Source organism: Streptomyces toyocaensis, assembly GCF_000725125.1.
Classification (GTDB): domain Bacteria; phylum Actinomycetota; class Actinomycetes; order Streptomycetales; family Streptomycetaceae; genus Streptomyces; species Streptomyces toyocaensis.
In genome coordinates this window covers 1-51,209 of the sequence record NZ_JFCB01000042.1, presented here as the reverse complement: position 1 = coordinate 51,209, position 51,209 = coordinate 1, and the positions used below count along the sequence as shown (strand labels likewise).

Genomic DNA, 51,209 nt, shown 5'->3' with positions numbered 1-51,209 from the left:
TGCCGGGGCCCGCCCCGGTCACCGTGTCCGGCCCGGCGGGGGCCGCGCCGGCGGCGTCCGCGACGGCCGAGGCGGTGGGGCCGGTGGTGTCGGGGGTGTGCGGGTCGGCGGGCCGACCGGCCGGGTGCGGGCCGGCGGCGGCCAGCAGGCGGGCCGCGAGGGTGTGCAGGCCCTCGGTGTCCAGGGTGGCGCGGTGGGCCACCAGCACGAGATCGGCGGCGCCGTCGGCGTACCGCAGGAGCACCGCCCGCGCCGGGGTGTCCTGGTGGGCGGGCAGCGGGCGGGCGAGTTCGCGCGCGCGCCACCGCTCGGCGGCGGGCTCGTCGGCCCCGCACGGCACCCGCTCGGTCCACAGCCGTACGGCTCCGGACGAGGCCGTCGCAGCGTCGAGGGCGGCGGGCGGCCCCCCGGCGAGGCGCACGCGCAGTGCGTGGCACGACGGGCCGGCTGCGGCACGGTCGCTGTCCGGGGCCCGCTCGCCGGTACGGGCGGCGGCGGAGTGCGGCTCCGGCGCGGGCGGTGCGACGGCGTCCTGGTGTGAGATCGACACGACTGGGTCCCCTAGGCGTGGTTGTGATGGCTCAGCGGGTGGTGAAGCCGCCGTCGACGGTCAGCACGGAGCCGGTCACCTGCCGGGACTCGTCGGAGGCCAGCCAGAGCGCGGCACCCGCCACGTCCTCCGGCTCGATCAGCGCGTTCATCGGCTGCGACTGGACGAAGGCCTGCTCGTGCTCGCCGACCGGCAGTTGCAGCGACCGGGCGATCTCGGTGAGCATCCGGCCCTCGGCCCGGCTGTCGTCCCGGATCGATCCGGGGCACAGGGCGTTGACGCGCACCTTCAGCGGCGCGTAGTCCAGCGCGGCCGCCCGGGTCAGCCCGATCAGGCCGTGCTTGGAGGCGGTGTACCCGGCGAAGTGGCGGTAGCCCACCAGACCGGCGGTGGAGGCGACGTTGACGATGCTGCCCGAGCGCCGCGCGACCATGTGCGGGGCGACCAGCGAGATCATGCGCCAGGCGCCGGACAGGTTGACGTCGATCATCACCTGCCACTCGTCCTCGGTGGTCTCGTGGGTGGTCCGGCCCGACGGCGCGACGATGCCCGCGTTGTTGACGAGGACGTCGATCGCGCCGAACCGGTCGAGCGTCTCGCCGACGGCCGCGCGCAGGGCGGCGCCGTCGCGGATGTCGGCGGCCGCCGTGAGCACGGCGGAGCCCTGCTCACGGCAGAGCCGCGCGGTGTGGTCCAGCTGGCTGACCGTGCCGAGCGGGTAGGGCACGCCGTCCACGTCGCCGCAGACGTCGAGCAGGGCGAGGTCGGCGCCCTCCCGGCTGAACGCCAGCGCGCAGGCACGGCCGACGCCGCGCGCGGCTCCCGTCACGACGACGGTCTTTCCTTGCAGGCGCACCGGAACTCCTCAGATACGGTCGGGGTGGACGTCGGCGAGCACGTCGATCAGGCCCTCGGGGTTGTCGATCAGGTACATGTGGCCGCCCTCGACCTCCACGAAGTGGAACTCGCCGCTGGTGGCCTTGGACCACTCCATGGCCTGCTCGGTGGTCACCAGGGTGTCGGTGGTGCCGCGCACCGAGACGATCGGCACGGACAGCGGTGCGTCGGAGGAGGGGACGTAGCTCTCGTGCATCTCCACGTCGGCGCGGAGCGTGGGCAGCAGCAGTTCGCGCATCTCCGGGTCCTCCAGCGCGTCGTGCCGGTAGCCGGCGAACTCCTTGACCCGGTCGAGGAACTGGTCGTCGTCGAGTCCGCTCGCCCCGTTCTCGCGCTTCGTCCACGGTCCCGGGGAGCCGCTGACGACGAGCGCCGCCAGGTCGACGCCGTCGGTCGCGGCCAGCCCGTGGGCGATCTCGTACGACAGCACCGCGCCGAGGCTGTGGCCGAACAGGACGACCGGGCCGGCACCCCGGACCCGCTCCAGCACCTCGGGCAGCAGCCCGTCGGCGGCCTCGACGGCGTTGCGGTACGGCTCCTCGGCGAACCGCTGTTCGCGGCCCGGGAGTTGCACGGCGGCCAGCTCGAACCGGTCCTGGGCGAGCGGCACCCAGGGGCGGAAGACCGAGGCACCGGCCCCGGCGAACGGCACGCAGAGCACGACCGTCTTCGACATGGTGATTCCTTTTCTGGGCTGAGGGTCAGGCGTGGTCCGCACGAACGGAGGGGGCCAGCTTCTTCGCCAGCACCGCCCCCATCTCGGCGAGCGGCTCGGGCCGCATCAGGTCGTTGTGGGAGGCGGCGACGGAGTGGACCTCCAGGTCCCCGCCGACGTGGTCGCGCCAGTGGCCGGGGTCACCGACCGGGTCGACGGTCGCGGCGAACATCACCGCGCCGGCCCGGCAGCGCCCGGTGGGCGCGGCACCGTCGATGCGGAAGCTGTTGGCCATCACGTGCTGCAGCCGCCGCAGCTGGTCGGCCGTCAGGCCGGCCAGGTCCTTCCCCGCGGAGCGCACCGCCGCCATGACCGAGTCGACGTCGACCGGTCCGTCGACGTCGGCCGCGTCGAGGCCGGCCGCGGTGAGGACGCCGTCGAGGAACTCCCGTTCCGAGAAGCGCGCCTCGGGGTCGGCCTCGGCGTTCGGGTAGGCGTCCAGCAGGGCGAGCAGCTCCACCTCCTGCCCGTCGGCCTCCAGGCGGGCCGCCATGGCGTGGGCGATCCGGCCGCCCAGCGACCAGCCGAGGAGCCGGTAGGGGCCCTCCGGCTGGACCGCGCGGACGCGGGCCACGTAGTCGTCCGCCATCTCCCCGAGGGTGCCGGGAAGCGGTCCTTCACCGTCGAGTCCGACCGCCTGGAGGCCGTACAGGGCGACCTCCGCGGGCAGGTGCTCGGCGAGGGAGGCGTACGGCCAGCTCAGTCCGCCGAGCGGGTGGACGCAGAACAGCGGGGTGCCCGTGCCGGGGCGCAGGGTCAGCAGCGGAGCGGTCGGCCCGGCCGTGGCGTCCTGGCCGAGGCGGCCTGCGAGGGCCGCCACCGTCGGCGCCTCGAAGACCGACACCACCGACAGCTCCGCGCCGAGCCGGTCGCGGACCCGGCTGATGAGCTTGGTCGCGAGCAGCGAATGGCCCCCGAGGTCGAAGAAGTTGTCGTCGATGTGGACCGTGTCGCGGCCGAGGAGCCCGGCGAAGATCTCGCACAGGGCCGCCTCGGTCGCGTCGCGCGGGGCCCGGCCGGGCCGGCGGTCGAGCAGGCGCGGGGCCGGGAGGGCCTTCTTGTCGACCTTGCCGTTCGGGGTGACCGGCACGGCGTCGATGACGGCGTAGTGCACGGGCACCATGTGGGCGGGCAGCAGGCCGGCGAGGTGGTCGCGCAGCTCCTCCGGGTCGACGGGCGCGGCGGGCTCGGCCGCGGTGACGTACGCCGCGAGGCGCGTGTCGCCCGAGGGGTCCCGGAGCGCGGTCACCACGGCGCTGCCGACCCGGGCGTGCCGGGTGAGCGCGTGCTCGATCTCGCCGAGCTCGATGCGCTGCCCGCGGATCTTCACCTGGTCGTCGGTGCGGCCGAGGTACTCGATCACTCCGTCCCGGGTGACGCGGGCCAGGTCGCCGGTGCGGTAGAGCCGGGAGCCGGGCGGGCCGTACGGGTCGGCCACGAACCGCTCCGCCGTCAGGTCCGGACGGTTCAGGTAGCCGTGCGCGAGCTGCACGCCGCCGAGGTACAGTTCGCCGCTGCTGCCGGCCGGGACCGGGCCGAGCGCGGCGTCCAGCACATACGTCCGGGTGTTCCAGACGGGCCTGCCGATCGGGACGTTCGCGCTGTCCGGCCGGGCGGCGCAGTCCCAGGCTGTGACGTCGACGGACGCCTCGGTCGGCCCGTAGAGGTTGTGCAGTTCCACCCCGCCGAGCAGGGCCCGGAACCGGTCGCGCAGACCGGCGGGCAGGGCCTCGCCGCTGCACAGCACGCGGCGCAGGCCGGTGCAGCGGGCGGCCTCGGGCTCGGCGAGGAACACCTCCAGCATCGACGGCACGAAGTGGACCGTGGTGACGGCCGCCTCCTGGATGAGACGGGCGAGGTAGGCGGCGTCCCGGTGGCCCCCGGGCCGTGCGGCGACCTGGACCGAGCCGGTCACCAGCGGCCAGAAGAACTCCCAGACGGAGACGTCGAATCCGGACGGCGTCTTCTGCAGCACGCGGTCGTCCGCGCCGATGCGGTAGGTGTCCTGCATCCACAGCAGGCGGTTGACGATGCCCCGGTGGGGGACGACGACGCCCTTGGGGCGGCCGGTCGAGCCGGACGTGTAGATGACGTAGGCGGGCGAGTCCGGCAGCGGTCCCGGCAGCGCCCGGGTCTCCTCGGCGGACACGGCGGCCAGTTCCCAGTCGGTGCCGAGGTCGTCGAGCACGACCAGGGAGCGGACGGTGCCCTTGACGGCCCCGGGCAGGTCGCGCAGCGCCCGGGAGGTGGTGAGCAGGACGGCGGGGCGGGCGTCGCCGAGGACGTAGGCGATCCGCTCGGCCGGGTAGTCGGTCTCCACCGGCAGATAGGCGGCACCCGCCTTGAGCGCGGCGAGCAGGGCGACCGTCAGGCCCGCCGAGCGCGGCACGGCGACCGCGACCACGTCGCCGCGGCGCACGCCGCGGGCGGCGAGCAGCGCGGCCAGCCGGGAGGAGCGGTCGTCGAGCTCGGCGTAGCTGAGCTCGCCGTCCTCACCGGTCACCGCCGGCCGGTCCGGGGTGCTCGCCGCCTGGGCGGCGAAGAGCCCGGCGAGGGTCTCCGGCGCGAAGCCGGACTCCGTCACCGCGGGCAGTTCGAGGCGGCGGGCGGTGTCGTTGAGGCCGGTGACCAGCCGCTCGCGCTCGGCCGGGTCGAGGATGTCGATCCGGGTGAGCGGTGTCGCCGGTTCGGCCACGGCGGTGGTGAGCAGCCGGACGAGCCGTTCGCCGACGAGTCTCACGGTGCCGGCGTCGAACAGGTCGGCGCTGTACTCGAGGGAGACGTCGATGCCGGCCGGGGCGCCGTCGAGGTCGGTGCGTTCGACGAAGTTGAAGCCGAGGTCGAACTTGGCGGCGGAGGTCTCCCCGTCGATCGGGCGGGCGGTGAGGCCCGGCAGGTCCAGGGTGGCGACGGCGTTGTTCTGCAGGACGATCATCACCTGGAACAGCGGGTGCCTGGACAGCGACCTGGCGGGCTGCACCGCGTGCACCAACTGCTCGAACGGCAGGTCCTGATGGGCGTACGCCGCAAGGTCCGTCACCCGGACCCGCTCCACCAGCTCCCGGAACCCCGGGTCACCGGAGACGTCGGTGCGCAGCACCAGCGTGTTCACGAAGAACCCGACCAGGTCGTCCAGCGCCGCGTCCGTGCGGCCCGCGATGGCCGTGCCCAGCGGCACGTCCGTTCCCGCGCCCAGCCGGGACAGCAGCCCCGCCACACCCGCCTGCAACACCATGAACAGCGACGACCGGGTGGAGCTCGCCAGGTCGGTCAGGTCGCGGTGGAGTCCGGCGCCGAGTTCGACCGACACCGTGCCGCCGCGGTACGACGCCACGGCCGGGCGGGAACGGTCCACCGGGAGGCTCAGCTCGTCCGGCAGCCCCTTCAGCGCCTCGCGCCAGTACGCCAGCTGCGCCGCGATCGGCGAGTCCGCGTCGTCCTCACCGCCGAGTACGTCCCGCTGCCACAGCGCGTAGTCCGCGTACTGCACCGGCAGCGGCTCCCAGTCCGGCGCCGAGCCCGCGAGCCGCGCCCGGTAGGCGAGGGCCAGGTCGCGTCCGAGCGGGGCCTGGGACCAGCCGTCGCCGGCGATGTGGTGCGTCACGACGCACAGCACGTGCTCGGTCTCCGAGACCCGGAGCAGTGACGCCCGCACCGGCAGGTCCACCGCCAGGTCGAACCCGGCCGACGCGGACGCCTCCAGTGCCGCCCGCAGACCCTCCTCGGTCACGTCGGCGACCTCGACGGGCACGGTGGCCTCCGCGGCCGGCAGGACCCGCTGCCACGGTTCGCCGTCGGTCTCGGGGAACACGGTGCGCAGCGCCTCGTGCCGGGCGACCACGTCGTGGAACGCGGCGGTGAGCGCCGCCACGTCCAGCGCCCCGGAGAGCCGTACCGCCACCGGCACGTTGTAGGTGCCGCTCGGTCCCTCCATGCGGTTCAGGAACCACAGCCGCCGCTGCGCGAAGGCCAGGGGCACCCGTTCCGGACGGTCCGGCACCGGGCGCACGGGCGGACGGCCGCCCGTCGACGAGGCGACGACCCGCTCGGCGAGCGCCGCCACCGTCTGCGCGTCGAAGATGTCGCGGAACGGCAGCTCGATGCCGAAGGTGGAGCGGACCCGGCTGACCAGCCGGGTGGCGAGCAGCGAGTGGCCGCCCAGGTCGAAGAAGCTGTCGTCGATGCCGGTGACCGGCTTGCCGAGGAGCTCGGCGAAGAGCCCGCACAGGGTCTGCTCGATGTCGTTGCGCGGGGCGCGTGACGTGCTCCGGTGGGGCTCGGGCAGGGCCGCGCGGTCGATCCGGCCGTCATCGGTGCGCGGGAAGGCCTCCAGCGCCAGATAGTGGGCGGGGACCGCGTACTCGGGGAGGGCCGCGGCGGCGTGGGCGCGCAGTGTCCCGGCGTCCGCCGGGGCCGCCGCGTCGGCGGGGACGTGGTGGGCGACCAGCACGGTCGCTCCGCCGGGGCCCGGGCGGGCGGTCACCAGTGCGGCGCCGACGGCCGGGTGGGCGGTCAGGACCCGCTCGACCTCGCCCGGGTCGACCGGGCGGCCGCCGACGGTGACGCGGCCGTCGGTGCGGCCGAGGAGTTCCACCGTGCCGTCCCGGGTGATGCGGGCCAGGTCGCCGGTGCGGTGGAGCCGGGAGCCGGGCGGGCCGAACGGGTCGGCCACGAACCGCTCCGCCGTCAGGTCCGGACGGTTCAGGTAGCCGTGCGCCAGCTGCACGCCGCCGACGTACAGTTCGCCGCTGCTGCCGGCCGGCAGCGGGGCGAGGTGGTCGTCGAGGACGTACACCCGGGTGTTGCGGACCGGCCGGCCGGCCGGCGGGTGGGCGGTGGCGGTGCCGGTGGCTCCGTCCCAGGCCAGGACGTCGAACGACGCCTCCGTGGGGCCGTGCAGCACCGTCAGTTCCGCTCCGGGCGACAGCGCCCGGAACCGGTCGGGCAGGCCGGCCGGCAGCGGTTCGCCGCCGCACAGCACGCGGCGCAGCCCAGTGCGGTGGGCGGCCTCGGGCCCGGCGAGGAACACCTCCAGTTCCGAGGGCGCGAAGTGGGCCGTGGTCACGCCGGCGCGGCTGATGAGCCGGGCCAGGCGGACCGGGTCGCGGTGGCTGCCGGGCGCGGCGACCACCTGGGTGGCACCGGCGGCCAGCGGGGCGAACTGCTCCCACACGGAGACGTCGAGGTCCTCGGGTGCCTTGTGCAGCACCCGGTCGCCGGAGCCGAGGCGGTGGGCGTCGCGCATCCACAGCAGCCGGTTCACGATGCCCCGGTGCGGCAGGAGGACGCTCTCCCCGCCGGGCGTGCGGAGGAGGTAGGCGGGCGAGTCGGGCAGCGGGCCGGGCAGTTCCCGGTCCGGTTCGGCGGACACGGCCAGGGCGTCGTCGACCAGGACGGGTGCGGTGACGGTCCCGGGCAGTGCGGACACGGTGTCCCGCGTGGTGAGGACGGCGGCGGGCGCGGCCTCGCCGAGGAGGCGGGCGATCCGCCCGGGCGGGTCCTCCGGCCGGACCGGCAGGCAGACCGCGCCGGCCCGCAGCACCGCGAGGTGCGCGACGGTCAGGGCCGCCGAGCGCGGCACGGCGACCGCGACCACGTCGCCGCGGCGCACACCGCGGTCCGCCAGCAGCGCGGCGAGCCGTGCGGAGCGTTCGCCGAGTTCGGCGTAGCTCAGCTCGCCGTCCTCGGCGACGACGGCCGGATGGTCCGGGGCGGCCGCCGTGCGGGCCGCGAAGAGCCCGGGGAGGGTGTCGGAGGGCTCGGGGCCGTCGGCCTGCCCGATGCCGGGCCTGCCGGTCAGCAACTGCTGCCACTCGCGCGGTTCGAGCAGGTCGAGACCGCTCAGCGGCATGGCGGGGTCGGCGACGGCCAGCGTGAGCATGCGCACCAGGCGCCTGCCCAGGACGGCGACCGTGTCGGCGTCGAAGAGGTCGGCGCTGTACTCCACCGTCACCTCGACACCGGCGGGTCCGCCCATGTCGTCCTTGCGCTCCACGAAGTTGAAGCCGAGGTCGAACTTCGCGGCGCCGATGTCCCCGTCGATCGGGCGGGCGGTGAGGCCCGGCAGGTCGAGGGTGGCGACGGCGTTGTTCTGCAGGACGATCATCACCTGGAACAGCGGGTGCCTGGACAGCGACCTGGCGGGCTGCACCGCGTGCACCAACTGCTCGAACGGCAGGTCCTGATGGGCGTACGCCGCCAGGTCCGTCACCCGGACCCGCTCCACCAGCTCCCGGAACCCCGGGTCACCGGAGACGTCGGTGCGCAGCACCAGCGTGTTCACGAAGAACCCGACGAGATCGTCCAGCGCCGCGTCCGTACGGCCCGCGATGGCCGTGCCCAGCGGCACGTCCGTTCCCGCGCCCAGCCGGGACAGCAGCCCCGCCACACCCGCCTGCAACACCATGAACAGCGACGACCGCGTCGCTCGCGCGAGCCCCACCAGGTCCCGGTGCAGCCGCGCGCCCAGTTCGACCGACACCGTGCCGCCGCGGTACGACGCCACGGCCGGGCGGGAACGGTCCACCGGAAGGCTCAGCTCGTCCGGCAGCCCCTTCAGCGCCTCGCGCCAGTACGCCAGCTGCGCCGCGATCGGCGAGTCCGCGTCGTCCTCACCGCCGAGTACGTCCCGCTGCCACAGCGCGTAGTCCGCGTACTGCACCGGCAGCGGCTCCCAGTCCGGCGCCGAGCCCGCGAGCCGCGCCCGGTAGGCCAGCCCCAGATCACGCGCCAACGGCGCCTGCGACCAACCGTCGCCGGCGATGTGGTGCACCACGACGCACAGCACGTGCTCGGTCTCCGAGACCCGGAACAGCGTCGCCCGCACCGGCAGGTCCACCGCCAGGTCGAACCCGGCCGAGGCCGCCGACCCGAGCGCCGCGCGCAGCCCCTCCTCGGTCACCTCCACGACCCCGAGCGGCAGATCCGCCTCGGCGAGCGGCACGACCCGCTGCCAGGGCTGCCCGTCCACGTCCGGGAACACCGTGCGCAGCGACTCGTGCCGCCCCACGACGTCCCGCAGCGCGGACCGCAGCGCGGGCACGTCCAGCGTGCCCGTCAGCCGCACCGCCAGCGGGATGTTGTAGGTGCCGCTCGGTCCCTCCATGCGGCCCAGGAACCACAGCCGTCGCTGCGCGAACGACAGCGGCACCCGTTCCGGGCGCTCCCCCGCCGCGCGCACGGGCGGACGGCCGCCCGTCGACGAGCGGGTCACACGCTCGGCGAGCGCCGCCACGGTCTGCGCGTCGAACAGGGCGCGGACGGGGAGTTCGATGTCGAAGACGCTGCGGACCCGGCTGACCAGCCGGGTGGCGAGCAGCGAGTGGCCGCCCAGGTCGAAGAAGTTGTCGTCGATGGAGACCGAGGGCACGCCGAGGGCCTCGGCGAACAGTCCGCAGAGCACTTCCTCGTGCGGGGTCCGCGGGGCCCGTCCCCCGCCGGAGACGACGGTCAGGTCCGACACCGACGTGCCGCCCGTGTCGCCGCCGGCGCTCCGCGCGCCGGCCGGCCGCACCTCGGGCACGGTGACCGACGCCAGCACCTCGGTCACCGGCCGGGTGTCGTCGTCGGCGACGGCCGTCAGCAGCCGCTCCAGCTCGGTCAGCAGCGCGCCGGCGGTCTCGGCGGTGAACAGGCCGCCCTGGTGACCGAGCCGGAGCTGCACACGCTCGCCGGGTACGACGATCAGCGTCAGCGGGTAGTGGGTGGCGTCGTCGCCGGAGACACCGGTCACGGTGAGGTCGCCGATGGACGACTGGAGCGAGTCCGCGTCCACCGGGTAGCTCTCGAAGGCGACGAGGCTGTCGAAGAGGCGGCCGTGTCCCGCCGCGCGCTGCACCTCGGTCAGGCCGATGTAGTGGTGGTCCAGCAGGGCGGACTGCTCGTCCTGGACCCGCAGCAGCAGCGCGCGCAGGGTCTCGCCGGGCGCGAGCCGGACGCGCACCGGCACGGTGTTGATGAACAGGCCCACCATGGTCTCGACGCCGTCGAGCTCCGGCGGGCGCCCGGAGACCGTCGCGCCGAAGACGACGTCGTCGCTGCCGGTGAGCCGGGCCAGCAGCAGGCCCCAGGCCGTCTGCACCGCGGTGTTGACGGTGATGCCGAGCCGTCGGGCGAGCGCGGTCAGGCGCGCGCTCGGCCCGGCCGGCAGGTCGGTGACGACGCGGCCCGGCAGCGCGTCGAGGGTGTCGTCGGCGTCGGGGGCGACCAGGGTGGCGCCCGGCAGGCCGTCGAGCGCGGACCGCCAGGCCTTCAGTCCCTGTTCCTTGTCCTGCCGGCGCAGCCAGGCCAGGTACAGCTTGAAGGGCGCGGCGGGCGGCAGGGCGGAGGCGTCGCCGCGCGCGCCGTACAGCGCGAACAGCTCGCCGAGCACGATCGGCATGGACCAGCCGTCGAGCAGGATGTGGTGGCAGGCGAACATCAGCCGCCAGCCGTCCTCCGCCAGCCGCACCACGGTGAAGCGCAGCAGCGGCGGCCTGGTGAGGTCGAAGCGCACGGCCCGCTCGGCGGCGTCCAGTTCGGCCAGGCGTGCCGCCCGCTCCGGCTCGCCGAGCGCGGACAGGTCGTGCACGACGACGGGGGTGTCGAAGGAGCGCGGCACGACGCTGACCGGCCGGCTGAGGTTCTCCGAGAGGAACCCGGCCCGCAGGTTGCCGCGCCGGACCAGCAGCGCGCGCACCGCGTCGCGGAAGACGTCCAGGTCGAAGGGGCCCTCGAAGTCGATGGCCAGCCGCACGGTGTAGACGTCGAGGGCGGCCTCGTCGTAGGTGGCGTGGAAGAGCATCCCTTCCTGCAGTGGTGCCAGGGGAAGGATGTCCTCGAAGAGGTCGTTGCTGGTCACTGGGTCTTCCTCCACTCTGCTTCCAGCACCCCGAGGTCGTCGAGTTCGAGGTCGATCAGTGACAGGTCCGAGGGGGTGAGGCCGGCGGGCCGCTCCTCGGCGGCGTGCTCGGCGAGCGCGGTCAGCGCGCGGAACCAGCCGTCGGCCAGGGCGCGCACTTCGTCGGGCTCCAGCAGGCGGCGCGGCCAGGTCCAGTTGGCGACCAGCCGTGGCCCGGCGGGGCCGTCCTCGACGACGACGTTGAGGGAGACCGCGTGCGGGGCCGGCATGTCCGGGTCGCCGCCGCCCAGTTCGCGCAGCACCTCGCCGTCGGCCGACATGCTCCAGTCGTCGCCGCCGGACGCGTCGGCGACCACCGTGCGGCCCAGGTAGTTGAAGCCGAACTGGGGCTGCCCGCAGGCGGCCAGCTCGTCGCGGGTGCGCGGGTTGAGGTGGCGCAGCAGGCCGTACCCGACGCCCTCGTCGGGCAGCTCGCGCAGGGTCTCCTTGACCCGGGAGAGGGCCTTGTGCAGGGCGCCGGGGCTGGTGAACACCTGGCCCCAGGAGACCGGGCCGAGGTCGAGGCGCACCGGGGCGAGGCTGGTGAACCAGCCGACGGTCCGGGAGACGTCGAGGTCGTGGCCGGGCGGTATCTGCCGGCCGTGCCGTTCGACGTCGACCAGGACGGCGGTGCCGGCACCGAGTCCGCGCCGTCTGCGCCAGTCGGCGACCGCCAGGGCGAACGCCGTCAGGAACACGTCCTCCACGCCGCAGCGCGCCGCGGCCGGCACGGCGGTCAGCAGCCGCTCGGTGACGTCCTCGGGCAGGGTGACGGCGAGTGCGCTCTGGGTGCCCATGGTGTCGCGGGCCGGGTCGCGCCGCTCGGCGGTCACCGGGACGTCCTCGTCGCTCAGCTGGTCCGCCCACCAGGCGACCTGTGCGGCGCGGGCGGGCTGGGCGGCGAGCTCGCCGAGCCACTGGGCCCACCGCCGCCACGCGGTGCCGACCGGTTCGAGCGCGGCCTCGGTGCCGGAAGCGGCGGCCTGCCAGGCGGCGGCCAGGTCGGGCACCAGGATCCGCCAGGACACCCCGTCGACGACCAGGTGGTGGGCGACCAGCAGCAGCCGGCCCGGGGCGTCCGCACCGGCGTCGAACCACACCGCGCGCACCATGTCGCCCCGCGTGGGCGCCAGGTCGCCGACGGCCCGCTCTGCGTGACGCGCGATCGCGGCGCGCAGCTCCTCGGGCCCGCATCCGGCGACGTCGACCCGGGTGACGCAGCCCGCGGCGTCCACCGCGCCGCGCGGCCGGACCTCGTACGACCACTCCCCCGCCGTGTCCGACAGTGTCAGCCGCAGCGCGTCGTGGTGGTCGAGGACGGTGCGCAGGGCCGTGGTCAGCGGCCGCAGGCCGAGACCGGCGGGCACCCGCAGCAGCACGGACTGGTGGAACCGTTCGGTACGGCCGCCGAGTTCGCGCAGCCAGTGGGTCATGGGGGTGAGCGGCACCTCGCCGATGCCGGCGTCCGGGTCCTGCTCGGGCAGGTCGTCCACGCTGCGGGCGACCGCCGCGAGACCGGCGACCGTCTTGTGCTCGAACACGTCCCGGGGCGTGATGACCAGTCCGCCCTTGCGGACCTCGCCGACCAGCTTGATGGAGACGATGCTGTCGCCGCCGAGTTCGAAGAAGCCGGCGTCGGCGCCCACCTCGGCCAGCCCCAGCACCTCGCGGAACGCCTCGGCGACGATCTTCTCCGCGTCGGTGGCCACCGCCCGGCCGCCGTCGCCGCCGCCGAACTCCGGGGCGGGCAGCGCCGCGTGGTCGAGCTTGCCGTTCACCGTCAGCGGCAGCGCGTCCACGACGACGACCGCCTGCGGCACCATGTACTCCGGCAGCCGCTCGGCCGTACGGGCGCGCACGCCCTCCGGGGCGCACTCCGCTTCGCCGTCGGGCACGACGTACGCCACCAGCTGCCGGACGCCGGGACGGTCCTCGCGGACCACGACGGCCGCCGCGTCCACTCCGGGGCAGCCCGACACCGCCGCCTCGATCTCGCCGAGCTCGATGCGGAAGCCGCGCAGCTTGACCTGGTCGTCCCGGCGGCCGACGAACTCGAGACCGCCGTCGGCCCGCCACCGCACCACGTCACCGGTGCGGTACAGCCGTTCGCCGGGCCCGCCGAAGGGGTCGGCGACGAACCGCTCCGCCGTCATCCCGGGCCGGCGCAGATAGCCGCGCGCCAGCCCGGTGCCCGCCACGTACAGCTCGCCCGCGACGCCGACGGGGCACAGGTTGAGCGCGCCGTCCAGGACGTACACGCGGGTGTTGGCGATGGGGCCGCCGATGGGCGGGGTGGCGGAGCCGTCGACCGGTGCGGACGCGGTGGCGCACACGGTGGTCTCGGTGGGGCCGTAGGCGTTGATCACCCGGCGGCCGGGCGCCCAGCGGGCCACCAGGTCGCGCGGGACGGCCTCCCCGGCGAGCACCAGGGTCAGGCCGGCGGGCGCGGCCTGAGGGTCGGCGCCGGACAGGGCGGTCGGGGTGAGGGTGGCGTGGGTGACCCCCCGCTCGCGCAGGAAGCCGGTGAGGGCGTCGCCGAGGAGCGGCCCTTCGGCGGGGGCGAGGACCAGGGTGGCGCCGTTGAGCAGGGCCATCACCGTCTCCCAGGCGGCGGCGTCGAAGCTGGGCGCGGCGAACTGCCCGACCCGGCTGTCCGCGGTCACGCCCAGGTGGTCGGCCTGCCAGGCCGCCAGACTGCCCAGTCCGCGGTGTCCGACGACGACGCCCTTGGGACGTCCGGTGGAGCCGGAGGTGTAGATGACGTAGGCGGGGTGGCCGGCGAGCAGCGGGGCCCGCCGGTCGGCGTCGGTGACCTCGGCGCCGGAGTGCCGGGCGAGTGCCTCGACGACGTCGGGACTGTCCAGGAACACCGGTTCGGCGATCTCGTCCGGGAGCCGGTCCGCCAGCCCGGTCAGGGTGACCACGAGCACCGGGTCGCCGTCGGTGAGCATGTACTCGATGCGGTCGGCGGGGTGGTTCGGGTCGACCGGCACGTAGGCGGCGCCGGCGGTCGTCACCGCGAGCAGGGCGGTGGTGAGTTCCACGGAGCGCGGCAGGACCAGCGCGACCCGGTCCTCCGGGCCGGCTCCGTGCTCGATCAGCAGCCGGGCCAGGCGGTTGACCCGGTCGGACAGCGTGGCGTAGTCGAGCTCGCCCGCCTCGCCGACGACGGCCGGGCGGGTGGCGTGGGCGGCGGCCCGGGCGGCGAACAGCTCCGGGACGGTGCCGGCGGGCACCGGCCGGCGGGTGTCGTTCCAGCCGGTCAGCAGTTGGGCGCGCTGCGCGGGCGGCAGGATCTCCAGGGTGCGCACCGGGCGGGCGGGGTCGGCGACGGCGGCCCGCAGCAGCGCCACCAGGTGGGCGGCGAAACGCTCCGCGCTGCTCCGGTCGAACAGGTCGGTGGCGTAGTTCAGCAGTCCGGAGATGCCGCCGCCCGCGGTGTCCTCGACCAGGGTGAGTTCCAGGTCGACCTTGGCGACCGGCAGCGGCATCTCGTGCGGGGTGACCGTGAGGCCGGGCAGCTCGACCTCGCGCAGGTCGTTGTTCTGGTAGGCGAGGATCACCTGGAACAGCGGGTTGTGCGACAGCGAGCGGTCGGCGCCGACCAGGTCGACCAGCCGCTCGAACGGCAGGTCCTGGTGGGCGTAGGCCTCCAGCGCCACCGTGCGGGCCCGCCGCAGCAGTTCGGCGAAGCCCGGGTCGCCGGAGACGTCGGTGCGCAGCACCAGGGTGTTGACGAAGAAGCCGATCAGGTCGTCGGCCGCGGCGTCGGTGCGGCCGGCGACCGGGGTGCCGATCGGGATGTCGTCGCCGGCGCCGAGCCGGGACAGCAGCGCGGCCAGCGCGGCCTGGAACACCATGAACGGGGTGGTGTCGGTCTTCGCCGCCAACGCGCGCAGCCCGGCGGTGAGTGCGGGGTCGACGTGCACCGGTACGGCACCGCCGCCGTGGCCGGCGACCGCCGGGCGGGGCCGGTCCGTCGGCAGTTCGAGCTCCTGCGGCGCGCCCTTGAGCCGCTCGCTCCAGTAGGCGAGCTGGGTGGCGGCCGTGCTGTCGTCGGCCCGCTCGTCGCCGAGCAGTTCGCGCTGCCAGAGGGCGTAGTCGGCGTACTGCACCGGCAGCGGGCGCCAGTCGGGCGCGGAGCCCTCCAGGCGGGCGCGGTAGGCCGCCGACAGGTCACGGACCAGCGGCGCCTGGGACCAGCCGTCGCCGGCGATGTGGTGCACGACCGCGCAGAGCACGTGCTCGTCCGGGGCGAGGCGGAACAGCCAGGCGCGCACCGGCAGGTCGACGGCGAGGTCGAAACCCGCCGTGCCGGCCGCGTGCAGGGCCGCGGGCAGCCCGGCCTCGGCGACGTCGGAGACCTCGATGTCCACGACGGCGTGCCCGGCGGGCAGGACGTGCTGCCACGGCTCGCCGTCGGTGTCCGGGAACACGGTGCGCAGGGCCTCGTGCCGGGCGACGACATCGTTGAACGCGGCGGTCAGCGCGGCCGTGTCCAGGTCGCCGGTCAGGCGTACGGCGAAGGGGATGTTGTAGGTGGCGCTCGGCCCCTCCATGCGGTTGAGGAACCACAGCCTGCGCTGGGCGAAGGACAGCGGCACCCGCTGCGGCCGGTCCGCCGGGCGCAGCGCGGGCCGGGCGGCCGCCGGGGTGTCGGTGAGCCGGGCGGCGAGCGCGGCCACGGTCGGTTCCTCGAAGACGCGGCGGATGGGCAGTTCGACGCCGAGGACCGAGCGGACCCGGCTGACCAGCCGGGTGGCCAGCAGCGAGTGCCCGCCCCGCTCGAAGAAGTTGTCGTGCACGGAGACCGTGTCGAGGCCCAGCACCTCGGCGAACAGCCCGCACAGCAGTTCCTCGTGCGGGGTGCGCGGGCCGCGGGCGTCCTCCTCGGTGTGCTCGGGGGCGGGCAGCGCCCGCACGTCCAGCTTGCCGTTGGTGGTCAGCGGCAGCGCCTCCAGCTCGACCAGGGGCCGCGGCACCATGTACTCGGGCAGCCGCTCGGCCGCCCAGCGGCGCAGTTCCTCGGTGTCCAGGCGCGCGCCGGCGGCCGGGACGGCGTAGCCGACCAGGTGCCGCACCCCGGGCCGGTCCTCGCGGACCACGACGGCGGCCTGGCCGACGGCGTCGTGCCCGGCCAGTACGGCCTCGATCTCGCCGGGTTCGATGCGGAAGCCGCGCAGCTTCACCTGGTTGTCGCTGCGGCCCACGAACTCCAGCAGGCCGTCCTCGCGCCAGCGCACCACGTCGCCGGTGCAGTACAGCCGGGTGCCGGGGCCGCCGTAGGGGTCGGCGACGAACCGCTCGGCGGTCAGGTCGGCGCGGCCGACGTAGCCGCGGGCCAGTCCCACGCCGGCGACGTACAGTTCGCCCGCGACGCCGGGCGGGCACAGCCGCAGGGCGCTGTCGAGCACGAGGACGCGCTTGCCGTCCATGGGGCGGCCGATGGGCACGGATTCCGGTACGGATTCGCCGGGCGGCAGTGCGTGCGCGGCGGCCATGACGGTGACCTCGGTCGGCCCGTAGGCGTTGACCACGGTGAGGTCCGGGCAGGCGTCGAGGACCTGGCGCACGGACGCGGCGGGCAGCGCCTCGCCGCCGGTCCACACCTCGCGCAGCGGCCGGAGCACCTCGGGCGCCTCGGCGGCGATCAGCCGGAACAGTCCGGTGGTGAACAGCGTGGCGGTGATCCGGTCGCCGGCGAGCACCCGGCCGATGGTGGCGATGTCCAGGTCGCCGGGCGGGCCGACGACGAGGGTGGTGCCGTTCAGCAGCGGGATCCACATCTGGTACGTGGAGGCGTCGAAGGCGTGGGCCGACTGGAGCAGGACCCGCTCCTGCGAGCCGTTCGCGAACCGGCTGTCGGCGGCGAGGTCGCCGATACCGCGATGGGTGACGGCGACGCCCTTGGGCCGGCCGGTCGAGCCGGAGGTGTACATGATGTACGCGGTCCGGTCGGGGCCCGGCGGCATCGGGACGCCGCCCTCGGGCAGCGGGTGGTGGTCCGGCAGGTCGCCCTGCTCCAGGATGAGCGAGACGCCGCTGTCGGAGAGGATGTGCGCGCGCCGGGCGGGCGGCCAGCGGTGGTCGAGCGGTACGTACACGGCACCGGCGCGGACCACGCCGAGCACGGCGAGGACGTACTCGGCGGAGCGGTCCATGGCGATGCCGACGGGTTCCTCCGGGCGCACCCCGCGCTCGCGCAGCCAGGCGGCGATCCGCTCCACCCGGTCGGTGAGTTCCGCGTAGGTCAGCGAGAGGTCACCGCAGACCAGCGCCTGACGGTCGGGGGTCTCGGCGGCGCGCAGCGCCAGCAGTTCGGGCAGGGTGCGCGCCTCGGCGGGAGCGGGCGGCGGGCTCCACTCGTCCAGCAGCCGGGCGCGGGCGCCGGCGTCCAGCAGGTCGACGGCGCCCGCGGGGAGGGACGGGTCGGCGGTGAAGGCCTCGAGGACGGTGGTCAGCGCACGGCTGAAGCCTTCGACGCGGGCCTCGTCGAAGGCGTCGGCGCGGTAGGTGAAGCGCAGTTCGAGCGAGGTGCCGGGGATGACCATGAGGGCGAGCGGGTAGTGCGCGCCGTCGGTGGAGAAGGTCCCGGCGACCGTCAGCCCGCCGGGGAGGGTGAGAGCGGCGGGGTCGACGGGGAAGTTCTCCGTCACGGTGAGGGTGTCGAACAGGTCGCCGTGGCCGGCCGTGCGCTGGATCTCCGCGAGGCCGAGGAACTGGTGGGCCATCAGGGCGCGCTGCTCGTCCTGGAGCCGGCGGCACAGCGCGGCCAGCGGTTCGTCGCGGCGCAGGCGCACCCGTACCGGCACGGTGTTGAGGAACAGGCCGACCATGGTGTGCACGCCGGGGATCTCCGGCGGCCGGCCGGCGAGGGTCATGCCGAAGGTGACGTCGGTGCGGTCGGTCAGCCGGCCGAGCAGCAGGCCCCAGGCGGCGTGCACGACGGTGTTGAGGGTGAGGCCGAGTTCGCGCACGCGGCGGTTGAGCCGCTCGGTGGTCTCCGGCGACAGCCGGGCGGCGACCCTGCTGGGCAGCACCGAGGCGGAGCGGTCGTCGGACAGGGCGGCCAGCCGGGTCGGCCCGTCGAGTCCGGCGAGCGCCTCCTGCCAGGCCCGGCCCGCGGCGTCGCGGTCCTGCCGGGCGAGCCACGCCAGGTGGTAGCGGAACGGCGTCACCGCCGGCAGTGCGGACGCGTCACCGCCGGCCGCGTACAGCTCGAACAGTTCGCGCACCAGGACCGGCGCCGACCAGCCGTCCAGCAGGATGTGGTGGTTGGTGACCAGCAGCCGGTGCCGCCGCGGCGCGGTGCGCACCACGGTGAACCGCAGCAGGGGCGGGCGGTGCAGGTCGAAGCGGGCGGCCCGGTCCCGCTCGGTGACCTCGCGCAGCGCCGCGTCCCGCTCGTCCTCGGGCACGTCGGTCAGGTCGGCCTCCCGCCAGGGCAGGTCGACCTCCTTGGGGACGAACTGCAGGGGGCGCGCCCCGCCGTCCCGGAAGCCCGCGCGCAGGTTGCCGTGCCGCTGGAGCAGGGCGTGGGCGGCGGAGCGCAGGACGGGGACGTCGAGCGGGCCGTCGATGTCCATGCCGAGCTGCATGACGTAGACGTCCGGGCCGTCCTGCTCGTCGTACTGCGCGTGGAAGAGCAGTCCTTCCTGCAGCGGGGTCAGCGGCAGGACGGCTTCCAGCGACGAGGGCTCGGTGGTCATTGACTAAACGCTCCAATTCGATGCGAACTCGTCCAGCTCGTCCTGGGAGACCAGGGGGATGTCCCACTCGCTGCCGCCCTCGGGACCGTCCGGGCCTGTGGTGTCAGGTGCGGGCGTGGCCGCCGCGGCGATGGCCCGGACGGTGCGGTGGGCGAAGACGTCCTGCGCGGTCAGGGAGAGTCCCGCCGCCCGTGCCTTGCTGACCACCTGGATGGAGACGATGCTGTCGCCGCCCTGGCGGAAGAAGTCGTCGTCCGCGCCGACCCGGGGCAGCCCCAGCACCTCGGCGAAGATCCGGGCGATGGTCTCCTCCTCGGGGGTGGCGGGGGCGAGCTGCGAGGCGGAGGCGGCGTCCGGCGCGGGCAGCGCCCTCTGGTCGAGCTTGCCGTTCGGGGTGACCGGCAGCGCGTCCAGGACGACCAGCGCGGCGGGCACCATGTAGTCGGGCAGCCGCTCGGCGAGCGCGGCGTGCAGTGCGGTGACCAGGGCGCCGTCCTTGCGGCCGGCGAGCGGGTCGTTGGCGTACCGCTCCGGTGCCGGGCCGGGCAGGTACAGGTCCCGGTAGGCGGGCGGCGCGGCCGTGCCGTCCTCCGGTACGAACACGGCGTCCAGCCGTCCGTCGGCGGCCCCGGCCGTCCAGGTGACCAGCGCCCGGTAGCCGTTGCGGGCCCCGAGGTCGGTCAGCGCGGTGACGACGACGCCGTCCCGCACGGGGACGCCGTCGATCTCGGCGACCGCCACCAGGTCGGCCGCCAGCCGGGCGTTGGGGATGCCGGTGGCCCGCAGGGGGGTGGGGTACGCCTCGCGCAGGCGCTCGGACAGTCCCGTGAAGCCGCCCGCGTCGTCCCAGGAGACGGCCGGCGCCGCGGCGAGGGAGACCGCGCCCGCCGGGCGCTTGTGCAGCACCACGTCGTAGCGGTAGCGGCTCAGCTCGTTGTCGTACGCGCCCTGCTTGATCCGGACGTCGACGCCGCCGAAGCCGTCGAGGACGTCCGCGAGGGTGTCGAACAGTCCGGGGTCGACGAGCAGTTCGGTCTCCCGCTCGACCGCCCGGTCCACGGCCGAACGCGCCACGTCGGCGCTGTCGCCGGGGCTCTGGACCCGGTGGACGCCCGCACGCATGCAGCGCAGCAGCCTGAGGTCGCGGATGTCGCCGAGGAAGACGCGACCGGTGTCGCCGAGCAGGCCGAACGCCGTGCGGATGACGTCGGTCAGGTAGTCGACGCTCGGGAAGTACTGCGCCACGGAGTTGATGACGACGGTGTCGAACGTCCCGGCCGGCACCCCGTCCAGGCGGTGGGCGGGGGCGGCCGTGAACCGGGTCCGGCCGGCGAGCACCGGGTCGTCCGCGGTCTGGCGGCGCAGCGTCTCGATGACCGTGGCGGACAGGTCGGTGCCCCAGTACAGCTCCACGTGGGGCGCGACCGGAGCCATGATCAGGCCGGCGCCGACGCCGATCTCCAGCACGCGGCGCGGCTGCAGTTCCAGGATCCGCTCGACGGTGGCCGCCCGCCAGGCGCGCATCTCCTCCTCGGGCAGCACGGAGCCGTCGTAACTGCTCAGCCAGCCCGCGAAGTTCTCGCCGAGCGGCGGGCCGTCATCGACGGCCGCCCCGTACACCTCCTCGTTGATGACCTCCCACTGCTCGACCTGGTCGGTCTCCAGACCGGTGTCGCGGTCCTCGGCGGCCTCCTGGGCGGGCACCACGTAGCCGACCAGCCTGCGCTCACCGGGCCGGTCCTCGCGGATCACGACGGCCGCCGACGCCACCTGCGGCTGGTCGGTCAGCACGCCCGCGATCTCGTCCGGTTCCACCCGGAAGCCGCGCAGCTTGACCTGCTCGTCGGCGCGGCCGACGAACTCCAGCTGCCCGTCGGCGCGCCACCGCACGACGTCGCCGGTGCGGTACATCCGCTCCCCCGGCTCGCCGAACGGGGCGGGGACGAACCGTTCCGCGGTCAGGCCGGGCCGGCCCAGGTAGCCGCGGGCGAGTCCGCGCCCGGCCACGTACAGCTCGCCGTCGACGCCGGGCGGGACCGGGCCGAGCCGGGAGTCGAGCACGTACACCCGGGTGTTGGCGATCGGGGTGCCGATGGGCGGGACGGCGGCCTCGGTGAGCGGCTCGCTCATGGTCGCGCAGACCGTGGTCTCCGTGGGGCCGTAGGCGTTGATCATGCGGCGGCCGTGGGACCAGGTCCCGGCGAGTTCCGCCGGGCAGGCCTCTCCGGCGACCGTGAGGACCAGGTCCGCCGGCACGGCGGCCGGGTCCAGGCCGGTCAGCGCGACGGGCGGGATGGTGGCGTGGGTGACGCGGTACTCGGTCAGGAACCGGGCCAGGGCGTCGCCGAGCAGCAGGCCGGTGTCGACGGGCAGGACCAGCGTGGCGCCGCGGAGCAGGGCGATGCAGGTCTCGGAGACGGCCGCGTCGAAGCTCGGCGTGGCGTACTGCACGACCCTGCTGTCCCGCCGGACCGCGAACCGCTCGATCTGGGCGGCGGCGAGGTTGCCGATGCCGCGGTGGGTGACGACGACGCCCTTGGGCCGGCCGGTCGAGCCGGAGGTGTAGATGACGTAGGCGGCGTGGTCGGCCGAGACGGGCCTGATCCGTTCGCTGTCGGTGAGCCGGGTGTCGGGCCGGGCGGCGATCTCGGCCGCGGTGGCGGGGTCGTCGACCACCAGCCGGGGCCGGTCCCCGATCACCTCGGCGGCCGTCCCGTCGACCTCGGCGCAGGTCAGTGTCAGCGCGGGCGCGCAGTCGCCGGCCATGAAGGCGACCCGGTCGCGCGGGTAGGCGGGGTCGACGGGGACGAACGCGGCGCCCGCGGTGACCACGGCGAGCTGGGCCACGACCAGGTCGGCCGACTTCGGCATGACCAGCAGGACGCGGTCCTCCGCGCCGATGCCCCGCGCGACGAGCTGCCGGGCGAGCCGGTTGACCCGCGCCTCCAGGGCGGCGTACGACAGCTCCTCGGCGCCCGCGACCAGGGCGGTGGCCTCGGGCGTGCGGGCGACCTGGGCGGCGAACAGGGCGGGCAGGGTGTCGAGGTCGACGGCGCGCGCGGTGTCGTTGAAGTCGACGAGGACCCGCCGGCGCTCGTCGTCCCGGAGCACGTCCAGCTCGCTCAGCCGGGCCGCCGGCCGGGTGGTCGCCGCGTCCAGGAGCCGCACCAGCCGCTCGATGAGCGACTCGACGGTGGAGCGGTCGTACAGGTCGGTCGCGTACTCGACGGCGCAGACCATGTGGTCGGGCGTGTCGCCCTCGCCGCGCACCTCGCGGAAGTCGAAGAGCAGGTCGAGCTTGGCGGTGTGGGTGACGGCCGGCTCGATCCACGCCTCCAGTCCGGGCAGGTCCAGGGTCGGCGTCGCGTTGTTCTGGAAGCCGAGGCCGATCTGGATGAGCGGGTGGCGGCCCGCCGACCGCTCGGGGTTGACGGCCTCCACGAGCCGCTCGAACGGCAGGTCCTGGTTGGCGAAGGCCGCGAGGCCGTCCGCCCGCGCCGTGCCCAGCAGGTCCTCGAAGCGGGGGTCGCCGGTGAGGTCGGTGCGCATCACGAGGGTGTTGACGAGGAAGCCGACCAGGTCGTCCAGCGCCTCGTCGGTGCGGCCCGCGATGGAGATGCCGAGGGGGATGTCGTCCCCGGCGCCCAGCTTGCTCAGCAGCGCGGCCAGCGCCGTCTGCACGACCATGAACGGGCTGACGTCGAACTCGCGGGAGCAGCGCGTGAGGTGCTGGTACTGCTCGGGTGTGAGAGCGAAGCGCAGGGTCTCGCCGCGGTAGGAGGCGACGGCCGGCCGGGGCCGGTCGGTGGGCAGGGTGACCTCCTCCGGCAGCCCGGCCAGGTACCGCTTCCAGTGGGCGAGCTGACCGGAGATGGCGGAGCCCGGGTCGTCCTCGTCGCCGAGGATCGCGCGCTGCCACAGCGTGTAGTCCGCGTACTGCACCGGAAGCGGCCGCCAGTCGGGGGCCTTGCCCTGGCTGCGGGCGGTGTAGGCCGTCTCGAGGTCGCGGGTGAGGGGCACCAGGGACCAGCCGTCGCCGGCGATGTGGTGCACCGGCATGAGCAGCGCGTGCTCCTCGGGCGAGACGCGGAAGAGGTGGGCGCGCACGGGCGCCTCGGTGGCCAGGTCGAAGCCGATGCCGGCCCGCTCGGCCATGGCGTCGGCCAGGTCCTCGGCGGCGATCTCGGTGACGCCCATGACCGGGGTCGCCTCCGCCGCGGACAGGATGTGCTGGCGCGGGGTGCCGCCGGTGTCGGGGAAGACGGTGCGCAGGCTCTCGTGGCGGGCGACGACGTCGCCGATGGCGGCCTGCAGCGCCTCCTCGTCGAGCGAGCCGAGCAGCCGCACCACCAGCGGGATGTTGTACGTGCCGGCCCCGCCGTCGATCTTGTCGACGAACCACAGCCGCAGCTGGGCGAAGGACAGCGGGATCTCCTCCGGCTTGTCCATCACGGTGAGCGGGCGCCGGGCCTCGGGCACGTTGCCCGTGCCGGCCAGCCAGGCGATCAGCGCGGCCGGGGTGGGCTGCTCGAACACGGTGCGGATCGCCAGCTCCACGCCGAACGCGGCGCGGATGCGGCTGACGAGCCGGGTGGCGAGCAGCGAGTGGCCGCCCAGGTCGAAGAAGTTGTCGTCCAGGGAGACCGACGGCAGGCCGAGGATCTCCGCGAACAGGCCGCAGAAGATCTCCTCTTCGGGCGTGCGCGGGGCACGGCCGGAGCTGGTGGCGGCGACGTCGGGGGCGGGCAGCGCCCGCGTGTCGAGCTTGCCGTTGGTGGTCAGCGGGAGGGCGTCGAGCTGCACGAACCAGGACGGCACCATGTGGTCGGGCAGTTCGGCGGCGGCGTGCTTGCGCAGGGCGGCCGGCTCCAGTGCGCCGCCCTCGCCCCGGCCGCCGACGACGTAGGCCACCAGCCGCTTGTCGCCGGGGGTGTCCTCGCGGACGACGACCGCGGCCTGGCGCACGTCCGGGTGGCGCAGCACGGCGGACTCGATCTCGCCGGGCTCGATGCGGAACCCGCGGATCTTGACCTGGTGGTCGGAGCGGCCCAGGTACTCGAGGTTCGCGGAGCCGTCCTCGGCCCAGCGCACCACGTCACCGGAGCGGTACATGCGCTGTCCGGCCGGGCCGAAGGGATCGGCGACGAACCGGGCGGAGGTCAGGTCGGGGCGGCCGAGGTAGCCGTCGGCGACGCCGGGCCCGCTGACGTAGAGCTCGCCGGGGACTCCGGGCGGGGCCGGGCGCATCGCGCCGTCGAGGACGTACAGGCGCAGGTCGCGGATGCCGAGGCCGATCATGCTGCCGGTGCCGGCGGTCGCGTCGGAGGCGTTCAGCATGAGCTCGGTGGTGTGCACCGTGGTCTCGGTGATGCCGTACATGTTGACCAGTCGCGGCGCGTCCTCCTCGTGCCGCTCGTACCACTGCGCGAGCCGGCCGAACTCCAGGGCCTCGCCGCCGAAGACGACGAAGCGCAGGGCGAGTCCGGCGCCCGTCTCCGGTTCGTCGGCGTCGGCCTGGATGAGCTGGTAGAAGGCGGACGGGGTCTGGTTGAGCACGGTGACCCGTTCGCGGGCCAGCAGCCGCAGGAACTCGTGGGGCGAGCGGGTCACGTGGTGCGGCGGCACCAGCAGTCCGGCGCCGTGCAGCAGGGCGCCCCAGATCTCCCACACGGAGAAGTCGAAGGCGTAGGAGTGGAACAGCGCCCACACGTCGTCCGGGCCGAAGCCGCTCCAGTGGGCGGTCTGGTCGAGCAGCCGGATCACGTTCTGGTGGGCGACCACGACGCCCTTGGGGCGGCCGGTGGAGCCGGAGGTGTAGATGACGTAGGCCGCCTGGTGGGGCAGGAGCGGGCCGCCCCGTTCGCCGTCCTCGACGGGCGCGCCGGACAGCGCGGCCAGGGCGATGCGGGTGAACGCCTCGTCCAGCACGATCGTGGGGACGTCGCCCTCGGGGCGGGCCGCCAGGGTGTCCTGGTGGGCGGTGACCAGGGCGGTCGGGCGGGCGTCGCCGAGGATGTAGGCGGCCCGGTCGGCCGGGGAGTCGGGGTCGATCGGCAGGTAGGCAGCGCCGGCCTTGACCGTGGCGAGCAGCGCCACGGGCAGGTCCACCGAGCGGGGCATGGCGAGCGCGACGAGGTCGCCGCGCCGCACACCGCGCGAGATCAGCAGGCGGGCCAGCCGGTTGGAGCGCTCGTCGAGCTCCCGGTAGGTCAGGGTGCGGCGGTCGTCGCCGTCGAAGGCGATGACGGCCGTGTTGCCGGGGTGGGCGGCGGCCGCACCGGCGAAGCGTTCGGTCAGGGTCGACAGCACGGGCTCCGGCGTGGAGTCGACGCCGCCCCACTCGTTCACCAGGAGGGTCCGCAGCTCGTCGTCCACCGTGTCCAGCGCGCCGACCGGGCGGTGCGGGCGGGCGGCGAGTTCGCCGAGCAGCCGCATGAGGAGGCGGTGGTGGCGCTCGGCGGCGCCGGAGCGGTAGACGTCCGGGTTGGCCGTCATGTCGAACCGGAAGCCGCCGTCCGGCTCGGCCATCACGATCAGGGAGAAGTCGTCGTCCTGGCCGGCCGTCAGCGGGTGCAGGGTGGCGGGGATCCCGGCGAACTCCACGGAGGAGGACGCGACGTGCAGGTTGAGGCGCGGACCGAGCAGCCGGCCGTCGGAGCCGAGGAGCTTGAGGTCGCGGCGCAGGTCCTCGTAGCGGTACCGCTTGTGGCGGGACGCCGCGCGCATCCGCTGGTGGGCGTGGCGGACGAGTTCGGCCGCGGTCATCTCCGGCCGCACGTCCAGGCGTACGCCGATGACGTTGGAGACCATGCCGGGCACGGCGCGGCCCGCGGCGGTGGTGCGGGCGGCGACGGAGAGCGCGACGACCACGTCCGGGCTGCCGGTGATGCGGCTGGTGTACGCGGCGAGGGCGGCCAGTACGGCGGCCGGCCAGCCGACGCCTACCGAGCGGGCCACGTCACGGACGGCGTCCGCGGTGCCCGCCGGTACGCGCGCGCTGCCCCGCACCTGGTGGTCCGGCATCGCCGTCGGACGGTCACCGAGGCTCGCCACGGCCGGGGTGTCGGCGAACTGGGCGGTCCAGAAGTCCCGGTCGGCCTGGAAGGCGGCGGACCGCCGGTAGGCGGCCTCGTCGTCGATCAGGGTGCGCAGCGGTGGGAACGCGCCGTCGGAGGTGTCCTGCCCGGCGACGAGCCGGGTGTAGATCTCGGCGACGCGGGCGGCGACGAGGCTCGCGCCGGCGGCGTCCATCACCACGTGGTGGTAGCGGTAGTAGAACAGGGCGCGGTCGTCGGCGACCTTGAGGAGGGCGAACCGGTACAGGTGCTCCCCGCCCGGGTCCAGCGGCGTTTCGGCGTCGGCCCACATCCACGCCGAGGCCTCGTCCCGGGGCTGCTCGGCGGACGTGAAGTCGACGACCTCCACGGGCTGTTCGGCCCAGTCGCCGACGGGCTCGAGGACCTGCACCGGGCCGGTGCCGTCGTCGGTGACGCGGACCCGCAGCGCCTCCGTCTCCGTGACGGCCTGACGCATCGCGGACACGAACAGCCGCTCGTCCACGGCCCCTTCGATGTCCAGGTACAGGGCCGCGTTGAACGTGGCGTTCGGGCCGCTGAGGCTCTGCGCGTACCAGATTCCGGCCTGGCCGGCGGTCAGTGGCAGAACCGTGGCTGACGAGTCAGACATCTGTCCTCTGTTCTCTTCGGGCCGGGCCGATCCGGTGTTCGGCGGTCAGGGCGGTAAAGGCCGGCGCTCAGGCCTGTTGACTCAACGGATACACGATCGGGAAATCGCTGTCGCGGGCCGATGCAATTTCCGGAAACGCCCTCGCCGCCGGGGAATTCGTCTTCTTCTCATCGGCATGTCTGCAGCTAGCGGCAAACGGGCCCGGGAAGCGCGCCGCGCTCCTTAGGATCGGCCCGCAAGAAATGACCTCAGCTCAGATTTAGGGGTAACGTCATGACCGACGCCGAGACGAAGATGGCGACGTGCCCCGTCGCCCCGCACGGCTGGCCCAACCCGCTGCTGCCGGAGTACGACCAACTGCCGGAAGGCCGCCCGCTGACGCAGGTCACCATGCCGTCGGGCAGCAAGGCGTGGCTGGTCGCGCGGCACGACCAGATCCAGCGCCTGCTGGCCGACAACCGCTTCAGCGTCGAGCCGCACCCGACGTTCCCGATCCGGTTCCCCGCGCCGCAGGAACTGCTCGACATGATCGCCCGCGACGCGAAGAACCTGCTGGTGACCATGGACCCGCCGCGCCACACGCGGGTCCGTCAGATGGCGCTGCCGGACTTCACCATCAAGGCCGCGGAGAAGCTCCGGCCGAGGATGCAGGACCTGATCGACTACTACCTGGACCGGATGGAGGCCGAGGGCGCCCCCGCCGACCTGGTCCAGGCGCTGGCCCTGCCCTTCCCCGCGCAGGTGATCTGCGAGCTGGCCGGCATCCCCGAGGGCGACCGGGAGATCTTCACCCGCAACGCGGCGATCATGGTGGGCACCCGGCACTCGTACACCATGGAGCAGAAGCTCGCGGCCAACGAGGAGCTGATGAAGTACTTCGCGGCCCTCGTGACCGAGAAGCAGAGCAACCCGACCGACGACATGCTCGGCAACTTCATCGCCCGGGCGGGCAAGACCGACGAGTTCGACCACCACGGTCTGACCCTGATGACCAAGATGCTGCTGCTCGCCGGCTACGAGTTCATCGTGAACCGGATCGCGCTCGGCATCCAGGCGCTGGTCGAGCACCCCGAGCAGCTCGCCGAGCTGCGCGCCGACATACCGGGCCTGATGCCCAGGACCGTGGACGAGGTACTGCGTTACTACAGCCTGGTCGACGAGATCATCGCCCGTGTCGCGCTGGAGGACGTCGAGATCGACGGCGTCACCATCAAGGCGGGCGAGGGCATCCTGGTCCTCAAGGGCCTCGCCGACCGCGACCCGGCCAAGTACGCCGACCCGGACGTCTTCGACATCCACCGCGACGCCCGCGACCACCTGGCCTTCGGCTACGGCGTCCACCAGTGCCTCGGCCAGCACGTCGCGCGTCTGATGCTGGAGATGTGCCTCACCAGCCTGGTCGAGCGCTTCCCGGGGCTGCACCTGGTGGAGAGCGACGAGCCGATCGAGCTCATCGACGGGCTGCCGCCGGTCCACAAGCTGACGATCGGCTGGTAGGCGCGATGAAGGTACACGCCGAGCGCGACCGCTGCATCGGGGCCGGTCTGTGCACGCTGCACGCCCCGTCCGTCTTCGACCAGGAGGACGACGGGATGGTGGTCGTCATTGACGACTCGCCCACCGGTGCCGCCGCCGACGACGCCCGCAAGGTCGCGGAGTACCTCTGCCCGGGCAAGGCCGTCCACATCACCGGCGGCTGAGCCCCTTTCCCGTCCCCGGGCCGCGGGTCCGGCCCCCCTCGGCACCGACGCCGGAGGGGGCCGGACCCGCGGCCGTTTCCCCGCCCCCGTACTGGAGTGGACAGACCCATGACACAGCTCAGCGGATGGAAGGTGCTCGGCCCCGGCCGGGCCGGCGGCGACCTGGTGCTCGCCGTCGACTTCGCCACCACCGGCCGGTCCGACTCGGCCTTCTCCGACCTCGCCCCGCGGCTCGACCCGGCGCTCGCCATGTGGGAGACCCGGCAGCCGGCCGGTGCCGCTCCCCTGCCGGCCGAGGACTACCTCGCGCTGTGGGACGGCGGGGCGGCGGCCGACGGCCGCCGGGTGCGGGCCGTGCTCGGCTACTGCGCCGGCAGCGTGTTCGCCGGCGAGCTGGCCGCCCGGATCGCGGCCCGCCAGGGCGAGGCGCCCCACCTGGTGCTCTTCGATCCGGAGGTGCCGGACGCGGCCGGCCTGTACCGGGACTTCGCCGCGATGATGAACCAGTTCGCCTCGGTGCTGACCGCCGACGAGGTGAGCGCCGCCCAGCGGGAGGCCGACGCCGCCCGCACGGACGACGTGGACTTCGGCGCCTACGGCGACGTCCTCGTGCGGATCTTCATGGAGCGGGCCGGCGCGGCGTTCGCCCGCGAGGAGCTGGACACCGAGCTGCTCGACGAGTTCGTCGCGGTGTTCCGCTCGTACGTCTCCTACCTGGACGCCGCGCGGCGGATCGACCCGGCCGCCGCCTGGCGCACCGGGACGGCGGTGCACTCCCGGACGCCCTCGGAGGGCGCGCCGCCGGCCGGGCGGACCGTGGACGTCGACGTCGCCCACGCGGACCTGCTGCGCGACGCGCGGGTGGCCGAGGTGGTCGGACAGCTCATCGGCGCGTACGCGACGCCCTGAAACGGCGAACCGGCCCCCGTCGGGGGCCGGTACACGCTCCTGACCCGGCACGCCCGCCTGCATGACCCCGGCCACCCCGGCCACCTCGGCCTCACGCCGGCCGGGCCACCGGCCTTGAGCAGGCCAGGGCGTCCTGAGCCGGGGGACGCCACCCCGAAGACGGTGAACCACCAGCCCTGCGACGGGGGAAGCCGACTCGGTGCCAAAAGAACCCCGGTCGGGGACGCGCCGGTCGTAGGCCGCGGGCCGCGGCGCGCCTGGGCGCCCCCGAGCCGGTGCCGGAGGCGCCACCGGTGCTCAGGCGGGCGCGGTCATCGCGCGGTCGACCCGCTCGCGCGGGCGGCTGGAGCCGACCAGGGCGCCGACCGTCATCACGCACCGGTCCCCGTCCCAGGTCCGCCCGGAGACGAAGACGTTGTTCGCCATCAGCCGGTCGATCCGCGACTCGTGACGCAGCACGGCGCCGGGACGCACCTCGCCGAAGAAGCGGCAGTCGCGGAAGGCGGCGGCCACGGGGACGCCCTCGGCGGTGCCGGTGGACAGCCACAGCAGCACCGAGGCCTGTCCGAAGGACTCCAGCATCAGGGACCTGGGGTACATGTACCGCGACAGGGGCAGCCCGTCGGCCATCCGCCCGTAGCAGGGCTCGGAGCCGGAGACCGCCTTGGCCACGGTGATCCGCCGCCCGGGGTCGAGGGACTCGACCCGGTCCACCATGAGCATGGGGTGCCGCACGGGGAGCAGGCCGAGGACGCCGGTGTAGTCGGGTCCGGGCGTCCCGCCCGGCGCGGGAGGCGCCAGGCCCTCCGGCGGCGTCGCGGCGAGCACGGCGTCACGGTCGCCGAGCGTCGCCTTCACCGCCGCGACGGGTGTGCCGTCCTGTCGGACGCCGTCCGCGGTCACCCGCAGGCGTCCCGGCCCGTCGGGCGTCACCGTGACGTCCAGGCGGATCTCGTCGCCGCTCTGCATGGGCGCCAGCCAGCGCCCGGACCGCACCTCCAGGAGGTTGAGCGGCTCGTCCGCGCCGCCCAGGTCGGTCACCGCCTGGCGCAGCGCCTCCAGGACGAACACCGCCGGCAGCAGCGTCAGCCCCGGGAAGTGCCCCTCCATGTACGGGTCTTCCGGGTTGACGGTCTTGTACAGCACGAGCCTCGTCCCGGGCCCCTCGGACAGCACCTCCGTCCGGTCCACCGCACGGAGCGGAGCCGCGTAGGCACGTCGCTCGGGGGCGGACCCGGTCACACGAACCACACCTGGTCGTACTCGGGCCAGCGCCGGGCGAGTTCGGTGGAGTCCAGCAGGACGGTCCCGGCGACGAGCCGCTCCGGGGCGAAGCCCAGGGCCGTCACCGCCTCCCGGTCCACGAAGACGGTGAAGCCCTCGGCGACGAGGTCCCGCACGGAGCCGCGGTAGTCCGGCAGCGTGTCGAGCTCCATCGTGCCCAGCCGCACCGACGGCCGGTACTCGTCCTCCTCGACGGCGAGCGTCACCGCCGGGCCGCGCAGGGCCACATCCACCCGCTCGAACTGGCCGTGCAGGTCCAGCAGTCCGTACAGGGCGTGGAAGAACTGCGCCTCGACCGCGCCCCGGTGGGCCCGGTCCAGGACGCACAGCACGGGCGGGCCAAGACCGGTGCGCTTCGTCGCGGTGCTGCCGCTCATCAGGCCCCTCCGAGGTAGAGCGTCCGCCGGGCGCCGGCGATGGTCGCCGCCAGCCGCAGCGGGGAACGGTGCCGCACCTGCGGGACGTGGTGCACGGCGCCGCGCTCCTCGGAGCAGGCGGTGCACGCGATCCAGCCGAAACGGCCGCCGCCGTCGGCGATCATCCGCTGCACGACGGCCGACGGGGACGGGTAATGACCCTCCGGGTCACGTGTGTTGGGAAGCTTGGTGTCGCCGAAGGTGTCCTGGGTCATCATGTTGGCGTAGCCGCACGCCCAGACGCGTACCGAACCCCCTCGGTCGAGCATCGCCTGCGACAGGCGCAGCGCCGAGGTCACCACGTCGCTGGAGTGCGGGGCCGCGGTGAGGATGAGCAGCAGGTCCCACATACGGCGTTCCATGGCCATCAGTGCCACACCCCCCGGCAGTCGTCCTCGCTCAGCGCCGCGGCGACGGCGTCCATGCCGGCGATGCGGACATGCGGGGAGAGCGTGGTGGCCGACAGGGCGCGCTGGGCCGCGGAGAAGTCGTCGACCAGGATCTCGGCCCCGGCCGCGGCCAGCCGCTCGATCTCGGGGACGTCCGTGCCGACGGCGGTCAGCACGCCGTCCTCGACGAGGAAGACCCGTACCCGGTGCCCGGCCTCGGCGAGCGCCGCGGCGTCCCTGAGGAAGGTGCCCGCGTTGGGGCCGGCCCAGTTCCCCTTGCTCTCGATCATGAGGTAGCCGGGGGTGGCCGTCCGCTCGTCCATCAACCGCCCAGCTTCCGGTTCAGCAGGCCGAGGATGTCGGGGAACCTGCGGACGGTGCCGAGTTCCTCCTCGGGAATCCTGATGCCGTAGCGCTGTTCCAGCGTGACCGCGAGTTCCAGGGCCACGACGGAATCGACGCCCAGTTCCTCGATGAGAAGGATGTCGTCGGTCAGCGCCGACTGTTCGACATCCAGCGTGTCCGCCACCAGCTCGCGAAGTTCCGACACGTCCAGCGTGGTTTCGGCACTCACCGGAATTCCCTTTCCTCGGGTCATTCGCACGTTTTTCTGTCATGCGTTTCGCCGATGGATGCTAGGTCAGCGCACGAGGGGTGACGAGGCGACCGGTCGGCCCCTGCAGGTACTTGCAGGAACGCCGGTGCCGGAATGCGCGTGAATGCATCCTGAATGGCACGGACAAACGGCCAGGCGGACAGCGAGGCGGGTGCACGGGTGACAGTGGTGGTCACGGGACTGGGCGCGGTGAGCTGTTTCGGCAGCGGCACCGGCGCGCTGTGGGAGGGGCTGCTGCGCGCGGACCGGCGGCCGGAGCCCGCGCCGGACCTGTGCGGCCTGCCGGCCCGCCCACACCTGTACGCGGCACCGGACACCGGCGCTCCCGGCACCGGACGGACCGGCGCGCTGCTGGCGAGCGCCGTCGCCGAGGCCGTCGCGGAGGCCGGACTGACGCGGCGGGACCTGGCCGACGCCGGGCTGGCCGTGGGCACCTCGCTGGGCGACATCGATCTCGCCGAACGCTCCGGGGAGCCCGGCCGGTCCCTTGCCACGCACCGGGTCACCGCCTCGCTCGCCGCCCGGTTCGGCGTCGGCGGCCCCGGCCAGACGCTCTCCACCGCCTGCTCCGCGGGTGCCTACGCCGTCGCCTGGGGTGCCGAGCTGATCGGGACGGGACAGGCGGACGTCGTCGTCGCCTGCGGCGGTGACGCCTTCTCCCGCGTCGCCGTCGGCACCCTGCAGCGCTTCGGGCTGCTGGACGGCGAGTGCTGCCGCCCCTTCGACACCCACCGGGCCGGCATGGTCACCGGTGAGGGCGCCGCCGCCCTGGTGCTGGAGTCCGAGGAGTCCGCGCGGCGGCGCGGCAGGACGGCGCACGCCGTGCTGGCCGGGCACGGCTGGAGCTGCGACGCCCACCACCCGATGGCACCTGAGCCGTCCGGCGAGCAGCTGCGCCGCTCGGCCGCCCGGGCCCTCGCCGGGCTCGACGAGGTCCCGGGCGCGGCCGTGCTGCACCGCGCCGGGGTGGCGGTCAACGACACCGTGGAGGCCGCCGCGATCGGCGAGGCGGTCACCGCCGCCGGCGGGTCGGGCGGCGACGTGCTCGGCTACGCGCCCAAGGCCGTCATGGGACACACGGCGGGCGCGGCCGGAGTGTTCGGCTGCGTCATCGCGGCCCTCGTCCTGCGCCACGGCCTGGTCCCGCCCAACGCGCACGTCACCGATCCGGACCCTCAGTGCCCGCTGGCGGTCCCCCTCGACGGGCCGGTCCCGCTCCCGCGCCCCTCGGTCCTGGTGAGCGGCACCGGCTTCGGCGGCAACAACGCCGTCCTGACCTGGCGGGCCGCCGCATGACCGTACTGATCACCGGCGTCGGCACCGTCGCCGAGGAGCCGCTGCCGGGCACGGGCGACGTCCCGTGGTTCGACCCCGCCGCCCATCTCGGCCGACGGGGCTGGAAGTACCTCACCCCGGCCACCCGCTACCTCCTCGCGGCGGGCAACGAAGCTCTCGGGCGGCGCCACGACGACCCCCCGCTCACCGGTGCCGGCTCCGAGCGGTTCGGCGTGGTGACCGGCACCCAGTACGCGATCGACCGTGTCCACCGCCGGATGAACGCGACGCTGACCACCGAGGGCGTCCACGGGATCAGCCCCGCGGAGGTGCCGGGTTTCTCGATGAACACGCCCGGCAGCCAGCTCGCCATCACCGCCGGCGCCCGCGCCTTCTCGGTCACGCTCACCAATCCGGTGACGGCGGGCCTTGAGGCCGTGCAGTTCGCGCTCACGGCCCTGCGGACGGGGCGGGCGGACACGGTGGTGGCCGCGGCGGCCGACCAGGCCCCCGAGGACCACGGCGGGAGCGGCGAGTACGACGCCGCGGCGGCCGTCGTGCTGTCGGCGAGGGGGCGGGCCACCGGCACGGCAGGCGCCGGCCGCCCCCTCGCGGCGGTCACCGGCGCGCTGTCCCGGTTCCTGGCACCGGGACCCGCCGGTGCTCCGGATCCCGCGGCGCTCGCCGCGAGCGCGGCCCGGATCGCCGCCCTGCCCGGCGCCACCGAACGCCCGGGGGCCGCCGACGCCGTACGCCTGGTGGTGGTCGCACCGGCGGCCGCCACCCACCTCGCGCTGGCGGTCCGCGACGCCGTGACCGAGGCCCTGGCCGACGGCGGGAGCACGGTGCGGGACGCCGACGCGACGGTGCGTCCGGCGCGCCACTGCGCGGTGTCGGGCCTGCTGGAACTGGTCGCCCTGGCCCGGTCGGACGGCGGCGGCCCCGCTCTGCTGATTTCCGTTTCCGAATCCGGGCATCTCACCGCAATCCGAATCGACGACGTCGTTGGTCCCGAATTCACCTGAGTGGCGAAATCTCGTGGATGCGCCGGGACCTTTTGACCTGCCCACCGACCCCGGATAACGTGCCGATATGACAGTGAGGGCAGAACAGCCGACCGATCGATTGACCAGGTTTCGCCGAATCGGCGGCCTGGGGGCAGCCATAGCGGTGACACCGTATCTGCTCATCAAAATCGTGTGGACTTTCGGTTTCTTCATTCCGACCGAGGAAATGGGCGGCGCGGACTGGCGTGCGATCAACGCGGCGACCGCGTTCCTCGCCGCCGTCGGCATCGTGCTGGCGATGGCGTTCTCCCGGCCCTGGGGCGAGCGCCTGCCCGCGTGGCTGGTGGCGCTGCCCGTGTGGGTCGGAACCGGTCTGCTCGTGCCCATGCTGCTGCTGGCGCCCGTGCTCGGCCCCGCCGCCATGAACCGCGACCAGGACGCCGGTTCACCGGACTTCTGGATCTACGAGCAGATCCTGGTGATGATCTCGCTGGTCGGGGTCGGGGTGGGCCTTCCGGTCGCCCTCGCCGGCTACGCCAGGGCGCGCTGGCCGGAGGCCCTGAGGGGCCCGCTCCGGTGTGCCGAACCGGTCGGCGGCACACGGCAGTTGCAGGTGACGCTGGCCAGGCTGGTCGCCGTCGGCTGTGTCCTGCTCGCCTGTGTCAAGGTCTTCTGGGCCGCGGGCGGCACCCTCGGGCTCGACGCGGACGAGCTGGACCGCCGCGACCTGTGGTGGCACATGCTGTCGCTGAGCACGGCCGCCTGGGCGCTCGCCGGGGCCTGGGGCATCCTGGTGCTGACCGCCCACCGCGGTTCCCGCCGCTTCCTGCCGCCGATGGCCGCCGCCTGGGTGTCCTCGGGCATGCTGTTCGCCTACAGCGTCTACAACCTGCTGACCCTCACCGACATGCAGCAGCCCTCCCCCGAACTGCCGATCGCCGGAGCGCTGGCCCGGGACGTCAGCGCGGTCCTCGGCGTGATGATGGGCCTGACCCTGCTGCTCGTGCTGCACGACCGCAAGCGCGCGCTGCGCGCCGGCGACTGAGGCACGCGGCTTCGAGGCACGCGGCCCACGACTCGGCCCCGCGGCGCGGTGATCGCGCCGCGGGGCCGAGTCGTGGGCCGAGTCGTCCGGTCAGCGGGTGGGGGCGGCCGCACCGGGCACGGGCAGGGTGCACCACTGAGGCAGCCTGGACCACACCTCCGGCGTGTAGAAGTGCCCGCCGGGCAGTTCCACGGCCTGGTAGGGCCCCCGCGTCAGGCCCCGCCAGTGACGCTCCACGTCCGCGAACGGCGCGAGGTCCTCGGTCCCGTACAGCACCCGCAGCGGCACCGACACCCGGGAACCCTCGACGAATTCGTAGGATTCCGTCACCGCGAGGTCCGCGCGGAGCAGGTCCACCGCGATGTTGAGCAGCTCGGGTTCGGCCGCGATCGCGGGGGACACCTGGCCGAGGTCACGCATCCAGCGCACGAGGGCGTCGGCGCTGTCGTCCGACCGCGGCACGTCGTCGCGGGGCGTCTCCCGGCGCTTGTGCGGGGCCACCCCGCCCGACACCACGAGCGCCTCGGGCGGTGCGACGCCGAGGCGTTCGAGTTCTGCCGCCGTCTCGAAGGCCACCCAGGACCCCATGCTGTGGCCGAACAGGATGTAGGGACGCCCGGTCAGGCCGCGCACCGACCGCACCACGTCGTCACGCAGCTCCGTCCAGACCCGGGCGAACGGGGTACCGAAGCGCGCCTCCCGTCCCGGGTAGCAGATCAGCGCCAGCTCCACGTCGTCCGGCAGGGCCTCGGCCCACTGCCGGAACGGCGCGGTGCCGCCGCCGCAGTAGCTCAGGCACACCAGGACCCGCTCGGCGTGCGGCCGCGGCCGGGGCCGCTGCACCGCGGCGCCGCCCGCCGTATTCACGATCGTCGCCGTCCTCACCGGACTACTCGGCGCCTTCCATCTGGCGCACCAGGCTGAGCGGACGCATGTCGGTCCAGTTCTCGTTGACGTAGTCGAGGCAGGCCTGCCGGCTGTCCTCGGGGTGCGCCACCGTCCAGCCCGCCGGCACCTCGGCGAACGCCGGCCAGAGCGAGTGCTGGCCCTCGTCGTTGACCAGCACGCGGTACTGGGCGTCGTTGTCCTCGAAGGGATTGGTGCTCATCGTCCACTCTCCAAGCAGTTCGCTACTCGTTCCCTGTACGGCGATGTCACGCGCTGCGTTCCTGGTCCAGGACCGCACCCGCCCGCGCGCCGTGCGCGTCACGCATGCTGTCGATGAGCAGGAGCACCGCACGCACCGACGGCAGGATCATCCGCCCGTCCCCCGCCAGCCGCGCTCCCGTGGGGACAAGAACCGCCGCACCGGAAACGCTACCGACCGCGAACGGGCCCTCGCTCGCCCTTACATGAACCTGCACCGGGACCCGGCCTCCCCCGACCCTCGGCCCCCACATCTTTTGAACGTGTTCAATTAACCGCTCCGACGTGTCATGATGGCGGCGCAGGGGTCCGTCACCCGCACGTCGACGAGCCGACCACCTCGAACCAGGAGCCACCATGGCCACCGGATCCGCGGACAGCCCCGCGACCCTCTACGGGCCCGTCTCCCTCGTCCTCGGTACGGCGGCTTCGGTCACCGTCGTGTTCGCCGGCGTCCTCGGCATGGCGTTCTCCCTGCTCTTCGGCAGCCTGGCCGTCACCTTCGCGCTGCTCGGCCTGGGCCGGGGGCTCAACAGGGTCCAGTGCGGCATCGGCCTCGCCACGGGATCCCTGGGTGTGCTCTACCCGGTCCTCCTGGTCGCTGCCTGAGCACGACGTGGCGGAGCCCGGGAGTCGTATCCAGCTCCCGGGCCCCTGGGGATGCCACCCATGTGCGCACGCCGGCGCTTTTAAGAGGACGGATCAGTCATCATGCCGTCGTGTTCTTCCTTTGAACTACCGCGCCAGGCAAGAGGCGCAGGCGAGAGTCGAACTCGCATCCGACGGCGGTCGTCCGTCCCCGGTCGGTCCGGCGATCGGCGGCGATGCTGAGACTGGAGCGAGAGTCTGAGATTGACCGCGGCCGCCGTCCCGGCGAACCGCGCTTTCAGGCTGAACTTCAGTATCAGCTTGCGCTCCTGGCACGAACCGGTCCTCAATCCGGCCCGCACCCCGTAGCGCACCCCCGCGCTCGCACGCGGGGGCGATCATGACGGCTATCTTCGGTCGGCGTCAGCCGAACAGATAGCCGAACACCGCGTCGCCGACCCGCTGGTCGGTGACCTCGGCGCCGTTGGCCTCCTCACGGGCGAACTTCACGGCCTGCTGGAGCTTCTCGACCCGCTCGGCGAGCTCGTTGACCCGCCGCGCGGGGAGCGCCCCGGAGAACTTCACGGTCGTCCAGTACCCGATGGGCACGTCCTCGTAGTACACCTCGACCTGCGCCGGGTGCTTGTCGGTCGCCTCCGCCTTGACGTGGTTGCGCGGGACCTTCTTCGTCCGGATCGTCCGCACCGGATCGGTCTTCCACCAGTCCGTGGACGGGTCGTGCGACCAGGACTCGGCGGCGTCGAGGGTGGGCAGCTTCTTGACGAAGGTGTGCAGATCGGTGAGCTGCTTCTCGAGGAAGAGCAGATAGCTGACCGGCACGTCGGCGACGACGGTCCGCCCGTCGACCGTGACGTCCGCCCGGGCCGCGCAGTTCGCCCAGTCCTTGGTCGCGGTCACGTCGAACAGCCGCGTCAGCGAGGCCGCCATCTCCCGCAGCACGTCCTCCCCCTGCACCTGCACCCGCGTCGACTCGGGCGGCAGCTGCTCGCCCTCCTCGTCCTTCGGCTGGTACGTCCGCGAGATCCCGGCCAGCAGCGCGGGCTTCTGCACCTTGGCGTGCGCGGCGTTGATGTCCTGGAGCGACTTGCTCTTGACACCCTTCTCGACAGCGATGATCTGATTCAGCTTCGCCATGTCGTCCCCCTCTTTCGAACAGGCAGGAACTTAACCCGCCAGGTCGAACGGGCGCAGCTCCTTTATGTGCCGCGGCACGTCAACCGCTGCCGCCCGCCGCCGGGGAGTCACTGGTCGTCGGGCCACAGGCGGAACGCTGAGTGCCCGGTCAGGGGCCGGACCATGCGGAAGTGACGGCGGTCCAGGGTGAGGATCGCGTCCGTGTGGTACTCGGCCGCCATCACCACGTTCATCGTGTCCGTGAGGCCGACCTGCGGATACCTGCGCATGGTGACCAGCGCCGTCGACAGATGCGGTTCGATCTCCGGGACCGCGTACCGGCGCACGGCGACGCGGTCCCGGACGTGGCCCAGCGCCGCGTGCGCGGCCTCGGGCCCGATCCGCGAGCTCAGCAGGTAGTCGAGCTCGGCGAGGACCAGCGGGCTCACCACCAGGTAGGAGGCAGCCGCGACCGCCTTGCGGCAGGCCGCGTGCTCGGGAGCGTCCGCGTCGAACAGCGAGAACAGGCCCGAGGTGTCGGCAATGAGGACGGTCACGCGCCGAAGCCCTCCAGGTACGAGCCGCGGCCCTCGGACCAGTCGATCCTGGAACCACTGTGGAACACGGGGATGTCGTCGTCACCCATCGGGTCCGTGGGGTGATCGGGTACGGGCTGCTCCGTGACCGGCGACAGTATGGCGACCGCTCGTCCGTTCTTGGTCACCGTGATCCGCTCGCCGCGCTCGGCCGCGGCGAGGATCCTCGAGGCGTTCTGATTGAAGTCACGCGCGGTCGTCTCCATGTAGTACACGGTACTACGGCGGCGCGGACCGGCATCGAGGAAGCAGGCACTCCGTCCCACCCCCAGCACTGCCGGCGGCTCGCGTTTCCGCGGAGTGGGACCCGACGCTCGTTCGGGTTCCCGGCCTTCAGGGACCGAGGTCGATGACGCGTACGGTACGGCCTGCCCGTTCCACACTTCTGGTGCGGTGGTGGCGACCACCGCACCGTTCGGACGCTCGGCCGCCGGTTCGGCGGCATAACGGGTGTGAGCCGGGGCCCAGGAAGTTGTCGCGTGACGCGTGGGCGAGCTTCGTCGGGCCGGTCACCTCGGAGCGGAGCGTCTGACACGCGTACGGTCACGGGAGCCCTGCCGGTCCCATCGGACGGCAGGGCTCCCGTGTGCACCGGCCAACGCCTCTTCTCAGCGACGCCCCGCGAGGGGCGGTTTTCGGCCGATGCGCGCTCCCCGGCCGCTCGGCCCCCGGGGAGCTCTGTTGCACCTGATAGTTGATCAATAACCTTGTGCGGTACATGAAATGACGACTTCTGGGAGCCTCATGTCCACCGCCCAGCAGGTGCCCGACATCCTCTCGCCCGAGTTCGCGGCGAACCCCTACCCCGCCTACCGGGTGATGCGGGAGGCCGCGCCCCTCATCTGGCACGAGGCCACGCAGAGCTACATCGTGTCGCGGTACGAGGACGTCGAGCGCGTCTTCAAGGACAAGGCCGGCGAGTTCACCACCGACAACTACGCCTGGCAGATCGAGCCCGTGCACGGCAAGACGATCCTCCAGCTCAGCGGGCGGGAGCACGCCGTGCGCCGGGCGCTGGTCGCCCCCGCGTTCCGAGGCAGCGACCTGGAGCAGAAGTTCCTGCCCGTCATCGAGCGCAACTCCCGCGAGCTCATCGACGCCTTCCGCCACACCGGCTCCGCCGACCTGGTCGCCGACTACGCCACACGCTTCCCGGTCAACGTCATCGCCGACATGCTGGGCCTCGACAAGGCCGACCACGCGCGCTTCCACCGCTGGTACACGGCCGTCATCGCCTTCCTCGGGAACCTGTCGGGCGACCCCGAGGTGACGGCGGCGGGCGAGCGCACCCGGGTGGAGTTCGCCGAGTACATGCTGCCGATCATCCGGGAGCGCCGCGAGAACCTGGGCGACGACCTGCTGTCCGCGCTGTGCGCCGCCGAGGTGGACGGGGTGCGGATGAGCGACGAGGACGTCAAGGCGTTCTGCAGCCTGCTGCTCGCCGCCGGCGGCGAGACCACCGACAAGGCCATCGCCGGGATCTTCGCGAACCTGCTGCTCCACCCCGACCAGCTCGCCGCCGTCCGCGCGGACCGCTCGCTGATCCCCCGTGCCTTCGCCGAGACCCTGCGGTTCACCCCGCCCGTGCACATGATCATGCGGCAGTCCGCGACGGAGGTGGAGCTCAGCGGCGGCACGATACCCGCGGGCGCCACCGTCACCTGTCTGATAGGCGCCGCCAACCGCGACGAGAGCCGCTACGCCGAGCCCGACCGCTTCGACATCTTCCGCGACGACCTCACCACCACGACCGCCTTCTCGGCCGCCGCCGACCACCTCGCCTTCGCGCTCGGCCGGCACTTCTGCGTCGGCGCGCTGCTGGCCAAGGCGGAGGTGGAGACCGGCGTCGGCCAGCTCCTCGACGCCATGCCCGACATGCGTCTCGCCGACGGCTTCGAACCGTCCGAGCAGGGCGTGTTCACCCGCGGACCACAGCGCCTCCCGGTGCGCTTCACCCCCGTGACCGGCTGACCCGGCCGGCGGTCCGCACCGGCACGTCCGGCCCGTACGGCGATCCGTACGGGCCACTCCGTACCGGCCGAAGGCCGAAGCCCGCCGCTACTGCATCACCGGCGTGAACCGCACCGGGAGCGCGGACAGGCCCCGCATCCAGATCGACGGACGCCAGCTCAGCTCCGCCGGGTCCGCCGCGAGGACCAGGTCGGGCAGCCGCTCCAGCAGCGTCTCAACGGCCGTCCGCGCCATCACGTCCGCCAGCAGCGGCGCCGGGTAGGGGCAGCGGTGCTCACCGTTGCTGAACGACAGGTGCGCGGCGTTCTCCGCGCCCACGTGCCCTTCGGGCCAGATCTGCGGATCGGTGTTGGCCGCGGCCAGCCCCAGCACCAGGCAGTCGCCCGCCCTGATCTGCCGGCCGCCCAGCTGGACGTCCCGCACGGCCCACCGTCCGATGAAGTTCTGCGTCGGCGTGTCCAGCCACAGCACCTCGTTGAGCGCCTCGCCGACGCTGAGCCTGCCGCCCGACACGTTCACGGCGAACCGCTCGTCCGTCAGCAGCAGGCGCAGCGTGTTGCAGATCCAGTTCGCGGTCGGCTGCTGCGCCGCCGCGATCACCGAGATCAGGTCCTGGACGATCTCCTCGTCCGTCAGTCCCGCCGGGTGGGTCAGCATGCGCGAGGTGACGTCCGGGCCGGGGGCGGCCCGCTTGTCCTTCACCAGCTGCCGCAGCCGCTCGCCCACGCGCCCGTACGCCGCCACCGGGTCGTCGCCCTCCCCGGCGTCCAGCGAGATCCGCAGGTCGTCGACGAGCCGGCGGGTGTCCTCGCCCGAGGTCGGCATGCCGCACATCTGCACCACGGCCCGCATGGGCAGGGCGTGCGCGAAGTCCTCCATCAGCTCCGCCCGGCCGCTGCCGGCGAACCGGGCGATGAGGTCGTCGGCGATCAGCCGGCAGTCGTGGGACAGCTCGAACTGGTCGACGCCCTCGAGCGCCTCGGTGATCACTCCCGCCCGCCGCCGGTGGTCCTCGCCCTCGGTGAACAGCACCGACGGCTGGTACCCGACGAAGGGCAGCAGCGGCCAGTCGGGCGGGATGTTCTCCCACTGGTTCCAGCGCCGCGAGTCGCGCGCGAACAGCTCGTCGTGGCTGGTGACGTACGTGACCTCGGAGTAGCCGAGAACCAGCCAGGCGGGGATGTCGCCGTCGAGCAGCACCGGCGCGAGGGGGCCGTGCTCCCGGCGCAGCGCCCGGTAGAGCTGCGACGGCGTCTGCTGGTACTCGAGCCCGCCCAGGCGTACCGCGCCGGTGTGGGCGGGGCAGCCCGGGGGCGCCGGGTGCGCGGAGGGGTAGCCGGAGTCGGTCACAGTGTCGCCTCCTGGGCGATGGCCATGTCGTGGAGGTGGTTGACGAGGGTGATCAGCACGTCCTTGCCGGACTGCCTGACCCGCGCGTCGCAGTCGACCATCGGCACGTGCGCGGGCAGGGCGAGCGCCTGGCGGATCTCGTCCAGGGAGTACCGGGCGGTGTCGTCGTCGAACCGGTTCACGGCCACCACGAAGGGTGTGCGGTGGTGTTCCAGCCTGTCTATCGCGTACCAGGAGTCGTCCATCCGGCGGGTGTCCACGAGGACGACGGCGCCCAGGGTGCCGGAGAACAGCCTGTCCCACAGGAACCAGAAGCGCTCCTGCCCGGGCGCCCCGAACAGGTACAGGACCATGCGCTCGTTGAGGCTGATCCGCCCGAAGTCGAACGCGACCGTCGTGGTGGTCTTCGTCGCCACCGCGCCGGGCTCGTCGACGCCGACGCCCGCCTGGGTCATCACCTCCTCGGTGTTGAGCGGCCGTATCTCGCTCACGGAGCGGACCAGGGTCGTCTTGCCGACCCCGAACCCCCCGACGACGACGATCTTCAGACCGGTCTCCGCGGTGTCGTTCAGCGGTGTGCGGTGGGAGGGCAGCTCAGAGGTTGCGGAGCCCATGGAGCACCTCTTGGAGTAGAGCGGAATCGGGCATGGAGGCGACGGACGGCGCCGCGCGCGGATGGCGGGCGGTGATGCGGCCCGTGTCCTGCAGGTCGCCGAGCAGGATCCGCACCACCGTGACGGGCAGCCCGAGCTCCGCGGCGATCTCGACGACGGCGGTGGGGTGCCGGCACAGCTCCAGGATCCGGGCGTGCTCCGACTGCATCCCCGGCACCGGGGCGCACTCGCTGACGACGAGGGTGACCAGGTCGAAGGAGTCGTCGGCGCGGCTGCGTCCCCCGGTGACGGTGTAGAGCCGGTCGGGATCCCCCGTGTCGACGGGTTTGCGCATCACGGCCTGCCGCTCACGGCGGCCGGGTCCCGGGGCTCGGCCCGCAGGTGCTCGCCGATCTGCTCGACCAGTTCCGTCATCTGGTGGCCGACCACGCCGGGGTCGGCGTCCTCCCCGGCGACGACGGCGAGGTGCGCCCCCTGGCCGGCCTCCACGATGAACAGCAGGCCGCCGTGGAACTCGGTCATCGACTGCCGGACGCCGCCGGTGCCGTCGCCGAACTCCATGGAGGCACCCTGGGCGAGGGCCTGGATGCCGGAGCAGATCGCCGAGAGCTGGTCGGCCCGGTCGAGCGTCAGGTGCTCGCTCCAGCAGAGCTTGAGGCCGTCACGGGACAGGACGAGGGCGTGCCGGGCGCCGGGGGTCTGCTCCAGGAGGTTGTGCAGGAGCCAGCTGAGGCTGTTGTCGGTGGTCTGCATGGTGGGTGATGGGACGGTGGTGTCCGGCTGACCGGTCACCGGCCCGTTCCTCCTATCTCACGAACTAGGGCGGGACGGGGCGCCGTCGCCCCGGACTCCGTACGGGAAGACTGGGACTACGGAGCCGTCGGCGGCTCGGCCCCAGGGCGCGCCCCCGGTCCGGCGGTGCCGTTTCCGGACTGCCGTGCGCGGTGGAAGGCGCCGAAGCGGGAGCCCGCGTCGCGTGCGGGGCGCCGCGTGGCCGGTACGTCGCCGGCCTGACCGGACGCCTGCAGCCGTTGCTCGCGTTCGCGCTCCGCCTCGGCCATGGTGCGGCCGGGGGCGCGGACCGGCAGACCGTTCGGCGTGGTGCCGCCGGGCCGCCGGTGCCGCCCCTGTTCGGGCAGCTCGGGACGTGCGGCAGGGGTCCCGGTTTCCGCAGACCGGTCCGTGCCCGCAGACCGGTCCGTGCCCGCAGACCGGTCCGTGCCCGCAGACCAGCCCGTGTTCGCCGACCAGTCCGTGACCGCATGGAGTTGCGCGGCGGCGGGCAGTTCCGGGGCGACGGACGGACGCGTGACCGCGGGAAGCTCCGCGGCCCCGGGACGGACGGTGACCTCGCGCGACGGGGCCGGCGCGGCGGGCCGGGGGGCCGTCTCGTGCGGGGCCGGGTCGCGCTGCTGGGCGAGCAGGTCCAGGGGCAGCAGGACGACGACGCCGGTGCCGCCGCGGGAGGACGGACGGTAGTTGACGCTGATGCCGTACTTCACCGCGAGCCGCCCCACCACGGCGAGACCGAGCCGGGTGCCCTGGAGCGCGGCGAGGTCGGTGACGCGGCCGGCCACGGCCTCCTCGGCGCGGCGCATCGCCGCGTCCGCCATCTTCAGGCCGCTGTCCTCGATGGTGACGACGATGCCCGCGCTGCGGTCCTCGACGTAGACGTGCACCTCGTCGATGGGCGGGGAGAAGTTGGCGGCGTTGTCCATCAGTTCGGCGAGCAGGTGCATCACGCCTTCCGCGGCGAAGCCGGAGACCGCGGCGCGGGTGGAGCAGTGCAGGCGCACCCGCTGGTAGGCGGCGATGCGGCCGACGGCGCCGCGCAGGATGCTCTCCATCACGATCGGCTTGTTCCAGGCGCGGCTGGACCTGCCGCCCATGAGCAGGGCCAGCCGGTCGGTCATCAGGCCGAGCTGGGAGGTGCTGTGGTCCAGCTTCAGCAGGTCGCCGAAGACCTCCTCGCCGTGCCGCTCCTGCATGTCCCGCAGGTCGGCGAGCATCCGCACGGCCTTGGCCTGGACGCGGCTGAGCGCCTTGGCGGAGGCGGCCTGCGCCGCGGCGGCGCGCCGCTCGCTGTGGGCGAGTTCGCGGACGAACGACTCGGCCGGGGTGCGCACCGCGGGCAGGTGGGGCAGCTCGACCTCGGCGAGGACGGTGCCGGCGGACCGGCCGTCGCGCAGCCGGGCGATCGCGGCGGGCAGCGTCTCCCGCGCGAGCCGCTCCAGCTCCGCCAGGGTCCGGTCCAGTTCGTGCCGGGTCGCGCGGTACTCGCCGTCCAGGGCGGCGGCCCTGCGCACGTCCTCCTCGACGGCGGTGGCGAAGGCGTGCGCGAGCCGCTGCAACTGCGGGTCCGACGGCGGCGGCACGCTGCCCAGCACCTCGGTGGCGCCCGCGCCTTCCCGCAGCCGGGTGGCGACGGCGGGCAGCGTCACACCGGCCAGGTGCGAGATCTCGGCCGAGCGCCGGGCGGCCTCCGCCGCGAGGCGGCTCTTCTCCGCCTCCTGCTCGGCGGCCGCTCTCCGGGCCCGGCGGACGAGCCGGTGGCCGACGACGACGGCGACGGCCAGGCACACCCAGGCGGCCGCCACGACGGCCAGGGTCCAGGTGAAGGCGTCGGACGGTGCCAGGGCGAGCGCCGCGCCCGAGGCGGCGGCGCTCGTCACCAGCACGGCCGACGGCACGGCGAACGAGGTGCGCGGCGCCCCCACCGGTTGGTGCTGGCTGGGCGAAGCAGGCACTGGCATGGAGCGGTCCCTCGGTCCGTGAGAGCAGGGGAATCGGGGCGGCGGCACAGAGCGGCCGCGGGCCGGAAGGGAGGTCAGCCGACGGGAGGGCGATCTTCCGACCCCGTACGGCTCATGCTAGTCACGCCGCTGTGCGCGAAAACGCCGCCGAGGGCATAGTCCGTCGGCATTCAGGGTTTCGTCGTGAACCGATCGCACGTATGTCCCCCTGTGGTATCCGGGGACGGCGGGGCGTGACAGCACGAGGAGCGCAAGCACCCGGCCCGACAGATGTGACGTCCTCTCACATCTTGATCTCAGCACAGCATTTACTGATCGAAACCCTCAAACGAGTGACCGAATTTCAGCCAACTATGCGCGTCTTAGGGCCTGTTGACGCGGAGACCGCGACGGCGGCCGGCACGTCACACGTGGGGAAGTACCGCTGATCGTGAAGGTTCCGTGACAGTGGCCCGCGGAGGGCGGCAGACGAGTCGCCCCTCTCGTTCCCTCACCCGACGGCACCCGGAGCACACGGCATCGCGCGACCTCCGTCCTGCCAGTCCCGGCATGCCCTGTGCCCGGGCGCCCGGGCCCTCAGACGACGTCGAACTCGTTGCCTTCGGGGTCCTGCAGGGCGGCGGCGTAGAGCCCCATGTCCGGCTCGTCCTTGATCCTCAGCACGGTGGCACCGGCCTCGACCAGCTGGTCCACCGCGGCCCTGACCCGCCGCGCGCGGACGTCCAGCGGGACGTCACGGCCGCCACCGACCTTCAGGTCGAAGTGCCAGCGATTCTTGGCGGTCTTCGGCTCCGGAACCTGCTGGAACCACACACGCGGTCCGCGCCCCGCCGGATCGACGATCGATTCCGGTATGTCGCCGGCCCCGGTCGGCAGCTCTTCGGCGGGCACCCCCATCGCCTCCCAGTAGGCGCGCCATGTGGCGTGCCCGTCCGGCGCCGGCTCGGGCACATAACCCAGGGCCCGGGCCCAGAACGCCACCATCCTCTGCGGTTCGGAGCAGTCGATCGTCAGCTGTACCGTCATCTCCATGCCCGGAGCCTCCCAGACGGGTCTGACAGTCGGGACGCCACGAGGCCGAAGGCGCCTCGCACTTGATCACTGGCCGACACCACGCGACCGGCGGCAGCGGCAGGCGGTCCCAGGGCCCTGGAAGGCTTCGGCAACAGCGGAACGACAGGGACCTCGGCCGGCCGCAAGGCTCTCCACGCTGCTGAAAGGGCGGCGTATCGCATGGCGCTGGAGGATCTGGCAGAGGGACGGCAGCCGCGCCTCCGCCGCCGGCCGAGCTGACCTGTGAGCACCTGGATGCCGAGCAGGCCCACCCCGCCGACACCCATCTCGCGCCGCCTTCCAGGGCGGACCGTGGCATCTCGCCGCGGCCGGGCCGCGCGCGCCGTACTCAGGTGATTCCTGATCCAGGGTTCGGTGTAGGCCAGGACATCGATCCACGCCGAACACGCAGCCGTCGGGACAACTGGCAGCTCGTCACTCTCTCCGAGCGGCGACGAACTGGGTGACGGCCGTGAACGCGATCAGGATGACGGTCGCGACAGCCAGCATGCCTCCCGTGGGAGCCAGCAGCTGCTCCGCGTGGGGGGTCGTCGACATCAGGGTGAAGAGCCGATTGACCGGGGGCATGCCCTTGGCGAAGAGGGCTCCCATCATCAGGGCGACGGCGGACACCACCGCGTGTCCCTGCCGTCCGAAGACCGGCCGCGAGCACAACACGCCGATGGCGATGCCCACGAATGCGCAGGTGAGCTGGGCCTCGACGCCCAGCAGCAGATCGTCCACGGTGACGGTGTGGCGCCCCATCCACAACGGGAAGAGCAAGCCGAAGACCATCAGTACCAGACAACTCAGCAGAGCCGTGCCGATCGCCGCGATGAGCACCTTGAGCGACCGGCCGCCGGACGCGACGACGACGATCGCCCGCTGCGTCGGCTCGTCGAGGCTCATCAGCGCGACCGTCAACCATGTCGAGCAGACGAACAGCGCACCGGCGGAGGACGCGTAGGCAGGGGGCAGGGGACCGCTACCGTTCACGGTCAGCACGCCCAGGAGGCCCATGAACAGGAGCAACGGGGCGACATAGCGCTGGGTGTGCAGCACGGTGGCGAACGTGTAGCGGATGAGGGCGATCACTGAATGCCTCCGTTCCTGGCGGTGTCCCACGCGAAGACGTCCGCTGCCGTCCCTTCCACCCGTTCGACGGACCAGCCGTGCTGCAGCGCGGTGAACAGCAAGACGTCGGTGGCCTCGCGGGCCACTCTCATCCGGACGCCTGAGGCCGTTCGACTCACCGCCAGCACGCCGTCCAGCTCCTCCCAGACGAGGTCCTGGGGCACGTGGTCGCCCGGGTACCCGGTCAGGACAACGTCGGAGGGGGGCCGGTGCCCGTTGGACCGGGGCTCCGGCGCGCAGAGCGAGACTCGGCCCTTGCTGACGCTGTAGGTCCGGGTGGCACGGGCCCGCGTCACCGATTCGCGGTGATCGGTGAAGACCACCGTCCCTCCGGCGCCGGCGACCTCGGTCATGATCTCGGCCAGGACACCGTGGGCGTCGGCGTCCAGCCCCGACCAGGGCTCGTCGAGAACGAGCAACCCCGGCTCCACCAGCAGGGCCTGGGCCACCGCGACCTTCTGGGCGTTGCCCTTGGACAGGCTCCGCAGCGGGGCCTGCTTGCCGCCCACCAGCGCCAGCCTGTCCAGCAGCCGGTGCGCCCGCGACGAGGCGACCGAGGTGGCCAGCCCACGCACACGTCCCACATGCGTCAAGTAGGCCACCGCCGACATGCGTTCGTTGGGGGAGAAGCGGTCGGGCACATAACCCACGACCGGTGGCCGCTCGGTCACCCGGCCACGGGTCGGCCGGGACAGGCCCACCGCGATCCGCAACAGCGTCGACTTACCCGAACCGTTCCCACCTGTGAATGCCACGACTTCTCCCGCCGGGGCCTCCACGTCGACCTCTCGCAGGATCCAGTCGCCACGGCCATAGCGCTTGCTCACTGCGTGAAGACGTAACAAGGGAATTCCTCCGTCCGGTACGCCGAGCTGAGCTGGATGTAGATTACGGTGCCCGCCTTCCGCTCTGCACAAAGTGCGTGTCCTGGGCCGGAACACGTCCCATCTCCGCGAAGAACGCGGCGAGTCGGTCCAGCCCCTCCTCGATCTGCTCGCTTGGATCTTCATCGCTAGGGCGTGGCACAGTCCCCTCGGGCCGACGCACAAAACCACGTGCGTGCCGTCGGCAACGCAGTTGGCTGCTGGCGGCGCCTGCCATCTACGCATGCCCTGGCCGCGGGGGATGTCGCACCATCCTCTTCGTCCTTCCGTACGTCCTGATCACCACAGGCGTGCTGGTTGCCGGCGAGAAGGCAGGCGCAAGTGGGGATGCCATCGGCGCTCTTCAGGCCCTCGCCGTCGCCGCCGTCGGTGCGCTCTGGGCATGCGTTCGCGCACGCCGATAGGACGGTGCCGCGCGGCGGGGTCACTCTCGGCGCCATCTGGGGCGACGGTCGCGCCGGGAACCACGATGCTGAGGAAGTGCGTTTCCTGGTCCAGGAGAAAAGCACACGGCATAACCATAAAATGACGATCCGTCAGCATCTGGCGGCGGACGTATCGGGGCGAGGGGGAGTCGCTGTGTCGCAGGGATGGAAGATCACGGTCATCGTGCTGGCGGCGGTAGGCATCGTCTCCACGCCGTTGATCTGGCTGCTGAACAGCCCTGGTGCCGGAGAGCTGGCGGGTGCCTCCATCCAGGCCGCCGTCGGCATCGCGGCTCTGGTCTGGACCCTGTTCCAGCACCCGTCCTCAGCCGGTCCCATAGATAGGGCCAGCCGGACCGGGGTAGCCCGTGACGGCGGCGTCACCGGCATCAGGCGGCCAGGCGGTCGGGGGCGTGGCGCGGCCACCGCCGAGCGCACAGGGGAGGCCAACGGCGAAAACTCCGTCTCCGGCATCGACTACTCGAATTAGGCCCGCACCCATGGCGAGAGCATCATCGCGCACGGCACGAGGCGAAGAGCCCGAGCCGTCAATGACCGTGGCGGACACCGGCTGCGCCGAGGCCGCCGCCGACGAGACGGCCGTGACCGGCTATCGCGGCCCGGCCCCGGGGAGCGACCCTGAGTCCCCCACCTCGGTACACCTGTCTCGCACCGGAGACGCTGTGGCCACCCACGGCGGAACCGCCATCAGCGGCTACGTTCATACGCTGACTGTGCAGCGCGCGCCGCGGGAACCGGCTTCCTGGCCGCACCGGGTGGGTGTGATTCCGTCCCCTGCTCGGTCATTCCAGCACCGCGCCGAGGCAGACAGGCTGCGGGCGGCGGTCGAGAGCGGGGGCACCGCCGTGCTGTCCCAGGTACTGACCGGGATGGGAGGAGTCGGCAAGACCCAGCTTGCCGCCGACTACGCCCGCGCCGCCTGGGATGACGGCTGTCTGGACGTGCTGGTCTGGGTCACCGCGAGCGCTCAGTCCCCCGTGGTGAGCGGATACGCGCAGGCCGGCGTCGAACTGTGCCGGGCCGACCCCGACGATCCCGACCTCGCCGCGAAGCAGTTCCTGGCCTGGCTGGCTCCCAAACCCGGGCAACGGTCGTGTCGATGGCTGATCGTTCTGGACGACATTGCCGACCCCAACGACCTCATCGTCCACCCCGACGACCCCGGCAACCGGTACAGCCTTTGGCCGCCCGCCAGCCCGCACGGCCGGGTCCTGCTCACCACCCGCCGCCGCGACGCCGCCCTGTTCGGAGACGGCCGCCGACGGATCGAGGTCGGCCTGTTCACCCCTGCCGAATCGGCCGCCTACCTCACCGCGGCCCTGAACGCCCACGGCCGCACCGAGCCAGCCGACCAGCTCACCAACCTCGCCTCCGACCTCGGGCACCTGCCCCTGGCCCTGGCCCAGGCCGCCGCTTATCTCATCGACTCCTGCGAGAGCGTGGCCACCTATCGCGGTCTGCTGGCCGACCGCGCCACGACACTCACCGATCTCACCCCCGACGCCCTGCCCGACGATCAGGCCACCGCCCTCGCCGCCGTTTGGTCCCTTTCGATCGACCGCGCCGACACCCTGCGCCCCGCCAATTTGGCCCGTCCCATGCTCCACTTGGCCGCCATGCTCGACGCCAACGGAATCCCCCAGACCGTCCTGACCAGTGAGCCGGCCTGCGCCCACCTCGCCACACACCGGACCACAACCGGCCCCACCCCAAAACCAGGCCCCGTCTCCCCCTCGGACGCGGTACGAGCCCTACGCGCCCTGGACCGGCTCAGCCTCATCGACCATCAACCGGACACCCCCCATCAGGCCGTCCGCGTCCACCAGCTCATCCAGCGCGCCACCCGTGAAAACCGCACCCCCCACCAGAACGACCAGGCCGCACGCACCGCCGCCGACGCCCTGATCGCCGCCTGGCCTGACCCCGAACGCGACACCGACCTCGCCCAGGCCCTGCGTACCAATACCGATGCTCTCACCCGCCACGCCGACAACGCCCTGTACCGACCGGACACGCACGCGGTGCTGTACCGCCTCGGCCGCAGCCTCGGTGAATCCGGTCAGATCACCGCCGCTATCGAGCACTTTGATCGCCTTGCCGCCACCGCTCGCAGCCACCTCGGCCCCGACCACCCCGACACCCTCACCACCCGAGGCAACCTCGCCCTCTGGCAGGGGCGGGCGGGGGATGCAGCCGGAGCAGCCCAGGCATTCACCGACCTGCTGGCCGACTGGGCGCGGGTGCTGGGTCCCGACCACCCCGACATCCTCACCACCCGAGGCAACCTAGCCACCATGCGGGGGCAGACGGGGGATGCAGCCGGGGCAGCCCAGGCGTACGCCGACCTGCTGGCCGACCGGGCCCGAGTACTGGGTCCCGACCACCCCGACACCCTCATCACACGGAACAATCTCGCCATCATGCGGGGACGGGCGGGTGATGCAACCGGGGCAGCGCAGGCGTT

General features: G+C 73.4%; 33 protein-coding genes and 1 pseudogene. 10 read left to right on the top strand and 24 right to left on the bottom strand.

What is annotated here, in order from left to right; genetic code table 11:
• The 6 genes and pseudogenes from BU52_RS29755 to BU52_RS32925 all read right to left on the bottom strand — a co-directional run.
• Positions 1 to 550, bottom strand: a pseudogene (locus BU52_RS29755) (hypothetical protein); the annotation flags it as partial.
• 31 nt (positions 551 to 581) lie between these two features.
• Positions 582 to 1,406, bottom strand: a complete 825-nt coding sequence (locus BU52_RS29750; RefSeq protein ID WP_037940310.1) for a mycofactocin-coupled SDR family oxidoreductase — start codon at positions 1,404 to 1,406, stop codon at positions 582 to 584.
• 9 nt (positions 1,407 to 1,415) lie between these two features.
• Positions 1,416 to 2,123, bottom strand: a complete 708-nt coding sequence (locus BU52_RS29745; RefSeq protein ID WP_037940309.1) for a thioesterase II family protein — start codon at positions 2,121 to 2,123, stop codon at positions 1,416 to 1,418.
• 25 nt (positions 2,124 to 2,148) lie between these two features.
• Positions 2,149 to 11,001 (bottom strand): non-ribosomal peptide synthetase, encoded by an 8,853-nt coding sequence (locus tag BU52_RS29740; RefSeq protein WP_051858702.1) that lies wholly within the window; start codon positions 10,999 to 11,001, stop codon positions 2,149 to 2,151.
• Positions 10,998 to 18,749, bottom strand: coding sequence for a non-ribosomal peptide synthetase (locus BU52_RS32930; RefSeq protein WP_051858701.1), 7,752 nt, complete (start codon positions 18,747 to 18,749; stop codon positions 10,998 to 11,000). The genes BU52_RS29740 and BU52_RS32930 overlap by 4 nt, the downstream gene beginning before the upstream one ends.
• A 3-nt stretch (positions 18,750 to 18,752) precedes the next feature.
• Positions 18,753 to 26,435, bottom strand: a complete 7,683-nt coding sequence (locus BU52_RS32925) for a non-ribosomal peptide synthetase (RefSeq protein WP_051858700.1) — start codon at positions 26,433 to 26,435, stop codon at positions 18,753 to 18,755.
• A gap of 273 nt (positions 26,436 to 26,708) precedes the next feature.
• On the opposite strand from BU52_RS32925, the gene BU52_RS29730 reads away from it, so the two are divergent.
• The 3 genes from BU52_RS29730 to BU52_RS29720 all read left to right on the top strand — a co-directional run bounded on the left by BU52_RS29730 (position 26,709) and on the right by BU52_RS29720 (position 29,044).
• Positions 26,709 to 27,932, top strand: a complete 1,224-nt coding sequence (locus tag BU52_RS29730; RefSeq protein WP_037940306.1) for a cytochrome P450 — start codon at positions 26,709 to 26,711, stop codon at positions 27,930 to 27,932.
• 5 nt (positions 27,933 to 27,937) lie between these two features.
• Positions 27,938 to 28,135, top strand: a complete 198-nt coding sequence (locus tag BU52_RS29725) for a ferredoxin (protein ID WP_037940302.1) — start codon at positions 27,938 to 27,940, stop codon at positions 28,133 to 28,135.
• 108 nt (positions 28,136 to 28,243) lie between these two features.
• A complete protein-coding gene (locus tag BU52_RS29720) occupies positions 28,244 to 29,044 on the top strand; it encodes a hypothetical protein (RefSeq protein WP_037940301.1) in 801 nt (266 codons plus the stop codon).
• A 297-nt stretch (positions 29,045 to 29,341) separates the two neighbouring features.
• Here the strand turns inward: BU52_RS29720 and BU52_RS35835 are convergent, their stop codons facing one another.
• The 5 genes from BU52_RS35835 to BU52_RS29695 are packed head-to-tail and all read right to left on the bottom strand — an operon-like array spanning position 29,342 to position 31,707.
• Positions 29,342 to 30,286, bottom strand: a complete 945-nt coding sequence (locus BU52_RS35835) for a hotdog family protein (RefSeq protein ID WP_200881341.1) — start codon at positions 30,284 to 30,286, stop codon at positions 29,342 to 29,344.
• The gene (locus tag BU52_RS35830) at positions 30,283 to 30,705 is read right to left on the bottom strand and encodes a DsrE family protein (protein ID WP_037940300.1); all 423 of its coding nucleotides are present in this window, start codon (positions 30,703 to 30,705) and stop codon (positions 30,283 to 30,285) included. Before BU52_RS35830 ends, BU52_RS35835 begins: the two co-directional genes overlap by 4 nt.
• Positions 30,705 to 31,106 (bottom strand): hypothetical protein, encoded by a 402-nt coding sequence (locus BU52_RS29705; protein ID WP_157847929.1) that lies wholly within the window; start codon positions 31,104 to 31,106, stop codon positions 30,705 to 30,707. The genes BU52_RS35830 and BU52_RS29705 overlap by 1 nt, the downstream gene beginning before the upstream one ends.
• Positions 31,107 to 31,111: 5 nt before the next feature.
• A complete protein-coding gene (locus tag BU52_RS29700) occupies positions 31,112 to 31,456 on the bottom strand; it encodes a DsrE family protein (RefSeq protein ID WP_037940298.1) in 345 nt (114 codons plus the stop codon).
• On the bottom strand, positions 31,456 to 31,707 hold the full coding sequence (locus BU52_RS29695; protein WP_051858698.1) for an acyl carrier protein: 252 nt from the start codon (positions 31,705 to 31,707) through the stop codon (positions 31,456 to 31,458). Before BU52_RS29695 ends, BU52_RS29700 begins: the two co-directional genes overlap by 1 nt.
• 156 nt (positions 31,708 to 31,863) lie before the next feature.
• On the opposite strand from BU52_RS29695, the gene BU52_RS29690 reads away from it, so the two are divergent.
• From BU52_RS29690 to BU52_RS29680, 3 genes are all read left to right on the top strand, one after another.
• A complete protein-coding gene (locus BU52_RS29690) occupies positions 31,864 to 33,045 on the top strand; it encodes a beta-ketoacyl-[acyl-carrier-protein] synthase family protein (RefSeq protein WP_051858697.1) in 1,182 nt (393 codons plus the stop codon).
• Entirely contained in the window at positions 33,042 to 34,049 is a 1,008-nt protein-coding gene (locus tag BU52_RS32920; RefSeq protein ID WP_051858696.1) for a beta-ketoacyl synthase N-terminal-like domain-containing protein, read from the top strand. The genes BU52_RS29690 and BU52_RS32920 overlap by 4 nt, the downstream gene beginning before the upstream one ends.
• Before the next feature lie 172 nt (positions 34,050 to 34,221).
• Positions 34,222 to 35,076, top strand: a complete 855-nt coding sequence (locus tag BU52_RS29680; protein ID WP_200881340.1) for a hypothetical protein — start codon at positions 34,222 to 34,224, stop codon at positions 35,074 to 35,076.
• Positions 35,077 to 35,166: 90 nt separating this feature from the next.
• On the opposite strand, the gene BU52_RS29675 is transcribed toward BU52_RS29680, so the two are convergent.
• Together BU52_RS29675 and BU52_RS29670 are read right to left on the bottom strand one after the other, a co-directional pair.
• On the bottom strand, positions 35,167 to 35,943 hold the full coding sequence (locus BU52_RS29675) for a thioesterase II family protein (RefSeq protein ID WP_051858704.1): 777 nt from the start codon (positions 35,941 to 35,943) through the stop codon (positions 35,167 to 35,169).
• Positions 35,944 to 35,965: 22 nt separating this feature from the next.
• Positions 35,966 to 36,184: an MbtH family protein gene (locus BU52_RS29670; protein ID WP_037940294.1), complete on the bottom strand. Its 219-nt coding sequence runs from the start codon at positions 36,182 to 36,184 to the stop codon at positions 35,966 to 35,968.
• A gap of 395 nt (positions 36,185 to 36,579) precedes the next feature.
• Here BU52_RS29670 and BU52_RS29665 point away from each other — a divergent pair, with 395 nt between their 5' ends.
• Positions 36,580 to 36,831, top strand: coding sequence for a hypothetical protein (locus BU52_RS29665; protein ID WP_037940291.1), 252 nt, complete (start codon positions 36,580 to 36,582; stop codon positions 36,829 to 36,831).
• A gap of 402 nt (positions 36,832 to 37,233) precedes the next feature.
• On the opposite strand, the gene BU52_RS29660 is transcribed toward BU52_RS29665, so the two are convergent.
• The 3 genes from BU52_RS29660 to BU52_RS29650 all read right to left on the bottom strand — a co-directional run bounded on the left by BU52_RS29660 (position 37,234) and on the right by BU52_RS29650 (position 38,746).
• Positions 37,234 to 37,965 (bottom strand): DUF7873 family protein, encoded by a 732-nt coding sequence (locus tag BU52_RS29660; RefSeq protein WP_037940288.1) that lies wholly within the window; start codon positions 37,963 to 37,965, stop codon positions 37,234 to 37,236.
• Positions 37,966 to 38,072: 107 nt separating this feature from the next.
• Positions 38,073 to 38,501: a PIN domain-containing protein gene (locus BU52_RS29655; RefSeq protein WP_037940286.1), complete on the bottom strand. Its 429-nt coding sequence runs from the start codon at positions 38,499 to 38,501 to the stop codon at positions 38,073 to 38,075.
• Complete coding sequence (locus tag BU52_RS29650) at positions 38,498 to 38,746, bottom strand: type II toxin-antitoxin system Phd/YefM family antitoxin (RefSeq protein WP_037940318.1); 249 nt, start codon at positions 38,744 to 38,746, stop codon at positions 38,498 to 38,500. The genes BU52_RS29655 and BU52_RS29650 overlap by 4 nt, the downstream gene beginning before the upstream one ends.
• A gap of 538 nt (positions 38,747 to 39,284) precedes the next feature.
• Here BU52_RS29650 and BU52_RS29645 point away from each other — a divergent pair.
• On the top strand, positions 39,285 to 40,511 hold the full coding sequence (locus tag BU52_RS29645; protein WP_037940283.1) for a cytochrome P450: 1,227 nt from the start codon (positions 39,285 to 39,287) through the stop codon (positions 40,509 to 40,511).
• 87 nt (positions 40,512 to 40,598) lie between these two features.
• On the opposite strand, the gene BU52_RS29640 is transcribed toward BU52_RS29645, so the two are convergent.
• The 8 genes from BU52_RS29640 to BU52_RS29605 all read right to left on the bottom strand — a co-directional run bounded on the left by BU52_RS29640 (position 40,599) and on the right by BU52_RS29605 (position 48,260).
• Positions 40,599 to 41,861, bottom strand: coding sequence for a cytochrome P450 (locus BU52_RS29640; RefSeq protein WP_037940281.1), 1,263 nt, complete (start codon positions 41,859 to 41,861; stop codon positions 40,599 to 40,601).
• Positions 41,858 to 42,475, bottom strand: a complete 618-nt coding sequence (locus BU52_RS29635) for a GTP-binding protein (RefSeq protein ID WP_037940278.1) — start codon at positions 42,473 to 42,475, stop codon at positions 41,858 to 41,860. The genes BU52_RS29640 and BU52_RS29635 overlap by 4 nt, the downstream gene beginning before the upstream one ends.
• The gene (locus BU52_RS29630; RefSeq protein ID WP_037940274.1) at positions 42,456 to 42,812 is read right to left on the bottom strand and encodes a DUF742 domain-containing protein; all 357 of its coding nucleotides are present in this window, start codon (positions 42,810 to 42,812) and stop codon (positions 42,456 to 42,458) included. The genes BU52_RS29635 and BU52_RS29630 overlap by 20 nt, the downstream gene beginning before the upstream one ends.
• Positions 42,809 to 43,228: a roadblock/LC7 domain-containing protein gene (locus BU52_RS29625; RefSeq protein WP_200881338.1), complete on the bottom strand. Its 420-nt coding sequence runs from the start codon at positions 43,226 to 43,228 to the stop codon at positions 42,809 to 42,811. The genes BU52_RS29630 and BU52_RS29625 overlap by 4 nt, the downstream gene beginning before the upstream one ends.
• Positions 43,229 to 43,344: 116 nt before the next feature.
• Positions 43,345 to 45,228, bottom strand: coding sequence for an ATP-binding protein (locus tag BU52_RS29620; protein ID WP_037940268.1), 1,884 nt, complete (start codon positions 45,226 to 45,228; stop codon positions 43,345 to 43,347).
• A 576-nt stretch (positions 45,229 to 45,804) separates the two neighbouring features.
• Complete coding sequence (locus BU52_RS29615) at positions 45,805 to 46,260, bottom strand: VOC family protein (protein ID WP_037940267.1); 456 nt, start codon at positions 46,258 to 46,260, stop codon at positions 45,805 to 45,807.
• Positions 46,261 to 46,716: 456 nt separating this feature from the next.
• Positions 46,717 to 47,376 carry a hypothetical protein gene (locus tag BU52_RS29610; RefSeq protein ID WP_037940265.1) on the bottom strand — a complete coding sequence of 220 codons (660 nt, stop codon included), beginning with the start codon at positions 47,374 to 47,376 and terminating at the stop codon, positions 46,717 to 46,719.
• A complete protein-coding gene (locus tag BU52_RS29605; RefSeq protein ID WP_037940263.1) occupies positions 47,373 to 48,260 on the bottom strand; it encodes an ATP-binding cassette domain-containing protein in 888 nt (295 codons plus the stop codon). The genes BU52_RS29610 and BU52_RS29605 overlap by 4 nt, the downstream gene beginning before the upstream one ends.
• 519 nt (positions 48,261 to 48,779) lie before the next feature.
• On the opposite strand from BU52_RS29605, the gene BU52_RS29600 reads away from it, so the two are divergent.
• Positions 48,780 to 49,214: a hypothetical protein gene (locus BU52_RS29600; protein WP_327151282.1), complete on the top strand. Its 435-nt coding sequence runs from the start codon at positions 48,780 to 48,782 to the stop codon at positions 49,212 to 49,214.
• Positions 49,215 to 49,590: 376 nt separating this feature from the next.
• Positions 49,591 to 51,209, top strand: a 1,619-nt coding sequence (locus tag BU52_RS36890) for a tetratricopeptide repeat protein (RefSeq protein ID WP_268747630.1), incomplete at its 3' end; no start/stop codon positions are given.

Excerpts from the sequence above, each read along its gene's own strand:
- BU52_RS29745 (WP_037940309.1), bottom strand. The coding sequence starts at position 2,123 with ATGTCGAAGACGGTCGTGCTCTGCGTGCCGTTCGCCGGGGCCGGTGCC.
- BU52_RS32930 (WP_051858701.1), bottom strand. The coding sequence starts at position 18,749 with ATGACCACCGAGCCCTCGTCGCTGGAAGCCGTCCTGCCGCTGACCCCG.
- BU52_RS32925 (WP_051858700.1), bottom strand. The coding sequence starts at position 26,435 with ATGTCTGACTCGTCAGCCACGGTTCTGCCACTGACCGCCGGCCAGGCC.
- BU52_RS29730 (WP_037940306.1), top strand. The coding sequence starts at position 26,709 with ATGACCGACGCCGAGACGAAGATGGCGACGTGCCCCGTCGCCCCGCAC.
- BU52_RS29725 (WP_037940302.1), top strand. The coding sequence starts at position 27,938 with ATGAAGGTACACGCCGAGCGCGACCGCTGCATCGGGGCCGGTCTGTGC.
- BU52_RS29720 (WP_037940301.1), top strand. The coding sequence starts at position 28,244 with ATGACACAGCTCAGCGGATGGAAGGTGCTCGGCCCCGGCCGGGCCGGC.
- BU52_RS35830 (WP_037940300.1), bottom strand. The coding sequence starts at position 30,705 with ATGAGCGGCAGCACCGCGACGAAGCGCACCGGTCTTGGCCCGCCCGTG.
- BU52_RS29705 (WP_157847929.1), bottom strand. The coding sequence starts at position 31,106 with ATGGAACGCCGTATGTGGGACCTGCTGCTCATCCTCACCGCGGCCCCG.
- BU52_RS29700 (WP_037940298.1), bottom strand. The coding sequence starts at position 31,456 with ATGGACGAGCGGACGGCCACCCCCGGCTACCTCATGATCGAGAGCAAG.
- BU52_RS29690 (WP_051858697.1), top strand. The coding sequence starts at position 31,864 with ATGGCACGGACAAACGGCCAGGCGGACAGCGAGGCGGGTGCACGGGTG.
- BU52_RS32920 (WP_051858696.1), top strand. The coding sequence starts at position 33,042 with ATGACCGTACTGATCACCGGCGTCGGCACCGTCGCCGAGGAGCCGCTG.
- BU52_RS29670 (WP_037940294.1), bottom strand. The coding sequence starts at position 36,184 with ATGAGCACCAATCCCTTCGAGGACAACGACGCCCAGTACCGCGTGCTG.
- BU52_RS29665 (WP_037940291.1), top strand. The coding sequence starts at position 36,580 with ATGGCCACCGGATCCGCGGACAGCCCCGCGACCCTCTACGGGCCCGTC.
- BU52_RS29660 (WP_037940288.1), bottom strand. The coding sequence starts at position 37,965 with ATGGCGAAGCTGAATCAGATCATCGCTGTCGAGAAGGGTGTCAAGAGC.
- BU52_RS29650 (WP_037940318.1), bottom strand. The coding sequence starts at position 38,746 with ATGGAGACGACCGCGCGTGACTTCAATCAGAACGCCTCGAGGATCCTC.
- BU52_RS29645 (WP_037940283.1), top strand. The coding sequence starts at position 39,285 with ATGTCCACCGCCCAGCAGGTGCCCGACATCCTCTCGCCCGAGTTCGCG.
- BU52_RS29635 (WP_037940278.1), bottom strand. The coding sequence starts at position 42,475 with ATGGGCTCCGCAACCTCTGAGCTGCCCTCCCACCGCACACCGCTGAAC.
- BU52_RS29625 (WP_200881338.1), bottom strand. The coding sequence starts at position 43,228 with ATGCAGACCACCGACAACAGCCTCAGCTGGCTCCTGCACAACCTCCTG.
- BU52_RS29620 (WP_037940268.1), bottom strand. The coding sequence starts at position 45,228 with ATGCCAGTGCCTGCTTCGCCCAGCCAGCACCAACCGGTGGGGGCGCCG.
- BU52_RS29615 (WP_037940267.1), bottom strand. The coding sequence starts at position 46,260 with ATGGAGATGACGGTACAGCTGACGATCGACTGCTCCGAACCGCAGAGG.